The 57,671-nt window shown below is 70.9% G+C and carries 46 protein-coding genes and 3 pseudogenes (2 of these 49 only partly in view); 20 read left to right on the forward strand and 29 right to left on the reverse strand.

What is annotated here, in order from left to right:
- The 4 genes from ACQPXS_RS31220 to ACQPXS_RS31235 all read left to right on the forward strand — a co-directional run.
- On the forward strand, positions 1 to 98 hold the end of the coding sequence (locus tag ACQPXS_RS31220) for an MFS transporter (RefSeq protein ID WP_433452597.1). The gene continues 1,129 nt to the left of window position 1, outside the view; the window shows 98 of its 1,227 coding nt (coding positions 1,130–1,227); its start codon lies beyond the left edge, outside the window; the stop codon is at positions 96 to 98.
- 33 nt (positions 99 to 131) lie between these two features.
- The gene (locus ACQPXS_RS31225) at positions 132 to 641 is read left to right on the forward strand and encodes a MarR family winged helix-turn-helix transcriptional regulator (protein WP_351800046.1); all 510 of its coding nucleotides are present in this window, start codon (positions 132 to 134) and stop codon (positions 639 to 641) included.
- A gap of 43 nt (positions 642 to 684) precedes the next feature.
- Positions 685 to 1,023 (forward strand): DUF3817 domain-containing protein, encoded by a 339-nt coding sequence (locus tag ACQPXS_RS31230; RefSeq protein WP_351800049.1) that lies wholly within the window; start codon positions 685 to 687, stop codon positions 1,021 to 1,023.
- Positions 1,024 to 1,109: 86 nt separating this feature from the next.
- Entirely contained in the window at positions 1,110 to 2,810 is a 1,701-nt protein-coding gene (locus ACQPXS_RS31235; RefSeq protein WP_356310300.1) for an acyl-CoA mutase large subunit family protein, read from the forward strand.
- 35 nt (positions 2,811 to 2,845) lie between these two features.
- Here the strand turns inward: ACQPXS_RS31235 and ACQPXS_RS31240 are convergent, their stop codons facing one another.
- A complete protein-coding gene (locus ACQPXS_RS31240) occupies positions 2,846 to 3,463 on the reverse strand; it encodes a TetR/AcrR family transcriptional regulator (protein WP_351800054.1) in 618 nt (205 codons plus the stop codon).
- A gap of 232 nt (positions 3,464 to 3,695) precedes the next feature.
- On the opposite strand from ACQPXS_RS31240, the gene ACQPXS_RS31245 reads away from it, so the two are divergent.
- The 4 genes from ACQPXS_RS31245 to ACQPXS_RS31260 all read left to right on the forward strand — a co-directional run bounded on the left by ACQPXS_RS31245 (position 3,696) and on the right by ACQPXS_RS31260 (position 7,965).
- A complete protein-coding gene (locus ACQPXS_RS31245; protein ID WP_433452599.1) occupies positions 3,696 to 4,664 on the forward strand; it encodes a tetratricopeptide repeat protein in 969 nt (322 codons plus the stop codon).
- A gap of 624 nt (positions 4,665 to 5,288) precedes the next feature.
- Positions 5,289 to 5,927, forward strand: coding sequence for a DUF6230 family protein (locus ACQPXS_RS31250; protein ID WP_356310304.1), 639 nt, complete (start codon positions 5,289 to 5,291; stop codon positions 5,925 to 5,927).
- Between the two features lie 117 nt (positions 5,928 to 6,044).
- Positions 6,045 to 6,599: a DUF6114 domain-containing protein gene (locus ACQPXS_RS31255; RefSeq protein WP_351800062.1), complete on the forward strand. Its 555-nt coding sequence runs from the start codon at positions 6,045 to 6,047 to the stop codon at positions 6,597 to 6,599.
- Positions 6,589 to 7,965 (forward strand): hypothetical protein, encoded by a 1,377-nt coding sequence (locus ACQPXS_RS31260; protein WP_433452601.1) that lies wholly within the window; start codon positions 6,589 to 6,591, stop codon positions 7,963 to 7,965. Before ACQPXS_RS31255 ends, ACQPXS_RS31260 begins: the two co-directional genes overlap by 11 nt.
- 100 nt (positions 7,966 to 8,065) lie before the next feature.
- Here ACQPXS_RS31260 and pyk read toward each other — a convergent pair whose 3' ends face one another.
- The 3 genes from pyk to pta form a co-directional block, all read right to left on the reverse strand.
- Complete coding sequence (pyk, locus tag ACQPXS_RS31265) at positions 8,066 to 9,496, reverse strand: pyruvate kinase (RefSeq protein ID WP_433452603.1); 1,431 nt, start codon at positions 9,494 to 9,496, stop codon at positions 8,066 to 8,068.
- Between the two features lie 87 nt (positions 9,497 to 9,583).
- Positions 9,584 to 10,804 carry an acetate kinase gene (locus ACQPXS_RS31270; RefSeq protein ID WP_433452604.1) on the reverse strand — a complete coding sequence of 407 codons (1,221 nt, stop codon included), beginning with the start codon at positions 10,802 to 10,804 and terminating at the stop codon, positions 9,584 to 9,586.
- Positions 10,805 to 10,827: 23 nt separating this feature from the next.
- A complete protein-coding gene (gene pta, locus ACQPXS_RS31275; protein ID WP_433452606.1) occupies positions 10,828 to 12,903 on the reverse strand; it encodes a phosphate acetyltransferase in 2,076 nt (691 codons plus the stop codon).
- 209 nt (positions 12,904 to 13,112) lie between these two features.
- On the opposite strand from pta, the gene ACQPXS_RS31280 reads away from it, so the two are divergent.
- Positions 13,113 to 14,138 (forward strand): ATP-dependent 6-phosphofructokinase, encoded by a 1,026-nt coding sequence (locus ACQPXS_RS31280; RefSeq protein WP_433452607.1) that lies wholly within the window; start codon positions 13,113 to 13,115, stop codon positions 14,136 to 14,138.
- Here the strand turns inward: ACQPXS_RS31280 and ACQPXS_RS31285 are convergent.
- From ACQPXS_RS31285 to ACQPXS_RS31310, 6 genes are all read right to left on the reverse strand, one after another.
- Positions 14,135 to 14,845: a helix-turn-helix domain-containing protein gene (locus ACQPXS_RS31285; RefSeq protein WP_433452609.1), complete on the reverse strand. Its 711-nt coding sequence runs from the start codon at positions 14,843 to 14,845 to the stop codon at positions 14,135 to 14,137. The two genes, ACQPXS_RS31280 and ACQPXS_RS31285, sit on opposite strands and share 4 nt — an antisense overlap.
- A gap of 141 nt (positions 14,846 to 14,986) precedes the next feature.
- Entirely contained in the window at positions 14,987 to 15,814 is an 828-nt protein-coding gene (locus tag ACQPXS_RS31290; RefSeq protein ID WP_433452611.1) for a carbohydrate ABC transporter permease, read from the reverse strand.
- A 7-nt stretch (positions 15,815 to 15,821) separates the two neighbouring features.
- On the reverse strand, positions 15,822 to 16,685 hold the full coding sequence (locus ACQPXS_RS31295) for a carbohydrate ABC transporter permease (RefSeq protein ID WP_433452613.1): 864 nt from the start codon (positions 16,683 to 16,685) through the stop codon (positions 15,822 to 15,824).
- Complete coding sequence (locus ACQPXS_RS31300; RefSeq protein WP_433452614.1) at positions 16,682 to 18,055, reverse strand: extracellular solute-binding protein; 1,374 nt, start codon at positions 18,053 to 18,055, stop codon at positions 16,682 to 16,684. Before ACQPXS_RS31300 ends, ACQPXS_RS31295 begins: the two co-directional genes overlap by 4 nt.
- 192 nt (positions 18,056 to 18,247) lie before the next feature.
- Positions 18,248 to 18,940, reverse strand: coding sequence for a response regulator (locus tag ACQPXS_RS31305; protein ID WP_433452615.1), 693 nt, complete (start codon positions 18,938 to 18,940; stop codon positions 18,248 to 18,250).
- Positions 18,937 to 20,568: a sensor histidine kinase gene (locus tag ACQPXS_RS31310; protein WP_433452617.1), complete on the reverse strand. Its 1,632-nt coding sequence runs from the start codon at positions 20,566 to 20,568 to the stop codon at positions 18,937 to 18,939. The genes ACQPXS_RS31305 and ACQPXS_RS31310 overlap by 4 nt, the downstream gene beginning before the upstream one ends.
- A 155-nt stretch (positions 20,569 to 20,723) precedes the next feature.
- Here ACQPXS_RS31310 and ACQPXS_RS31315 point away from each other — a divergent pair, with 155 nt between their 5' ends.
- On the forward strand, positions 20,724 to 22,103 hold the full coding sequence (locus tag ACQPXS_RS31315; protein WP_433452618.1) for a cation:dicarboxylate symporter family transporter: 1,380 nt from the start codon (positions 20,724 to 20,726) through the stop codon (positions 22,101 to 22,103).
- A 93-nt stretch (positions 22,104 to 22,196) separates the two neighbouring features.
- Here ACQPXS_RS31315 and ACQPXS_RS31320 read toward each other — a convergent pair whose 3' ends face one another.
- A complete protein-coding gene (locus ACQPXS_RS31320; protein WP_433452619.1) occupies positions 22,197 to 22,838 on the reverse strand; it encodes a TetR/AcrR family transcriptional regulator in 642 nt (213 codons plus the stop codon).
- A gap of 134 nt (positions 22,839 to 22,972) precedes the next feature.
- On the opposite strand from ACQPXS_RS31320, the gene ACQPXS_RS31325 reads away from it, so the two are divergent.
- The 3 genes from ACQPXS_RS31325 to ACQPXS_RS31335 all read left to right on the forward strand — a co-directional run bounded on the left by ACQPXS_RS31325 (position 22,973) and on the right by ACQPXS_RS31335 (position 26,080).
- Positions 22,973 to 24,670 carry an MFS transporter gene (locus ACQPXS_RS31325; RefSeq protein WP_433452621.1) on the forward strand — a complete coding sequence of 566 codons (1,698 nt, stop codon included), beginning with the start codon at positions 22,973 to 22,975 and terminating at the stop codon, positions 24,668 to 24,670.
- 115 nt (positions 24,671 to 24,785) lie between these two features.
- Entirely contained in the window at positions 24,786 to 25,550 is a 765-nt protein-coding gene (locus tag ACQPXS_RS31330) for a DUF2127 domain-containing protein (RefSeq protein WP_356310330.1), read from the forward strand.
- On the forward strand, positions 25,550 to 26,080 hold the full coding sequence (locus ACQPXS_RS31335) for an SMI1/KNR4 family protein (protein WP_433452623.1): 531 nt from the start codon (positions 25,550 to 25,552) through the stop codon (positions 26,078 to 26,080). The genes ACQPXS_RS31330 and ACQPXS_RS31335 overlap by 1 nt, the downstream gene beginning before the upstream one ends.
- A 479-nt stretch (positions 26,081 to 26,559) precedes the next feature.
- Here the strand turns inward: ACQPXS_RS31335 and ACQPXS_RS31340 are convergent, their stop codons facing one another.
- Positions 26,560 to 27,453 carry an aldo/keto reductase gene (locus ACQPXS_RS31340; RefSeq protein ID WP_356310334.1) on the reverse strand — a complete coding sequence of 298 codons (894 nt, stop codon included), beginning with the start codon at positions 27,451 to 27,453 and terminating at the stop codon, positions 26,560 to 26,562.
- Position 27,454: 1 nt separating this feature from the next.
- Positions 27,455 to 28,360 carry an NAD-dependent epimerase/dehydratase family protein gene (locus ACQPXS_RS31345; RefSeq protein WP_433452624.1) on the reverse strand — a complete coding sequence of 302 codons (906 nt, stop codon included), beginning with the start codon at positions 28,358 to 28,360 and terminating at the stop codon, positions 27,455 to 27,457.
- A gap of 45 nt (positions 28,361 to 28,405) precedes the next feature.
- Between ACQPXS_RS31345 and ACQPXS_RS31350 the strand changes: the two genes are divergently transcribed.
- The 4 genes from ACQPXS_RS31350 to ACQPXS_RS31365 all read left to right on the forward strand — a co-directional run bounded on the left by ACQPXS_RS31350 (position 28,406) and on the right by ACQPXS_RS31365 (position 32,140).
- Entirely contained in the window at positions 28,406 to 28,921 is a 516-nt protein-coding gene (locus tag ACQPXS_RS31350; protein WP_433452626.1) for an Lrp/AsnC family transcriptional regulator, read from the forward strand.
- 51 nt (positions 28,922 to 28,972) lie between these two features.
- Complete coding sequence (locus ACQPXS_RS31355) at positions 28,973 to 29,401, forward strand: MerR family transcriptional regulator (RefSeq protein ID WP_433452627.1); 429 nt, start codon at positions 28,973 to 28,975, stop codon at positions 29,399 to 29,401.
- Positions 29,398 to 29,730, forward strand: coding sequence for a thioredoxin (trxA, locus tag ACQPXS_RS31360; RefSeq protein ID WP_351800117.1), 333 nt, complete (start codon positions 29,398 to 29,400; stop codon positions 29,728 to 29,730). Before ACQPXS_RS31355 ends, trxA begins: the two co-directional genes overlap by 4 nt.
- A gap of 169 nt (positions 29,731 to 29,899) precedes the next feature.
- Positions 29,900 to 32,140, forward strand: coding sequence for a HelD family protein (locus tag ACQPXS_RS31365; RefSeq protein ID WP_433456037.1), 2,241 nt, complete (start codon positions 29,900 to 29,902; stop codon positions 32,138 to 32,140).
- On the opposite strand, the gene ACQPXS_RS31370 is transcribed toward ACQPXS_RS31365, so the two are convergent.
- From ACQPXS_RS31370 to ACQPXS_RS31390, 5 genes are all read right to left on the reverse strand, one after another.
- Complete coding sequence (locus tag ACQPXS_RS31370) at positions 32,127 to 32,966, reverse strand: hypothetical protein (protein ID WP_433452629.1); 840 nt, start codon at positions 32,964 to 32,966, stop codon at positions 32,127 to 32,129. The two genes, ACQPXS_RS31365 and ACQPXS_RS31370, sit on opposite strands and share 14 nt — an antisense overlap.
- 84 nt (positions 32,967 to 33,050) lie before the next feature.
- Entirely contained in the window at positions 33,051 to 35,255 is a 2,205-nt protein-coding gene (glgB, locus tag ACQPXS_RS31375) for a 1,4-alpha-glucan branching enzyme (protein ID WP_433456039.1), read from the reverse strand.
- 78 nt (positions 35,256 to 35,333) lie between these two features.
- A complete protein-coding gene (locus tag ACQPXS_RS31380) occupies positions 35,334 to 36,716 on the reverse strand; it encodes a maltokinase N-terminal cap-like domain-containing protein (RefSeq protein ID WP_433452631.1) in 1,383 nt (460 codons plus the stop codon).
- Between the two features lie 88 nt (positions 36,717 to 36,804).
- Positions 36,805 to 38,505 carry a maltose alpha-D-glucosyltransferase gene (gene treS, locus ACQPXS_RS31385; RefSeq protein WP_433452633.1) on the reverse strand — a complete coding sequence of 567 codons (1,701 nt, stop codon included), beginning with the start codon at positions 38,503 to 38,505 and terminating at the stop codon, positions 36,805 to 36,807.
- Positions 38,502 to 40,655, reverse strand: a complete 2,154-nt coding sequence (locus ACQPXS_RS31390; protein ID WP_433452634.1) for an alpha-1,4-glucan--maltose-1-phosphate maltosyltransferase — start codon at positions 40,653 to 40,655, stop codon at positions 38,502 to 38,504. Before ACQPXS_RS31390 ends, treS begins: the two co-directional genes overlap by 4 nt.
- Before the next feature lie 329 nt (positions 40,656 to 40,984).
- Here ACQPXS_RS31390 and ACQPXS_RS31395 point away from each other — a divergent pair, with 329 nt between their 5' ends.
- Positions 40,985 to 43,603: a glycosyltransferase family 1 protein gene (locus ACQPXS_RS31395; RefSeq protein WP_433452636.1), complete on the forward strand. Its 2,619-nt coding sequence runs from the start codon at positions 40,985 to 40,987 to the stop codon at positions 43,601 to 43,603.
- Positions 43,604 to 43,612: 9 nt separating this feature from the next.
- Here the strand turns inward: ACQPXS_RS31395 and ACQPXS_RS31400 are convergent, their stop codons facing one another.
- Both ACQPXS_RS31400 and ACQPXS_RS31405 read right to left on the reverse strand, forming a co-directional pair.
- Positions 43,613 to 43,810 (reverse strand): DUF397 domain-containing protein, encoded by a 198-nt coding sequence (locus ACQPXS_RS31400; protein WP_433452637.1) that lies wholly within the window; start codon positions 43,808 to 43,810, stop codon positions 43,613 to 43,615.
- 3 nt (positions 43,811 to 43,813) lie between these two features.
- Positions 43,814 to 44,640: pseudogene (locus tag ACQPXS_RS31405) on the reverse strand (helix-turn-helix domain-containing protein).
- A 92-nt stretch (positions 44,641 to 44,732) separates the two neighbouring features.
- Here ACQPXS_RS31405 and ACQPXS_RS31410 point away from each other — a divergent pair.
- Positions 44,733 to 45,056: pseudogene (locus ACQPXS_RS31410) on the forward strand (ATP-binding protein); the annotation flags it as partial.
- Positions 45,042 to 45,896: pseudogene (locus ACQPXS_RS31415) on the forward strand (hypothetical protein). The pseudogenes ACQPXS_RS31410 and ACQPXS_RS31415, both read left to right, overlap by 15 nt.
- Before the next feature lie 99 nt (positions 45,897 to 45,995).
- Here the strand turns inward: ACQPXS_RS31415 and ACQPXS_RS31420 are convergent.
- From ACQPXS_RS31420 to ACQPXS_RS31460, 9 genes are all read right to left on the reverse strand, one after another.
- On the reverse strand, positions 45,996 to 46,517 hold the full coding sequence (locus tag ACQPXS_RS31420) for a DUF1990 domain-containing protein (protein ID WP_433452638.1): 522 nt from the start codon (positions 46,515 to 46,517) through the stop codon (positions 45,996 to 45,998).
- Between the two features lie 71 nt (positions 46,518 to 46,588).
- Positions 46,589 to 48,238: a M4 family metallopeptidase gene (locus ACQPXS_RS31425; RefSeq protein WP_433452639.1), complete on the reverse strand. Its 1,650-nt coding sequence runs from the start codon at positions 48,236 to 48,238 to the stop codon at positions 46,589 to 46,591.
- 237 nt (positions 48,239 to 48,475) lie between these two features.
- On the reverse strand, positions 48,476 to 50,518 hold the full coding sequence (locus ACQPXS_RS31430) for a M4 family metallopeptidase (RefSeq protein WP_433452640.1): 2,043 nt from the start codon (positions 50,516 to 50,518) through the stop codon (positions 48,476 to 48,478).
- A 419-nt stretch (positions 50,519 to 50,937) separates the two neighbouring features.
- On the reverse strand, positions 50,938 to 52,809 hold the full coding sequence (locus ACQPXS_RS31435; protein ID WP_433452642.1) for an ABC transporter ATP-binding protein: 1,872 nt from the start codon (positions 52,807 to 52,809) through the stop codon (positions 50,938 to 50,940).
- Complete coding sequence (locus tag ACQPXS_RS31440; RefSeq protein ID WP_433456041.1) at positions 52,806 to 54,512, reverse strand: ABC transporter transmembrane domain-containing protein; 1,707 nt, start codon at positions 54,510 to 54,512, stop codon at positions 52,806 to 52,808. The genes ACQPXS_RS31435 and ACQPXS_RS31440 overlap by 4 nt, the downstream gene beginning before the upstream one ends.
- Before the next feature lie 91 nt (positions 54,513 to 54,603).
- Positions 54,604 to 55,248, reverse strand: coding sequence for a response regulator transcription factor (locus ACQPXS_RS31445; RefSeq protein ID WP_365333245.1), 645 nt, complete (start codon positions 55,246 to 55,248; stop codon positions 54,604 to 54,606).
- A complete protein-coding gene (locus ACQPXS_RS31450) occupies positions 55,238 to 56,488 on the reverse strand; it encodes a sensor histidine kinase (RefSeq protein ID WP_433452644.1) in 1,251 nt (416 codons plus the stop codon). Before ACQPXS_RS31450 ends, ACQPXS_RS31445 begins: the two co-directional genes overlap by 11 nt.
- Positions 56,489 to 56,513: 25 nt before the next feature.
- Entirely contained in the window at positions 56,514 to 57,248 is a 735-nt protein-coding gene (locus tag ACQPXS_RS31455) for an ABC transporter permease (protein WP_356310365.1), read from the reverse strand.
- Positions 57,245 to 57,671, reverse strand: the final stretch of a protein-coding gene (locus ACQPXS_RS31460; RefSeq protein WP_433452645.1) for an ATP-binding cassette domain-containing protein. Its footprint extends 482 nt past the window's final position; 427 of the gene's 909 nt are visible here — the last part of the coding sequence; its start codon lies beyond the right edge, outside the window; the stop codon is at positions 57,245 to 57,247. The genes ACQPXS_RS31455 and ACQPXS_RS31460 overlap by 4 nt, the downstream gene beginning before the upstream one ends.

The raw sequence follows: 57,671 nt of genomic DNA on the forward strand, positions 1-57,671 counted from the left end.
CGGTGGCCGGGGCCGGAGTGGCGGGTGTGCTGTGCTGTTGCGCACTGGCCGGCGCGGTCCGGGCGACGGGAAGCGACCGAAAGCCGAGACGGGGCTGACCGGAATATGACCGGCCGGTAGGGTCTGATGACGTGCCGAAGCCACTCAGCCTCCCCTTCGACCCCATCGCCCGTGCCGACGAGCTCTGGAAGCAGCGCTGGGGAAACGTGCCGTCCATGGCCGCGATCACCTCGATCATGCGGGCCCAGCAGATCCTGCTCGCCGAGGTGGACGCGGTGGTCAAGCCGTACGGGCTGACGTTCGCGCGGTACGAGGCGCTGGTGCTGCTCACCTTCTCCAAGGCCGGCGAGCTGCCCATGTCCAAGATCGGCGAGCGGCTGATGGTGCATCCCACCTCGGTGACGAACACCGTGGACCGGCTGGTGAAGTCCGGGCTGGTCGCCAAGCGGCCCAACCCCAACGACGGCCGCGGCACCCTCGCCGTCATCACCGACAAGGGCCGCGAGGTGGTCGACGCGGCCACCCGCGACCTGATGGCGATGGACTTCGGGCTCGGCGTGTACGACGCGGAGGAGTGCGCGGAGATCTTCGCGATGCTCCGCCCGCTGCGCATCTCGGCGCACGACTTCGAGGACGAGTGACCCCGGGCAAGATCTGCCGGAACGGGTGGTTACGCTCGTTGGCATGAAGAAGAGCGTGCTGACCCGCTACCGCGTCATGGCCTACACCACCGGTGTCCTGCTGGTCCTGCTGTGCCTGAGCATGATCGCGAAGTACGGGCTGGACATCAGCGGTGCCGCCGACGTCACCCGGGTCGTCGCCATCGCCCACGGCTGGCTGTACGTCGTCTACCTGGTCGTCGCCTTCGACCTGGGCTCCAAGACGAAGATGCCGATCGGCAGGCAGCTGTGGGTGCTGCTCGCGGGGACGATCCCGACGGCCGCCTTCTTCGTCGAGCGCAGGATCAGCCGCGAGCTGGAGGCCAAGGTCGCCGACCAGGCCCCGGCCGTCGCCAAGGCGTAGGGGCGACCTTCGTCACACCGCCGTACGGGCCCCGTACGGCGGTCAGCCATCGACATTTACTAGGACGTCCAAGTAAATTCGATGGTATGGACGCTCACGCCATCGAGGAGGGCCGCCGGCGCTGGCAGGCCCGCTATGACGCCGCGCGCAAGCGCGACGCAGACTTCACCACGCTCTCCGGCGATCCCGTGGAGCCGGTGTACGGGCCCCGACCGGGCGACACGTACGAGGGATTCGAGCGGATCGGCTGGCCCGGGGAGTACCCCTTCACGCGCGGGCTCCATCCGACCGGCTACCGCGGGCGTACCTGGACGATCCGGCAGTTCGCCGGGTTCGGCAACGCCGAGCAGACCAACGAGCGGTACAAGATGATCCTGGCCGCCGGCGGTGGTGGTCTGTCCGTGGCCTTCGACATGCCCACGCTCATGGGGCGCGACTCCGACGACCCCCGCTCGCTCGGCGAGGTCGGCCACTGCGGGGTCGCCATCGACTCCGCCGCCGACATGGAGGTCCTGTTCAAGGACATCCCGCTCGGCGACGTCACCACCTCCATGACCATCAGCGGTCCGGCCGTGCCCGTCTTCTGCATGTACCTGGTCGCCGCCGAGCGCCAGGGCGTGGACCCGTCGGTCCTCAACGGCACGCTCCAGACCGACATCTTCAAGGAGTACATCGCGCAGAAGGAGTGGCTCTTCCAGCCCGAGCCCCATCTGCGCCTCATCGGCGACCTCATGGAGTACTGCGCCGCCGGCATCCCCGCCTACAAGCCGCTGTCCGTGTCCGGCTACCACATCCGTGAGGCGGGTGCGACGGCCGCGCAGGAGCTGGCGTACACGCTGGCCGACGGCTTCGGGTACGTCGAGCTGGGGCTCAGCCGCGGCCTGGACGTGGACGTCTTCGCGCCCGGCCTGTCCTTCTTCTTCGACGCGCACGTCGACTTCTTCGAGGAGATCGCCAAGTTCCGTGCCGCGCGCCGGATCTGGGCGCGCTGGATGCGGGACGTGTACGGCGCGAAGAGCGACAAGGCGCAGTGGCTGCGGTTCCACACGCAGACCGCCGGTGTGTCGCTGACGGCCCAGCAGCCGTACAACAACGTCGTCCGTACGGCCGTGGAGGCGCTGGCTGCCGTCCTCGGCGGGACGAACTCGCTGCACACCAACGCGCTCGACGAGACCCTCGCGCTGCCCAGCGAGCAGGCCGCCGAGATCGCGCTGCGCACCCAGCAGGTGCTGATGGAGGAGACCGGCGTCGCCAACGTGGCGGACCCGCTGGGCGGTTCGTGGTACGTCGAGCAGCTGACGGACCGGATCGAGGCCGACGCGGAGAAGATCTTCGACCAGATCAAGGAGCGGGGCCTGAGGGCCCACCCGGACGGGCAGCACCCGATCGGCCCGGTCACCTCCGGGATCCTGCGCGGGATCGAGGACGGCTGGTTCACCGGCGAGATCGCCGAGTCCGCCTTCCGCTACCAGCAGGCGCTGGAGAAGGGCGACAAGAAGGTCGTCGGCGTCAACGTCCACACCGGGTCCGTCACCGGGGACCTGGAGATCCTGCGGGTCAGCCACGAGGTGGAGCGGGAGCAGGTACGGGTGCTCTCCGAGCGGAAGGCGGCGCGGGACGAGGCCGCGGTGCGCTCCGCACTGGAGGCGATGCTGAGTGCCGCGCGGGACGGCTCCAACATGATCGAGCCGATGCTGGACGCGGTGCGGGCCGAGGCGACGCTCGGCGAGATCTGCGGGGTGCTGCGGGACGAGTGGGGCGTGTACACGGAGCCCGCCGGCTTCTAGGCGCCCGGCGCCGTTCTCGGCCGGGGCGGGCGCGGCTACGCCGCGCCCGTCAGGCCCAGCAGCAGCACGCGCGTGAAGTCGCGCACCCACTCCTCGTCCGCCGGTTTCCCGCTCACCAGCGTGCGGTGGACCACCGCGCCCGCGACCACGTCGAAGATCAGGTCCACCGTGCGGGCGGACTCCTCCGGGTCGGGTTCCGGGGGGAGTTCGCCCCGCCTCTGGGCGCGGGCGCGGCCCTCCAGGACCAGGCGCATCTGGCGCTCCACGATGGAGGCGCGGATGCGCTCGCGCAGCGCGTCGTCGCGGGTGGACTCGGCGACCAGCGCCATCAGGCCACTCTTGGCCTCCGGACGGGCCAGGATGGCCGCGAACTGCAGGACCACGCCCTCGATGTCGGCGGCCAGGCTGCCGCGGTCGGGAAGCTCCAGCTCGTCGAAGAGTTCCGCCACCGCGTCGCACACCAGCTCGGGCTTGCCGGCCCAGCGGCGGTACAGCGTCGTCTTCGCGACCCCGGCCCGGGTCGCCACGTCCCCCAGGGTGAGCTTGGACCAGCCCAGTTCCACCAGCGCCGCCCGGGTCGCGGCCAGGATCGCGGTGTCCGCGGCGGCGCTGCGCGGGCGCCCGGTACGGCTGGCGGGAGTGCGGCTCTGCATCCCTCGACCATAACCGGCGGGATCTGTGCGGTCGTGAGGGAGATCACCGGGCAGTGGTGTCGCGCGGGGTCCGCATGGCATTACGCTACGAGTCGTAGCGAAAGCGCGTGAGGCTCGTGAGGGACGTACACGGGGCGCACGCGAGTGGTGACCACGGGGGCGTGGGGTGGGGACCCGGCGCCCGCGCACGGCACTTTTTCATTCCGGCGCGGTGACGGGGGAGGATAGACGCATGCAGCCACGGAACATGTCCATGAGCGGCGTCGTCGACCTCGCCGCGGTGAAGGCGGCCCAGGAGGCCAAGGCCAAGGCCGAGCAGACGCGCGCCGAGGTCGCCCGGCAGGGCGGCACGGGAGCCGTCGCCCCGGCCGATCTCGTCATCGACGTCGATGAGGCGGGCTTCGAGAGGGATGTCCTCCAGCGCTCCGCCGAGGTCCCCGTCGTGATCGACTTCTGGGCCGAGTGGTGTCAGCCCTGCAAGCAGCTGAGCCCGGTCCTGGAGCGGCTGGCCGTCGAGTACAACGGGCGCTTCCTCCTCGCCAAGATCGACGTCGACGCCAACCAGATGCTGATGCAGCAGTTCGGGGTGCAGGGCATCCCGGCCGTGTTCGCCGTTGTGGCCGGACAGGCGCTGCCCCTGTTCCAGGGGGCGGCCGGCGAGCAGCAGATCCGGCAGACCCTGGACCAGCTGGTGCAGGTGGCCGAGCAGCGGTTCGGCCTCACCGGTCTGACCGTCGACCCGGACGCGCAGCCGGGCCAGGAGGCCGCGCAGCAGCAGGTGGGGCCGTACGACGCGGCGTTGAACGCGGCCGCGGAGGCGCTGGACGCGGGAGACCTGGGCGGCGCGATCCGGGCCTACCAGAACGTGCTGGCCGACGACCCGGCCCACCCCGAGGCCAAACTCGGCCTGGCGCAGGCCGAGTTGCTGCAGCGGGTGCAGGGCTTCGACCCGCAGAAGGTCCGTCAGGAGGCCGCGGAGAAACCGAAGGACGTCGAGGCGCAGATCGCCGCCGCCGACCTGGATCTGGTGGGCGGCCATGTCGAGGACGCCTTCGGGCGGCTGATCGAGACCGTGCAGCGTACGGTGGGTGACGACCGGGACACCGTGCGGCGCCGGCTGCTCGAACTGTTCGAGGTCGTGGGGTCCGAGGATCCGCGCGTGGTGGGCGCACGAAGGGCCCTGGCGCGCGCCCTGTTCTGACCAGTCGCTAAACGCCACGGCTTGTGATGCCGGGGTGAAAGGTTTGCCGACGAGTCGTCACGACGGCTCTGCTTTACCAAATCTTGGTAATCGCGCAAACTGTTACTCGGAGTAAGTCGAAGCCGTTGGTCTGTCTGGTTTGATCCAGAGATCAACGGCTTTGCTCTGCCCTTGGATGCCACCCAGCGTCGCGCTCCGAGACCGGTCGGTCGTCCTCCGGTTATCCGGCCGTTACTAGCCAGTAACGAACCCCCTTGTGCCCGGGCCGAGAATGCACCACGATCGGCGACGCTCGGTCCATTCCCGTACCCCGGCAGCCGGTCGGGTCACGGGAGAATCTGGGTCCCCACCGAGCAGAGCCGGCGGCAGTGGCGTCGGCTCTAGGGCAGGGGGGTCTTCGTCCACTCGGCGAAGCCTGTCCAGCAAGGTTGTGCGTGATGCGTGTCAGGCGCGACCAGTGGTTGTCGCTCGGGGGTGATCGCCGGTGATTCGGGCGCGGTTCGCGCCGCCGAGCGCGGGCGCTCTCCTTCCCGAGGACGTAGCACTTCTCCCATCCCTGCCTGGCTGAGCCGCGATTCCGGGGCGAGTCCGGGCCAGGAGATGTACGTCCGAGAAGGAGGAAATATGGAGTCCCAGGTGCGTGGCGGGACCAGATGGAAGCGGTTCGCTGTGGTCATGGTGCCCAGCGTTGCCGCGACGGCCGCGATAGGTGTCGCCCTCGCGCAGGGCGCTCTCGCCGCTTCGTTCAGCGTGTCCGGTCAGTCGTTCAAGGTGACCGCCGACTCGCTCGAGGGCAAGGGTTTCGAGCAGTACGGCGCCCTCGACAACGGCTATGAGCTGAACGGCAAGAAGACGCTCCACCCGGTGGCCGTCTCGGCGTTCACTCACGCCGAGATCACCAACCTGTGCCAGTCCGTGGTCACGCCCGACGTGCCGATCTTCGGCAAGGTCAGCCTGATCCTGCGGGCCGGTGGCCCGGGGCACGACAAGGTCGAGGCCGACCGGATCTACATCGACGTCGCGGACCTCAACGCCGACGCCACCTTCAACAACATCGACATCGGTGTGGCCGCCAAGGACGCCAGCAAGGGTCCGGGCATGAAGGGCGGGGGCGAGCAGGCCAACCCGTACGGTTTCGCACAGCAGGCCGACTCGGCCACGCTGACCGGCGTGAAGCAGACGGCATGGGCGACCACCGCGGGCACCTTCAAGCTCAGTGGTCTTCACATGTCGCTGTCGACCGACGGCGCGGAGTGCTACTAAGCACTTGTTGACGGGCGGGGGAGCCGATGGCGCCCCCGCCCGTCCCCTCTCCGGCCGCGTTTTCACACGCGGCACACATCACCACCACAGCAACGCCGCACCAGGGAGCTGTTTTCCATGAGCGCCGAGACTCCTGCCGCCGCGCCCGGCCAGTTCACCCGCCGGAGGCTGCAGTTCCGCGCCTGGCGGGGCACGCGTCCGTTCTGGGCCGGCCTGTACGTCCTGCTCAGCGGTCTTCCGATCATCTACTTCCCCTACTTCCATCTCCAGATCGGTCATCTGACGCTGGCGATGGCGACGACGGCGGGAGCGGGATCCCTGATCATCGGCGTACTGCTCATCGTCCTGGGCATCAGCCTCTGGTTCCAGAAGCACGTACGGACGTTCGCGGGCATCGCTGCGATCCTGCTGGCGCTGGTGTCTCTGCCCGTTTCCAACTTCGGCGGCTTCATCATGGGCTTCCTGCTCGCCCTCATCGGCGGGGCGATGGCCGTGTCGTGGGCGCCGGGCGCGCCTGAGCAGCCGCAGCCGCTCGCCGAGGCGGCCCCGGACGAGGGCGGTGCCCCGCAGGCCGCACCGCTGCCCGGGCAGCGCACGGACGCGGTGAAGTCGAACGACCTGTCAGGAACGAGCCCGGCCAACGGGGCGAACGGGAGGCACAGTGCCGGCTGACGAGGTGACCCGCGGGACCGATGTGGACGGGTCCCGCGCGAGAACCGGGCCCCGCCACGCGGCACCCAGGAAGCCGCTGTTCACCAGGTTCCACATGCCGGCCGGGAAGGCCATAGCCTCCGTGGCGATGCCGACGGCGGTGCTGATGGGCATGGGCTTCACGTCCTCGCTGGCCCTCGCGGCCGGCAACGGCAGCAGCCCGTCCCCGTCGCCGACGTCCAAGAGCCTGACGGCGGACGAGTACAAGGACTGCGTGACGGCGCTGGACGCGTCCAAGGACGCCTCGTCGTCGCCCTCGCCGTCGGCCTCCAAGAGCGGTGACACGGCCACGCCGTCGCCCTCGGCGAGCGCCGACGCCAAGGACTCGAAGGACACGCAGTCCGGCGACTCGGGCAAGACCTCTTCGCCGGATTCAGGTTCCGGCGACAAGGCCACGCCCCAGCCGACCGCGACCTCCGGCTCCGGCTCGGACTCGGGCTCGGACTCGGGCTCCGGCTCGTCGGGTTCCGGCGCCGACACGGCCACCCCCACCCCGTCGGCGTCCAAGAGCAGCGGCGGCCTGCTGGGCACCCTCGGCGACACGCTCGGCGGCATCCTCGACGGTGGCAGCTCGGACTCCGGCGGCTCCTCCGCGAGCCCGTCGCCGTCCGCGACGCCGTCGGCGAGCGCGTCGCCGGACTCCTCGGCGAAGCCGGACTCGTCGTCGACCGGTTCCAAGCTGTCCGACACCGTCGACGACACCGTCTCCAAGGCCACCAAGACGGTCGGGGACACGGTGAAGAAGACCACCGACACGGTCTCCAAGACGGCCGGGGACGCCACCAAGACGGTCCAGGACGCGGCCGGGTCGGCCACGCCGAGCCCGTCCGCGAGCTCCTCGACCTCGGCGGAGGACTGCCCGGCGGCCACGACCGACGAGGGCGGCGTCGACAACAAGGTGCCGGTGGCCGACGACCCCTGGTACCTCAGCGCCAGCTCGCTGCTGCTCAAGGGCGCCGACTACCAGGGCATCGTCCAGGTGAAGACGGCGTCCGGCACCACCAAGAAGGTGCTGAAGTACGTCATCTCCGACGGCACGGACATCGGCGACCTGCACCAGACGGTGAAGGACAAGCTCTCGGGCAAGACCTACCACGTGCAGGCGGCCAAGGGCTCGACCTCCACCATCCGGGGCGGCTCCACGGTGATGTACACCGAGAGCATCTCGGGCAACCTGTTCGGTCTGATCCCGATGACGTTCACGCCCGACAGCCCGCCCCCGCTGAACCTCCCGCTGATCTACTTCACCAACGTCCACGTGGTCCAGGCGGCACAGTTCGGCGGCAACCTGCACGTGCCCGGCATGCACGTGTACACGACCGACTGACCGGTCCTGCAAAGCCCGTTCGGGAGCCGCACACAGCTGAGGGCGCCCCCCTGGTCCAGGGGGGCGCCCTCAGCGCCGTACAAGGCCCTTGTGGGGCTCGTCAGTTGTTCTGGCTGCCACCGAGGTGGTGGACGCGCAGCATGTTGGTGGTGCCGGGGACGCCGGGGGGCGAGCCGGCGGTGATGATGACCGTGTCGCCCGCGTCGAAGCGGCCCAGCCGGGCGACCTCCTGGTCAACCAGGTCGACCATCTCGTCCGTGGTGTTCACGAACGGCACGACGTGCGGCTCCACACCCCAGCTCAGGGTGAGCTGGTTGCGGGTGCCCTCGTCGGTGGTGAAGGCGATGATCGGCTGGGTGGCGCGGTAGCGGCAGAGCCGGCGCGCGGTGTCACCGGACTGGGTGAAGGCGACCAGGCCCCGGCCGCCGAGGAAGTCGGCGATCTCGCAGGCCGCGCGGGCCACCGAACCGCCCTGGGTGCGCGGCTTCTTGCCCGGCACCAGCGGCTGCAGGCCCTTGGAGAGCAGCTCCTGCTCGGCGGCCTGGACGATCTTCGACATCGTCTTGACCGTCTCGACCGGGTACGCGCCCACGCTGGACTCGGCCGACAGCATGACCGCGTCGGCGCCGTCCAGGATCGCGTTGGCCACGTCGGAGGCCTCGGCGCGGGTCGGACGGGAGTTGGTGATCATCGACTCCATCATCTGGGTCGCCACGATCACCGGCTTGGCGTTGCGCCGGCACAGCTCGATCAGGCGCTTCTGCACCATGGGGACCTTCTCGAGCGGGTACTCGACGGCGAGGTCGCCGCGGGCGACCATCACGCCGTCGAACGCCATCACGACGTCCTCCATGTTCTCCACCGCCTGCGGCTTCTCCACCTTGGCGATGACCGGGACCCGGCGGCCCTCCTCGTCCATGACGCGGTGCACGTCGTGGACGTCCTTGGCGTCCCGGACGAAGGACAGCGCGACCAGGTCGCAGCCCATGCGGAGGGCGAAGCGCAGGTCCTCGACGTCCTTCTCGCTCAGCGCGGGCACGTTGACGGCCGCGCCGGGCAGGTTGATGCCCTTGTGGTCGGAGACGACACCGCCCTCGATGACGATCGTCTTCACCCGGGAGCCCTCGACGTCCAGGACCTTCAGCTCGACGTTGCCGTCGTTGATCAGGATCTGGTCGCCGCGCGAGACGTCGCCCGGCAGCCCCTTGTACGTCGTACCGCAGATGCTCTTGTCGCCGGGCACGTCCTCGGTCGTGATGAGGAACTCGTCACCGCGCTCGAGCTCGACCGGACCCTCGGCGAAGGTCTCCAGGCGGATCTTCGGGCCCTGCAGGTCGGCTAGGACGCCGATGGGCCGGCCGGTCTCCTTGGACGCGGCCCGGACGCGGTCGTACCGCGCCTGGTGCTCGGCGTGGGAGCCGTGGCTGAAGTTGAACCGGGCCACATTCATGCCCGCCTCGATCATGGCGACGAGCATCTCGTGGGAGTCGACCGCGGGGCCGAGAGTACAGACGATTTTCGAACGGCGCATGGGGCGATCCTATCGGTTTGTTTCGCTACGGAATATTCCGTCTGGCGGAAGATACAAATGAGTGCCGCACCGCTCAGGTGCTGCTATTCAGTTCTTCTTTCCGACCAGTGCGTAGGTCTGCGTCGCGATCTCCAGTTCTTCATCCGTCGGAACCACGGCCACCGCCACCCGTGCCGACTCCGGCGAGATCAGCCGCGGCTCGCCGGAACGCACCGCGTTCAGCTCCGGGTCGACCGCCAGGCCGAGGCCCGCCAGGCCCGCGATCGCCGCCTCCCGCACGGGCGCGGCGTTCTCGCCGACGCCGGCCGTGAACGCGACCGCGTCCACCTTCCCCAGTACGGCGTAATAGGCGCCGATGTACTTCTTGAGCCGGTGAATGTAAATGTCGAACGCGAGAGCGGCTTCTTCGTCACCCTCGTCGATCCGGCGGCGGATCTCCCGCATGTCGTTGTCCCCGCACAGACCGAACAGACCGCTCCTCTTGTTGAGGAGAGTGTCGATCTCGTCCATGGACATTCCGCCAACCCGGGCCAAATGGAAGATGACGGCCGGATCCACATCACCGGAGCGCGTACCCATCACCAGGCCCTCCAAAGGAGTGAGCCCCATGGAGGTGTCCACGCACCGGCCCTTCTCCACCGCGGACGCCGAGGCGCCGTTGCCCAGGTGCAGCACGATCACGTTGACCTCGGACGGGTCCTTGCCCAGCAGCCGCGCGGTCCGCCGGGAGACGTACGCGTGCGAGGTGCCGTGGAAGCCGTAGCGGCGGATGCGGTGCCGGTCGGCGATCTTCGGGTCGAGCGCGTAGCGCGCCGCCGACTCCGGCATCGTCGTGTGGAACGCGGTGTCGAAGACGGCGACCTGGGGCAGGTCGGGGCGCAGCGCCCGGGCGGTGCGGATGCCGGTGAGGTTGGCCGGGTTGTGCAGCGGGGCGACCGGGATCAGCCGCTCGATCTCGCTGAGCACCTCGTCGTCGATGACGGTCGGCTCGGTGAAGAACATGCCGCCGTGCACCACCCGGTGCCCGATCGCGGCCAGCTCCGGCGAGTCCAGGCCGAGGCCGTCCCGGCTCAGCTCCTCGGCGACCGCCTTGAGCGCGGCGTCGTGGTCGGCGATCGGCCCGGTGTGCTCGCGGTTGTCGCCGGAGGTGAGGCAGGTGTGCTTGAGCCGGGAGGTCTGCTCGCCGATGCGCTCCACCAGACCGACGGCGAGCCGGGCGGTGTCACGCATGTCGAGCAGCTGGTACTTCACCGACGAGGAGCCGGAGTTCAGGACGAGGACGCGGCTCGCCGCGGGATTCTCTGACACGGTGATTCGGATGCTCTCTGTACTCAGTTGGCGGGCGTCTGGGCCTGGATCGCCGTGATGGCGACGGTGTTCACGATGTCCTGGACGAGCGCGCCCCGGGACAGGTCGTTGACCGGCTTGCGCAGACCCTGCAGGACCGGTCCGACGGCGATCGCGCCGGCCGAGCGCTGCACGGCCTTGTAGGTGTTGTTGCCGGTGTTGAGGTCGGGGAAGATCAGCACGCTGGCCTGCCCCGCGACCTCGGAGCCGGGCAGCTTGGTCGCGGCGACGGACGGCTCCACGGCCGCGTCGTATTGGATCGGACCCTCGATCTTCAGGTCGGGCCGCCTGCTGCGCGCCAGCTCGGTGGCCTCGCGCACCTTCTCGACGTCGGCGCCCGAGCCGGAGGTGCCGGTGGAGTACGACAGCATGGCGATCCTCGGCTCCACGCCGAACCGCGCGGCCGTACCGGCGGACTGGATGGCGATGTCCGCGAGCTGCTCGGCGTTCGGGTCCGGGTTGACCGCGCAGTCGCCGTAGACCAGCACCTTGTCGGCCAGGCACATGAAGAAGACGGACGAGACGATCGACGACTCGGGCTTCGTCTTGATGATCTCGAAGGCGGGCCGGATGGTGGCCGCCGTGGAGTGCACCGAGCCGGAGACCATGCCGTCGGCCAGGCCCTCCTGGACCATCAGGGTGCCGAAGTAGTTGACGTCCGACACGACGTCGTAGGCCAGCTCGACGGTGACGCCCTTGTGGGCCCGGAGCTGGGCGTACTTCTCGGCGAAGGAGTCGCGCAGCTCGGAGGTGGCCGGGTCGATCAGCCGGGTGTCGCCGAGGTCGATCCCGAGGTCGGCGGCCTTCTTGCGGATCTGGTCCTCGGGCCCGAGCAGGGTCAGGTCGCACACGCCCCGGCGCAGCAGCACCTCGGCCGCGTGCAGCACCCGCTCCTCGGTGCCCTCCGGCAGCACGACCCGCCGCTTGTCGGAGCGGGCCTGCTCCAGCAGCTTGTGCTCGAACATCATCGGGGTGACCCGGTCGCTGCTGGGGGCGCTCACGCGCGCGGCCAGCCCGGCGGTGTCGGCGTACCGCTCGAACAGACCCAGCGCCCGCTCCGCCTTGCGCGGGGTGGCCGCGTTCAGCTTGCCCTCCAGGGAGAACAGCCGCTCTGCGGTGGGGAAGCTGGTGCCTGTCACGGAGAGCACCGGGGTGCCCGGGGCGAGGCGGGCGGCGAGGGTGAGGACCTCCTCGCTCGGCACCTCGTTCAGGGTGAGCAGGACGCCGGCTATCGGCGGGGTGCCGGCGCTGTGCGCGGCCAGCGAGCCGACGACCAGGTCGGCGCGGTCACCCGGGGTCACCACCAGGCAGCCGGGGGTCAGGGCGCCCAGCAGGTTGGGCAGCATGGCGCCGCCGAAGACGAAGCCGAGGGCGTCCCGGGCGAGCCCGGAGTCGTCGCCGAGCAGCACCTTGGCGTCCAGGGCGTGGGCGATCTGGGAGACGGTCGGCGCGGACAGCGCGGGCTCGTCGGGGACGACGTAGCAGGGCACCGGCAGCCGGTTCGCGAGCCGCTCGGCGATCTCGTCGCGGTCCTCGCGGGCCACCCGGTTGGTGACCATCGCCAGCACGTCGCAGCCCAGGCCGTCGTAGGCGCGGTAGGCGTTGCGGGTCTCGGCGAGCACCGACTCGGTGGTCTGCCCGCGGCCGCCGACCACCGGGATCACGGAGGCGCCGAACTCGTTGGCGAGGCGGGCGTTCAGGGACAGCTCGTCCGGCAGCTGGGTGTCGGCGAAGTCGGTGCCGAGGACGAGGACGACGTCGTAGTCGCGCGCGACCAGGTGGAAGCGGTCGACCAGCGCGGACACCAGCTCGTCGGTGCCCTGCTCGGCCTGGAGCGCGGACGCCTCGTGGTAGTCCATGCCGTAGACGGTCGCCGGATCCTGCGAGAGGCGGTACCGCGCCCGCAGCAGCTCGAACAGCCGGTCGGGGCCGTCGTGCACGAGCGGACGGAACACGCCCACCCGGTCGACCTGCCGGGTCAGGAGCTCCATGACCCCCAGCTCCACGACCTGGCGGCCGTCACCGCGGTCGATCCCGGTCACGTACACGCTGCGCGTCACGCGTCCACTCCGTTTCTCATGTCGTGTGACCTGTATGTCTTGAATGTCGCGTCGTCGGCATAAAAATCGCCCACCAAGGTGAGCAGAACCCTCTTGACAATACCCCTGGCCCCGGATAAAGCGCCCGTCAAGTGCCTCACTGCCCCGGTGGACGTGAAACAATCGACACTGGCTCACCGGTAACGACAGCGAGCAGGAGACACAGCACGATGCGCATCGGAGTTCTCACCGCAGGCGGCGACTGCCCCGGCCTGAACGCCGTGATCCGGTCGGTCGTGCACCGGGCGGTTGCGCAGTACGGCGACGAGGTCATCGGCTTCGACGACGGCTACCGGGGTCTGCTCGACCGGCACTACCGCACCCTCGACCTGGACGCGGTCAGCGGCATCCTGGCCCGCGGCGGCACCATCCTCGGCTCCTCCCGGCTGGAGCGGGACCGGCTGCGCGAGGCCTGCGCCAGGGCCACCGACATGGTCGAGGAGTTCGGCATCGACGCGCTGATCCCGATCGGCGGGGAGGGCACGCTGACCGCGGCCCGCATGCTCTCCGACGCGGGCCTCCCGGTCGTCGGCGTCCCCAAGACCATCGACAACGACATCTCCTCCACCGACCGCACCTTCGGCTTCGACACGGCCGTCGGCGTCGCGACGGAGGCGATGGACCGCCTGAAGACCACGGCCGAGTCCCACCAGCGCGTGATGGTCGTCGAGGTCATGGGCCGGCACGCCGGCTGGATCGCCCTGGAGTCCGGCATGGCCGCCGGCGCCCACGGCATCTGCCTGCCCGAGCGCCCCTTCGACCCCGCCCACCTGGTGAAGATGGTCGAGGAGCGCTTCGACCGCGGCAAGAAGTTCGCCGTCATCTGCGTCGCCGAGGGCGCCCACCCCGTGGAGGGCACCATGGACTACGGCAAGGGCGCGATCGACCAGTACGGCCACGAGCGCTTCCAGGGCATCGGCACCGCGCTGGCGTACGAGCTGGAGCGGCGCCTCGGCAAGGAGGCCAAGCCGGTCATCCTCGGCCACGTGCAGCGCGGTGGCGTGCCCACCGCCTACGACCGCGTCCTCGCCACCCGCTTCGGCTGGCACGCCGTCGAGGCCGCGCACCGCGGCGAGTTCGGCAAGATGACCGCGCTGCGCGGCACCGACATCGTGATGGTGCCGCTCGCGGAGGCGGTCACCGAGCTGAAGACGGTGCCCAAGGACCGCATGGACGAGGCGGAGTCCGTCTTCTAGACCGTTCTGTCGGTGTTCTGGATCGTCCTGTCCGCCACGCTCTTCCAGAAGTTCTCCACGATCCGGTCGAGGAACTCCCGGCCGGACTCGCTGGCGCTTCTGCTGCCGCCGCCCCAGCTCAGGGTGGCGGCCATGTGGCCCTGGTAGTCCTCCTGCAGTTCCTGCAGAACGGCTTCGAGGACGCTCCGGTCCACGGGCGCCAGCTTCGCCACCGGACGCACATGGGCCTGCCAGCGGGTGGTCACCGCGCTGTGCAGCAGTTCGGCGAGCTTCGCCTCGCGGCCGGTGACGGCGACGAAGTCGGGCAGGGCGAGATCCAGCACCCGGGCGAGCGCGGCCGACTGGCGCTCGTTGCCCCGCCACTGCCCGCTCTCCTCCATGCGCAGGTAGGTGCGCAGATCCATGTCCACGGCACGGGCGACGTCCTCGGGCGCGACCGCGCGGGCGATGCGGTGCTCGCGCAGGGTCTGCGGCCGGCCGAGGAGTTCACCCGGGGAACACCACAACACGCCGGCCAGCGCGGTGAGTTCCGGATGGCTGGGCGCGGCGGCGCCGCGTTCCCAGGCGATCACCAGATCGGCTGTGACGTACGGCAGGCCGTACGAGGCCCGCATGCCGTAGGCGACGTGCTCGGGGCCCATGCCGAGCGCGGCGCGCAGCCGGCGGGCCGCCGGGGCGTTGAAGGGGGGAGCTGAGGGTTGGCGCACCTCGCACAAGCTAGAGGTGCTGTGACGGCGTGGCTACGGTCTGTTCGGACAGGATCACGGATTGGCGGAACGTACAGTTCCGGCTGTTCGGTATGTAACGGACGTACCACCCTTCCGGCTCGTCCCTTGACCACCTCCCTCTCACCCCTTGACCGCGCCGCCCAGCGCGAAACCGCCGCTCAGCCTGCGCGCCACCAGGATGTAGAGCAGGATCACGGGCGTCGAGTAGATGACGGAGAACGCGGCGAGCCGGCCGTACGCCACCATGCCCCGGTTGCCGAAGAAGTCGTTGATGCTGACCGAGGCCGGCATCTGGTCCGGGGTGAGCAGCAGCATGAACGGGACGAAGAAGTTGCCCCACATCATCACGAACGAGAACACCGTGACGACGGCGAGCCCGGGTCCCATCAGCGGCAGCACGATCCGGACCAGGGACTGCAACGAGGACGCCCCGTCCGTCCAGGCCGCCTCCTCCAGCTCCTTCGGCACCCCGTCCATGTAGTTCTTCATCAGCCAGATGGCGAAGGGGAGTTGGGAGGCGGCGAAGAACAGGGTCGTGCCCTGCAGGGTGTCGATCAGGTTCACCCGTACGAACAGCGCGTACACCGGCACCATGATCGCGGTGATCGGCAGGCTCGCCGCGAACAGGATGGACAGCAGGAACGGCCGGTTGAGCCGGGAGGGGAACCGGGAGAGCGGATACGCGGCGAGGGCGGCGCAGGCGACGGTCAGCGCGGTGGCGCCGCCGCACAGGATCAGGCTGTTGAGGAGCGGGGTGTAGGTGATGTCCGGGGTCAGGATCGCGTCGAAGTTGCCGAAGGTGAACCCGTCCGGGACCTTCACCCTGAGGTCCGCGTGCTGATCCACGGAGGACAGCACCACCCAGGCCAGGGGCAGCGCGAAGGCGACGGCCATGACGAGGAGCGAGACGTCGGCGGCGAGCCGCCGCGAGGTGCGTTTGCGGGGCATCCGGGCGTCACACCTCCGTCCGCAGCAGCCGCAGATAGACGACCGAGAACAGCGATCCGACCAGCAGCAGGAGCAGGGCGACCGCGGTGCCGTACCCGATCATGCTGTTCTGGAAGGCCTGTTCGTACATGAACAGCGGCAGGGTCTGGCTCTTGTCGCCGGGCCCGCCCCGGGTCATCACCCAGATCAGCCCGAAGACGGACAGCGTCTGCAGGGTGTTGAGCATCAGGTTGGTGCCGATGGACCGCCGGATCATCGGCAGGGTGATGTGCCACATCCGCCGCCATCCGCCGGCCCCGTCCACCTCGGCGGCCTCCGCGATCTCGGCGGGTATCTCGTCCAGCGCGGCGGAGTAGACGAGCATCGAGAACGCCGTACCGCGCCAGACGTTGGCGAAGGACACGGCGAGGATGGGCAGCGTGAACAGCCAGTTCTGGCCGGGCAGGTGCAGCCGGTCCAGGATGGCGTCGAGGGTTCCCTCGCGCCGGAAGAAGGCGTACAGCAGGAACCCGGCGACGACTTCCGGCAGCACCCACGCCGTGACCACGACCCCGCCGGTGAGCGTGCGCACCGGCTTCGAGGCCCGCTTCATGAGCGCGGCCAGGGCGAGCCCCAGGGTGTTCTGCCCGACGAGCGAGGACAGCACGGTGAACACCAGGGTCAGCCAGACGGCGTTCAGGAACGCCTCGTCCTGGAAGGCGTGCCGGAAGTTGGCGAACCCGACGAACGACGAGTGCGCCTGACCGGTCAGCTGCAGGTCGGTGAAGGCGATCCAGACGCAGTAGGCGATCGGCCCGGCGAGGAAGAGCAGGAGGAGGACGACGGCGGGGGTGAGGGGGAGGGCCCGGGTGATCCGGCGGTGGAGTCTCACTTCCGGACCACTTGGCCGCCGGTCACGTCCTTGAGCGTGTCGTCGTACCCGCTCGCCGCCTTCTCCACCGACCGGTCACCGGTCGTCACGCCCTCCATGGCCTCCTGGATGGCCGTCGACACCTTCGGGTACGCCGGATACGCGGGCCGGTAGTGCGTGCTGGACACCAGGTCGGTGAAGAACCTGATGCCGGGCTGGGCGGAGGCGTACGAGGGATCGGCGGCGACGTCCTCCCGTACGGAGATCCCGGAGTTGGCGATGTACCACTTCTTGGCGTTCGCCTCGGTCTGCATGGTCTTGATGAAGTCGAAGGCGAGGTCCGGGTTGCCGGCCTTGGCCGGGACGGCCCAGGTCCAGCCGCCGGACATGCTCACCTTGCCCGGGGCCTGCCCGGTTTGCGTGGGCATGTACGCCAGCCCCAGCTGCCTGGACCAGTCGGGCCACTCGTGCCCGCTGCCCGGCAGCCACTCCTGCGGCAGCCAGGAGCCGTCGAGGTCGATGCCGAGCTTGCCCTGGGGGAGGAGCTCGCCGTTGACGCTGGTGGCGAAGTTGGGGTCGAGGGCGTCGGAGACGTCGGGCCCGAGCTTCTCCTTGTAGACGGTCTCGACGAACCTCAGCGCGTCCTCGAAGCCCTGACCCGCCGTGATCCACTTCTTCGTCGTGCTGTCGTAGAGCGGATCGGAGGTGCCGTCGCCCGTGCCGTACAGGAGCATCTCGAATCCCTGCATGGTGGCGCGCTCACCCGCCGGCTTGCCGGTGTAGACGTTGAGCGGGGTGACGCCGGGGACCTTCTGCTTGATGGTCCGGGCGGCGGCGAGGACGTCGTCCCAGTTCTTCGGCTGCCAGTTCTCCGGGAGCCCGGCCTTCTTGAACACCCGCTTGTCGAACCACAGCCCGCGGGTGTCGGTCCCGTCCGGAACGCCGTAGGTCTTCCCGTCCTGTCCCTTCGCGGCCGCTTTGGCGGTGTCGATGAACTGATTCCAGTCCGGCCACTTGGCGAGGTACGGGTCGAGGGGCTTCAAGTACCCGCTGGTGATGTCGGAGTTGATGAGGAACGTGTCCTCGTAGACGAGGTCGGGCGCGGTCCTCGGGGAGCGGAGCATCTGCTGGAGCTTGGTGTAGTACTCGGCGTCCGGGGCCTTGATCGGGACGAACTCGACCTTCTTCCCCGGGTACTTCTTCTCGAAGTCCTTCTTGATCGCGGCGAGGTAGGTGTCCATCACCTTCACGGAGTTGTCCGTGGACTGCTTGTACGACACCTTGATCGTGTCCGGACTGCTTCCGGAGCCGTTGCCGCACGCGGTGAGGGCGCTTGCGGCGAGAGCGGCGGTGAGGAGGGCGGTGAGGGCGGCGGTGGGGCGCACGGGCATGACCTCCTGAGGGCGCACTGCTGAGTGGCCAGGTGGTTGCCGTGCGAAGGTAAGAGGAGTGGTCTAGTCAGGTCAATGAGCTTGCGCAGGATTGGAGTTGAGGTTCCGTTCGTGTCGTACGCCCGCATCGGGACCACGTCGATCGCGGCGGGCGTGCGGACATGCGGACGAGCGCTCCGCGGCCCGCTGCTCTCACCGCCCCTGCGCCACCCACCGGTACACCAGCTCCGGCCTCCCCACCTGCCCGTACACCGGCTTTCGCGCGGCCCGCCCGGCCTCCACCAGGTGCTCCAGGTAGCGTCGCGCGGTGATCCGCGAGATGCCGACCGCCTCGGCCACCCTGGCCGCGGTCAGGCCCTCGGACGCCTCCCGCAGTGCTCCCGTCACCCGCTCCAGCGTGGGACCGCTCAAGCCCTTCGGCAGGGCCGCGGGCGTCGGGGCGCGCAGGGCCGCCAGGGCCCGGTCGACCTCGTCCTGGCCGCTCGCCTCGCCCACCGCCGCGCGGAACTCGGCGTAGCGGACCAGGCGGTCCCGGAGCGTGGCGAAGGTGAACGGCTTCAGGACGTACTGGACGACGCCCAGGGAGACGCCCTCGCGGACCACCGCGAGGTCCCGGGCCGACGTGACCGCTATGACGTCCGTGTGGTGGCCGGCCGCCCGCAGGGAGCGGGCCAGCTGCAGCCCGTGCACATCCGGCAGATGCAGGTCCAGCAGGAGCAGGTCCACGGGCGTACGGTCCAGGAAGCGCCGGGCCTCCGCGCCCGTGTGCACCTTGCCCACCGCGACGAATCCCGGCACCCGGCCGACGTACAGGACGTGCGCGTCGGCGGCCACCGGGTCGTCCTCGACGACCAGGACGCGGATGGGCTGCTGCTCGCTCGTCATCTGCTGCCACCCGTGGGGGTCCGCAGCGGCAACCGCACCTCGAACACCGCTCCGCCCTCGCCGTCCTCGTCGGACTCCGTCACCGTCAGCGTGCCCTCGTGGCGGTTCACCGCCTGCCGGACCAGGGCCAGCCCGAGGCCCCGCCCGCCGGGCCCGGCCGGCTTCGTCGAGAAGCCCCGCTGGAATACCAGGTCGGCATGGTCCGGGTCGACACCGGGGCCCGTGTCGGACACCCGCAGGACCACCTCGGTGCCCGAGGCGTACGCCGTGACCGTCACCCGTGCCCGGACGCTGCCCTGCGCCGCGTCCACCGCGTTGTCGATCAGGTTGCCGAGGATCGTGACCAGGTCGCGGGCGGGCAGGCTCTCCGGGAGCAGGTTGTCGTCCAGGCGGCTGTCCGGGGAGACCACCAGCTCCACGCCCCGCTCGTTGGCCTGGGCCGTCTTGCCGAGCAGCAGCGCGGCGAGCACCGGTTCACCGACCGCCGCGACCACCTGGTCGGTCAGCGCCTGGGCCAGCTCCAGTTCCGCCGTGGCGAACTCCACCGCCTCCTCGGCGCGGCCGAGCTCGATCAGCGACACCACCGTGTGCAGGCGGTTGGCGGCCTCGTGCGCCTGCGAGCGCAGCGCCTGGGTGAAGCCCCGCTCCGAGTCCAACTCGCCCATCATGGACTGGAGTTCGGTCACGTCGCGCAAGGTCGCGACCGTTCCTCGGCGCTCGCCGCCCGACACCGGGGAGGTGTTCACCACCAGCACCCGGGACGCCGTCAGGTGCACCTCGTCCACCCGGGGCTCGGACGACAGCAGCGCGCCGGTCAGCGGGGCCGGCAGGCCCAGGTCGGCCACCGAGCGGCCGATCAGCTCGGTGTCCGGAGCCCCGAGGCCCAGCAGCTCTCGTCCGCCGTCGTTGATCAGTGCCACCCTGTACTGCCCGTCCAGCATCAGCAGGCCCTCGCGCACCGCGTGCAGCGCCGCCTGGTGGTAGTCGTGCATCCGGCTCAGCTCGGTGGCGTTCATGCCGTGGGTGTGGCGGCGCAGGCGCGCGTTGATCACGTAGGTGCCGACCGCGCCCAGCAGCAGCGTGGCGCCGGCGAAGCCGAGCAGGGCCGTGACCTGGCCCTGCACCCGGGCGCTGATCGCCTCCACCTTGATGCCGGCGCTGACCAGGCCGATGACGCGCCCGTTCTCCTCCACCGGGGTGACCGCGCGGACGGAGGCGCCGAGGGTGCCGGTGTAGGTCTCGGTGAAGGTGTGGCCGTGCAGGGCGGGGCCGATACGGCCGAGGAAGCGTTTGCCGATCTGTTTCCGGTCGGGGTGGGTCCAGCGGATGCCCGACGGGTTCATGATCGTGACGAAGTCGACGTCCGCGTCCCGCATGACCTGGAGGGCGTACGGCTCCAGTTCCGCCGTGGGGCGGGGGGTGTGGATCGCCGAGCGGACCGAGGGGGCGTCCGCGATCGAGCGGGCCACCGCGGTGACCTGGCGGACCGCCGCGTCCTCGGCCTGCCGCTGGTCGCTGACGTAGGTGAACAGCGCGTACCCGGCCACGACCACCGCTATCAGCACGGCCTGCATGGCGAACAGCTGGCCCGCGAGGCTGCGGGGCCGGGGGAGAGACGGGAAGCGCATGTCAGCAGTGTGCCTCCCCGGTTAAGTGTGAACTAAATGAACGGAAGGGTGACCGCCCTCACAGGGCGGGAGATAGTCACGGCATTCCCCAAGCAACGCCCGGACGTGAGCCGCACGCCGGTTGTTCACCGACGAAGACGTCAAGGAGGGCAGTCGTGGCCGCCACAACCCCCGATACGGCACCTGCCGCACCCCGCGTGAAGCGGGACCGGACCCATTACCTGTACATCGCCGTCATCGTGGCGGTCGCGCTCGGCATCGCCGTGGGCCTCATCTGGCCGGACGCCGCGGTCCAGCTGAAACCGCTCGGTACCGGTTTTGTGAACCTGATCAAGATGATGATCTCGCCGATCATCTTCTGCACGATCGTGCTCGGCATCGGATCCGTACGCAAGGCCGCCAAGGTCGGCGCCGTCGGCGGTATCGCCCTCGGCTACTTCCTCGTGATGTCGCTCGTCGCGCTCGCCATCGGGCTCGTCGTCGGCAACGTCCTGCACCCCGGTGACGGGCTGCACCTGACGAACGCGATCAAGCAGACCGGGCACGCCCAGGTGTCCCCGGACGCGCTGCCGCCCGTCGACTTCGTGCTGTCGATCATCCCGCTCACGTTCGTGTCCGCCTTCACCGAGGGCCAGGTCCTGCAGACGCTGCTGGTGGCCCTGCTCGCCGGGTTCGCGCTGCAGGCCATGGGCTCGGCCGGGCAACCGGTGCTGCGCGGCATCGAGCACATCCAGCGGCTCGTCTTCCGCATCCTGTCGATGGTCATGTGGGCCGCGCCGGTCGGCGCCTTCGGTGCGATCGCGGCCGTCACCGGTTCGGCCGGACTGGACGCGCTGAAGAGCCTCGCCGTGCTGATGCTCGGCTTCTACGTCACCTGCGTGCTGTTCGTCTTCGTGGTGCTCGGCGCGATCCTCCGGGTCGTCGCCGGCCTGAACGTCTTCTCGCTGTTCAAGTACCTGGGGCGGGAGTTCCTGCTGATCCTGTCCACCTCCTCCTCCGAGTCCGCGCTGCCGCGGCTGATCGCGAAGATGGAGCACCTGGGCGTCAGCAAGCCGGTCGTCGGCATCACCGTGCCGACCGGTTACTCCTTCAACCTCGACGGCACGATGATCTACATGACCATGGCCTCGCTGTACATCGCGGACGCCCTGGGCACGCCGATGTCCATCGGCGAGCAGATCCCGCTGCTGCTCTTCCTGCTGCTGGCGTCCAAGGGCGCGGCGGGTGTCAGCGGCGCGGGCCTCGCCACCCTGGCCGGCGGGCTGCAGTCGCACAAGCCCGCGCTGGTCGACGGGGTCGGCCTGATCGTCGGCATCGACCGGTTCATGAGCGAGGCCCGCGCGCTGACGAACTTCGCGGGCAACGCGGTCGCCACGGTGCTGGTGGGCACGTGGACCAAGGAGATCGACAAGGAGCGGGTGCGGCAGGTGCTCGCGGGCGCGCTGCCGTTCGACGAGACCACGCTGATGGACGAGGGGCAGGAGGCGGTCACCGAGCTGCCCGGGCCCAGGGACGGGGAGCTGGCCAAGGCCTGACCCCCGCAGAAGGAACTCCGGATGTCCGGCCCCGCCTGAACCCGGGCCGGGCATCCGGGAACCGCCGCCGGGCGGCTGGGGCTCCCCCGTGCCTCAGCCGCCCGGCTTCCGTCGTTCCTCGCCACTCACCCTGGCCACCAGCGCGGTGGCCGTCGAGGCGGGTACGCCCGCCGCGGTCAGCACCGTGACCGCGGCCGAGCGGCCCGCCTCCTGTGCTGTCAGGAGGCCGTCGTTCACCGCCTCCATCACCGCGAAGAGCATCTGCTCGTGCACGTACGCCAGGGCCGGCGCCGGCAGCGGTGAGCTGAACACTCCGTCGTCCAGGCCCCGTTGGAGCTGTCGGACCTTGCCCGCGCGCAGAGGGGCGAGGCGTTCGCGGATGCCCTGGACGGTGACCGTGCGCTGGGCCAGGGCGATCAGCAGCCGGTAGCGGTCGGCGATCTCCCAGATGGCGAGCACCGAGCGGGCCACCGCCTCCGCCGGGTCCAACACCCCCTCGCGGGCGTCGGCGTCCGCGTCCGCCAGCGCCGCCACGGCCTCGTCGACGAGGGTGCTGATCAGCGCCTCACGGCTGGGGAAGTGGCCGTACACCGTCCGTCGTACGACTCCCGCGGCGCGCGCGATCTGGTCCATGGAGGCGTCGGGATCGCGCAGCAGTTCGGCGAGGGCGACGTCGAGGATGCGGCGCCGGTTCGCGTCGGCGCGGCTGGTGTTACCCGTGGTCATGACCGTCATTCTGCCTTCCCCGCCGACTTGCACAGTGCTGTGCAACGACGTACATTGCACATGGTTGTGCAATTGCACGTCACTGTGCAAATCCACTCCGCGTCTCACGTTCTCGTCGCGCACCGAGGAAGGCGACCCCTGCCATGCGACTCGTCATGACCGAACCGGTCGAGAAGATGGAGCGCCCCTACGCCCGGCGCTGGTGGGCACTGCTCGTGCTCTGCCTGAGCCTGCTGATCATCGTGATGGCGAACACCGCCCTCACGGTCGCCGCACCCGACATGACGAAGGACCTCGGCCTCTCCGGCGCCGACCTGCAGTGGGTGATCGACGGCTACACCGTCCCCTACGCGGCGCTGATGCTGCTGCTCGGCGCCATCGGCGACAAGTACAGCCGGCGCGGCGCGCTCGTCCTCGGGCTGCTCGTCTTCGGCGGCGGTGCCGTCTTCGGCTACCTCGCCGACAGCGCGGCGACCGTCATCGCGGCCCGCGCCGTGATGGGCGTCGGCGCGGCGCTCATCATGCCCGCCACGCTCTCCCTGCTCGCCGCGACCTTCCCACGCGCCGAGCGGGCCAAGGCGATCACCCTGTGGACCGCCACCGCCGGGCTCGCCATCGCCGCCGGACCGGTGGTCGCCGGAGCCCTGCTGCGCGACCACGGCTGGTCCTCGACCTTCCTGATCAACGTGCCCGTCGCGGCCGTGGCTCTCGCCGCCGCCTTCGTCCTGGTCCCGCCCTCCAGGTCCCCCAGTCTTCGACCGGGGGTGCCCCCACACCACGACCGCATCGACTACGTCGGCGGACTGCTGTCGGTGATCTGGACCGGCTCGCTGGTCTACATGATCATCGAGGGCCCGCACTTCGGCTGGGGCGTCAAGGCCGTCACGGCGGCGGTGGTCGCGGGCATCGGCCTGGTCGCCTTCGTCGCCCGGGAGCTGCGCCACCCCCGCCCGATCCTCGACGTGCGCCGCTTCACCACCCGCCGCTTCGCCGCCTCCAACCTGGCCGTCGCCCTGTTCTTCCTGGCCGTCTTCGGCGCCTTCTACTACCTCACCCAGCACCTGCAGTTCGTCCTCGGCTACGACGCCCTGGAGACCGGCGTACGGATGCTGCCGCTGGCCGGCGCGGTCTTCGCCGGGTCGGCGCTGACCGGCTGGCTCACCCCGCGCGTCGGCATGAAGTGGACCGTCACCGCGGGCATGGTCGGCGGCACGACGGCCCTGGCCCTGCTGACCCGGGTCGACGCGGCCTCGACGTACGCCGACTTCCTGGCGCCCCTGATCATCCTGGGCCTCGCCATCGGCCTCGCCCTCTCGCCCTGCACCGACGCCATCATGGGCGCCTTCCCGGAGTCCGAGCTGGGCGTCGGCGGCGCGGTCAACGACACCTCGCTGGAGCTCGGCGGCTCCCTCGGCATCGCGCTCCTCGGCTCGCTGCTCGCCACGTCGTACGGCAACCACCTCGGCGACACCACCGCGGGCAGCAAGCTCCCGGCGAACGCCCTGGACACCGCGCAGGACTCGGTCGGCGCCGGGTACGCGGTCGCGCAGGGCATCGGCGACAAGGCCCACGCACTGGCCGCACAGGCGGCACAGGCCACCGACCCCCGGCAGGCCGCACAGCTCAGGCAGCAGGCCGCCGAACTCGCCTCCGGCGCCCGGCAGACGGCGGACGCGGTCGGCTCCTCCTTCTCCGCCGCCGTCGCGCACACCAGCCTGGTCGGCGCGGTGATCCTCGGCATCGGCACGGTCCTGGTGGCCGTCCTGCTGCCGCGCCGTGAAGCCGCCGCGCCGGAGGTGACGACCGAGGAGAAGGAACTGGCGCACAGCTCGGCCGGCTGACCGATTCCCGCCTCCATCCACTAACGTGCCGCTCCGGAGCAACCGGAACGGCACGTTCGTGCGTGGCATCGGATACGTGTGACGAGTCAGTACGTGTAAGTGGAGGCACGGGGGAATGAAGATCGACTGGGACCGGCGGACCTGCGCGCGCAAGGGCCATGTGACCTACGCGCCCGACGACCCCCGGCTGCGCATCCGGCTGCACGCCGAGACCGCCCTCGGGGAGGTCTGGCGCTGCCTGCGCTGCGGTGACTTCGTGCTGGGGGAGCCGCACGGCTCGGGACCGGCCGCTGACGCCCCGCTGGTGCCGCGCGGCAAGGTCCTCCGCGACCTGTTCATCCTGCGCTTCCTCGCGATCGAGCGGGCCGTGCGCGGGGTGTTCATCGTGCTGGTCGCGGTGGCGGTGTGGAAGTTCAGCAACAGCCAGTACGCGGTGCGGCGGCTGTTCAACGAGTACCTGGACGTCTTCCGTCCGGTCTTCCGGCACTTCCACTACGACCTCGACCACTCGCCGGTCGTCGGCTCCATCCAGAAGGCGTTCGGCTACAAGCACTCCACGCTGCTGCTGGTCGCCGCCCTGCTGCTGGCCTACGCGCTGATCGAGCTCATCGAGGCGGTCGGCCTCTGGTACGCCAAGCGCTGGGCGGAGTACCTGACGGTGGTCGCCACCGCCGCCTTCCTCCCCCTGGAGATCTACGAACTCACCGAGAAGGTCAGCTACCTGAAGATCGCCACCCTCGTCCTGAACATCCTCGCGGTCCTCTACATCGCCCTGGCCAAGCGCCTGTTCGGCCTCCGCGGCGGCCGCAGGGCCTTCGACGAGGAGCGGCACAGCGCCTCCCTGATGGAGGTCGAGGAGTCGGCGGGGGTGGCCGTGTGATGCGCGTCGAGCCTGAGGACGACCGCCGTCTGCCTCCCGCCCTGGCGGAGGTGGCCGAGGCGAGCTTCGACTACGACGACGGCAACGGGGTCGACTTCGAGCCGTACGACGCCTTCGACTCCGCCGAGGACACCACCCACTGGCTGCGGCTGTGGACCGGCAACCCCGACGTCGACGGCGGCGCCTACCGCGTCTTCGGCAAGGACGGTTCCGGTGGTCTCGCCGCCGTGTGGTGCACCCGGCCGGGGCGGCGCCTGGCCGAGCAGCCGGTGGTGTTCCTGGGCTCCGAGGGCGAGGCCGGTGTCGTCGCGGGGAACCTGTCCGACTTCCTGTGGGTCCTGGCCGACGGCTACGGCCCCCGGGAGGCCCTGCTGCCCGAGGAGGCCTGGACCGCCCGCCCGGACCCGGCCCTGGCGGGCCTCGCCGCCCGCCACGCGACCACCTCGCGCCGCCCGGCCCCGGAGATCGTCGCCTCGGCCGAGGCGGAGTTCCCGTCTTTCGCCGAGGACCTCGACGAACTCTGTCGCTGAGCGGTGTTCACGGGGCGCGGGAGGCCCTGCTGCCGAGGAGGCCTGGATCGCCTGTCCGGACCCGGCCTTGGCGGGTCTCGCCGTCGTCATGCGTCCAGCCCGCGTCGTTCGGTCCCGGAGGCCGTCGCTTCGGCCGGGGCGGAGTTTCCGTCCTTCGCCGAGGGTCTCGACGAACTCTGTCGCTGAGCGGTGATCACGGGGGCGCGGGGTCTCACCGGGCCGGCGCGGCGGTCGTCAGCCGCGTCAGTTCCTCCTCCGTCGGCACCAGGTCCGCCGCGCCGGCCCGGGAGGTTCTGCTGCCGGGCAGGCCTGGGCCGCCCGCCCGGCCCCGGCCCTGGCGGGTCTCGCCGCCCGCCACGCGACCAGCCGGCGCCGCCCGGTCCCGGAGATCGTCGCCTCGGCCGGGGCGGAGTTCCCGTCGTTCGCCGAGGGTCTCGACGAGTTCTGTCGCTGAGCGGTGATCACGGGGGCGCGGGGTCTCACCGGGCCGGCGCGGCGGCCGTCAGCCGCGTCAGTTCCTCCTCCGTCAGCACCAGGTCCGCCGCGCCCGCCGAGTCCCTGATCGTCTCCGGGCGGCTCGCGCCCGGAATCGTGACCACGGTGGGGGAGAGCGACAGCAGCCAGGCCAGGCAGACCCGCTGGGGCGTCACCCCACGCTCCAGCGCCACCTCGTGAAAGGCGGCGAAACGGCCGTCGCCCGCCAGGCCCGACGGCCCGTCCAGCGAGCTGCGCGAGATCCCGCCGAGCGGACTCCACGGCACGAACGCCAGCCCCAGCTCCGCGCACAGCCGCAGTTCCGGATCGCTGTCGCGGACCTCGGGGGAGTAGCGGTTCTGGACCGAGGCCAGACGGTCGCCGAGGATCGTACGGGCCCGCAGGATCTGGTCGGACGTCACGTTCGACAGGCCCGCCAGCCGGATCTTGCCCTCGTCCAGCAGGTCGCGCAGGGCGCCGACGGACTCCTCGAAGGGCACGGCCGGGTCCGGCTTGTGCAGCTGGTAGAGGCCGATGGCCTCGACCCCGAGCCGCTTCAGGGAAGCCTCCGCGGCCGCCTTGAGGTGTGCGGGCGTGCCGGTGACCGTCCAGCTGCCGTCGGCGGGGCGGCCCCGGCCGCCCTTGGTGGCCACCAGGACGCCGTCCGTGTCGCCGCCGTAGGCCGCGAGGGCGCGGGCGAGGAGACGTTCGTTGTGGCCGGGAGCCCGGCCGGGCAGGTGGTAGGAGTCGGCCGTGTCCAGCAGGGTCACGCCCGCGTCCAGTGCGGCGTGGATCGTGGCCAGGGCACGGCTCTCGTCCGGCCGGCCCTCGATGGACAGCGGCATGGCGCCGAGCCCGACCGCGCTCACCCGCAGTCCGCCGAGAATGCGGTGGCGCACGTCAGCCCTCCTTTCCGAGCGTCTCGGAGACGGCCTTCGGCAGCCACTCCCGCACGTCCCCGAAGGCGAAACCGAGCCGCACTGCCCGGGAGTTGTCCATGGCGTAACGGCGGCGGACGGCGAAGGGGGAGGCGGCGCCGTCCGTCACCTCGAACACCGGCGTCCTGCCGTCGAGCCGGGCCGCGACCGTCTCGCACAGCTCCCGCACCGTCAGCTCTCCGTGCGAGGCCGCGTTGACCGGCCCCGTGAAGTCCTCGCCCACCGCCCAGAACACGAAGTCGGTGATCTCCTCCACGTGGATGTACGTCGCCGGCTGCGCCATGGGCGGTACGGCGATGGGGGCGCCGGTGCGGATGCGGTCCACGTAGTGGTCGAGGCGGCCCGTGAAGTCGTCCGCGCCGCCGAGGACATGCGCCACGCGCACCGTGGCCACGGGGAAGTCGGCGCCCGTGAGCACCGCCTCCGCCTGCCGCTTGCCCTCGCCGTAGTGCGCCTCGGTGAATTCCGGGTCGTCCCAGGGGAGTTCCGGGTCCACCGCGACGCTGCCCGGATCGACCGCACTCTCCGGGACCGGCACCGGGGAATCCTCGTGCTCGTACACCTCCACCGTCGAGGTCATCACATAGCGGCCGGTGCGGCCCGCGAAGACCCGGCGGGCGATCGCCGCCTGGCGCGGCGTGTAGCAGACCTGGTCGAGAACGACGTCGAATGCGCGGGTGCCGATCGCCTCGGCCAGCGCGCTCTCGTCGTCGCGGTCGGCCACCAGGTGCTCCGCGCCGGGCGGCGGGGCCACCGAACCCCGGTTGAGGACCGTCACCCGGTCACCCGCCGCCAGCAGCCGCCCGATCAGCCGTTTGCCGAAATAGCGGTTCCCGCCGATGACCAGTACCTCTCGTGCCTTTGTCATGACCATAATTCTCCGGGCCGGCACACAGGTCCTGAAGGGGGAGACATGGGAGATACGGCCACCGCACCGAAAGAACCACGGCATCTGCGGGCCGTCGCCAACGAAACACCGGTGGCCTTCGACGCGGTGGACCGGCAGATCCTCCAACTGCTGCAGACCGACGGGCGGATCAAACTCAGCGAGCTGGGCCGGCAGGTCAGCCTGAGCCCGGCGGCCGTCGCGGAGCGGGTGCGCCGGCTGGAGGCGGCCGGAGTGGTCGAGGGGTACGGCGCCCGGGTCGCGTCCGCCCGGCTCGGTTACGGCATCCAGGCCTTCATCCGGGTCGATCCGCACGGCGGCTACACCCTCAAGCACCCGAGGACCCTGGAGCTGATCGAGCGGCCCGAGATCATCGAGGTGCACCACGTGGTCGGTGAGGACTGCTGGATCCTCAAGGTCGCCGTCACCGACACCGTTCACCTGGAGGACGTTCTGGAGCAGACCTCGGCGCTGGGCCGCACCACGACGTCCGTCGTGCTGTCCTCGCCGGTGCGCCACAAACCGCTCCTGCCGCCGGACTGACGCGAGGCACCGCTTGCCTTGACGCCGACGTCAACACCTACGGTCGTAGGCATGCGAATCGGCGAGCTGGCCGCACGGGCCGGGACCAGCACCCGCACCCTGCGCTACTACGAGGCACGGGGGCTGCTGCCCGCACGGCGTGACGACAAGGGACACCGCACCTACGACGAGAGCGACCTCAGGCTGCTGCGGCAGATCCGGACGCTGCAGGACTTCGGCTTCGAGCTGGAGGAGACGCGGCCCTTCGTGGAGTGCCTGCGCGCCGGGCATCCGGAGGGCGACTCCTGCCCGGCCTCGCTCCAGGTCTACCGGCGCAAGCTGGCGGAGCTGGACGCGCTGATCGGGCAGCTGTCGGCGGTGCGGGAGACGGTCGCCGGGCAGCTGCGGCGGGCCGAGCGGGCGCGGGACGCGCTGGCCGTCGAGGCGCTGGTTCCGGGTGGCCCGGAGCCCGCATGCGAGCTGGGAGGGTTTGCGCGATGAGCTTGGTGAGCGGACTGACCGAGGTGACGGACGCGGATTTCGAGACGGAGGTGCGGGGCTCCGAGCTGCCGGTGCTGGTGCAGTTCACGGCCGACTGGTGCGGTCCGTGCCGGCAGCTGGCGCCGGTGCTGAAGGACATCGCCTTCGAGGAGGGAGACCGGCTGAAGGTCGTGCAGATCGACGTCGACCGCAATCCGGGGACGACGGTCGCCTACGGGGTGCTGTCCACGCCGACCCTGATGGTCTTCCGGGACGGTGAGCCGGTGCGGTCGATGGTGGGGGCGCGGCCCAAGCGGCGCCTCATGGAAGAGCTGGCCGACGTGCTGTAAAGCACGGCCGCCCACGAAAAAATCCCCTGAGCAATTGCGCTCGGGGGATTTCTGTGCGTATATTCAGTGGTTCGCGACTTCAATTGGGCGAAGCCGCGGAGAAGTTCACTGAGCAGAGTATATCCGGGCGGGAGCGGAATTGTCAAACACCGAATTTCCGGACGATGAATTGCGGCATGAGCAGGAATTCATCGACGGACTGTACGCGCGCGTGGACGTACTGCGCGGCGCGGCCGAGACCTCGGTCGCGGACGCGCTCGCCCAGGGCGACAAGCCCATGCAGGCCCGGCTGGAGCGGGACATCCTGGTCGCCGAGCGCTCGGGGCTGCTCGCCGCGCTGAACGCCGTCGACGGCTCGCTCTGCTTCGGCCGGATCGACCTGGCCGACGGCACCGCCCACCACATCGGCCGGATCGGGCTGCGCGAGGACGACGCCGAGCGCACCCCCGTCCTCATCGACTGGCGGGCCGACGTCGCCCGGCCCTTCTACCTGGCCACCGGTCACACCCCGATGGGCCTGCGCCGCCGCCGGCACATCGGCACCGAGGGCCGGACCGTGACCTCCCTGCACGACGAGATCCTCGACCTCGGCGACGCCACCCGCACGGGGTACGAGGACCACAACGGGGACGCCGTGCTGCTGGCCGCGCTGAACTCGGCGCGCACCGGCCGCATGAGCGACATCGTGCAGACCATCCAGGCCGAGCAGGACGAGATCATCCGGGCGCCGCACCGCGGGGTGCTGGTGGTCGAGGGCGGGCCCGGCACCGGCAAGACCGCGGTCGCGCTGCACCGCGCCGCCTACCTCCTCTACGAGCACCGGGAGCTGCTGGCCCGCCGGGCCGTGCTGATCGTCGGCCCCAACCCGGCCTTCCTCGGCTACATCGGCGAGGTGCTGCCCTCCCTCGGTGAGACCGGGGTGCTGCTGGCCACGGTCGGCGAGCTGTTCCCCGGCGTGAAGGCGACCACCGCCGACACCCCCGAGGCGGCCGCCGTGAAGGGCCGCGCCGACATGGCCGACGTGCTCGCCGCCGTCGTACGCGACCGGCAGGCCCTGCCGGACCCGGTCATCGCGATCGGGCACGACCGCGAGGTCCTGATGCTCGACGACGGCCTGGTCTCCGTCGCCCGTGAGCGCACCCGGGCCGCCAAGCTGCCGCACAACGCCGCTCGCGAGCACTTCGAGGGCCACATCCTCAACACCCTCACCGAGCTGTATGCCGAACGCGTCGGCACCGACCCGTACGACGGCTCCAGCCTGCTCGACGCCTCCGACATCACCCAGATCCGCGACGAACTCGCCGAGAACCCCGAGGTGTGGAACGCCGTCGACCAGCTGTGGCCCCGGCTCACCCCGCAGCGGCTGGTCGCCGACTTCCTCGCCGAACCCGACGGCTACCTGAGCGAGGAGGACGCGGCCGCCGTCCGGCGCCCGGTGACCCGTGCCTGGACCGTCGCCGACGTGCCCCTCCTCGACGAGGCCGCCGAACTCCTCGGCGAGGACGACCGGTGGGCGCGGGCCCGCGCGGAGCGCGAGCGCGAGACCCAGATCGCCTACGCGCAGGGCGTGCTGGACGTGTCGTACGCCTCCCGGACCTACGAGTTCGAGGACAAGGAGGACAGCGACCCGGAGGCGTCGGAGGTGCTGTCCGCCCACGACATCATCGACGCCGAGCGGTTCGCCGAGCGGCACGAGGAGGCGGACCACCGCAGCGCCGCCGAGCGCGCCGCGGCCGACCGGACCTGGGCGTTCGGGCACATCATCGTGGACGAGGCGCAGGAGCTGTCGCCGATGGCCTGGCGGCTGCTGATGCGGCGCAGCCCGACCCGCTCGATGACCCTGGTCGGCGACCCCGCCCAGACCGCCGAGGCGGCCGGTGTCGGCTCCTGGGCGGACATCCTCGCCCCCTATGTGGAGGACCGCTGGGAGCACACCCGGCTCGGCGTCAACTACCGCACCCCGGCCGAGATCATGGAGCTGGCCGCGGCCGTGGTCCGCGCCGAGAACCCGGACTTCGAGCCGCCGAGCTCGGTCCGGTCGACCGGGGTACGGCCCTGGGTGCGGCGGGCCGACGGCGATCTGCCCGAGGCCGTGGCCAAGGCGGTCGCCGAACTCACCCCGGCCGAGGGGCGGCTCGCCGTGATCGCGCCGCGCGGGCTGCACCGCTCGCTGGCCGCCCGGCTGGACGGCGTCACGGCGGGCGCGGAGCCCGATCTGACCCGTACGGTCGTGCTGCTCGACCCCCGCCAGGCCAAGGGCCTCGAATTCGACTCGGTCCTGGTGGTGGAGCCCGGCGACTACGGCACCAGCGACCTCTACGTCGCCCTGACCCGCGCCACCCAGCGGCTCGGGGTGCTGTACAGGGACGAGCTGCCCGAGGCGCTGGCCGCGGGCGTCACCGGGGAGTAGGGGAACCGCCGCCGGGCGACGGCGGCGGATAGCTCGGGTGCAGCGCGGGGGACAGCGGCTCCAGCGACGCGCACAGCGCGGTCGGGAAGGCCGGTTCCCTGTGCTGCACGGCCCGGCACCCGCCGGCCGCGCTCTCGAAGAACGGCTTCCAGCCGGCGCGCTCGGCCCGGAAGAAGTAGCGGTCACCGAGGCGGGACGTGCAGGCGGGGTTCTTGTCGTCGGCGTCGCACGCCGGTCCGGTGCGCCAGGAGAAGTCGAGCACCAGCCACTTTCCGTCGCAGTGCGCGGCGTCCCGGTAGGAGTGCATGGGGGCGTCGACGGTGATCATCGCCTGCTCGTAGGAGGCGGTGGTGCAGCCCGTGGCCGGCGGGTGGCAGCCGAGCTCCCCGCACAGCCGCAGCGCGGGCGGCCTGGCGCCGTCGGCGGTGAAGACGATGTCGTTGTCGACCACCAGCTCCCGCTTGCCCAGAGGCTCGGGCAGCCGTACCCGGACCGTGGCCGTCTTCTCCCTGGTGCACCCGGAACGCCTGTCACCGGACGGGGAGCTGAAGGTGATCTGCACATGCACGGTGCCCGGCACCGTGCCGTACTCGGCGTCGGTGTCCACCGCCTTGAGGTCCCGCACGCACGGGTGCTCGCCGCTCGGCACGCGCGTGTCCAGGCTCAGCGTGCGGTGGTCGGCGCCGATCCGGGCACCGGTGACTCCGGAAGGCCCGAAGGTGGTCCACGGGATCGGCCCGGTCCGCGTGGGCGAGGCCCCTCCGGCCACCCGTGTGCCGCAGCCGCCCAGCAGCAGGACGGCCACGGCGCACAGCACAGCGGTCACCGATCTCCGGACTCGCACGTGCCTCAATCCCCCCGTGGCGCACCCAAGTCGATCCGAGTGCACTATAAGGCGCGGCCCACCCGGTCAGGCGGGCCGGAGCCAGACCGTGGCCAGCGGGGGCAGGGTCAGCCGGATGCTCGCCGGGCGGCCGTGCCATCCCTGCGGCTCCGGTTTGACGATGTCGGGGTTGGTGACGTCGCCGCCGCCGTACCGCGCGGCGTCCGTGTTCAGCGACTCGTGCCAGGCGGGTACGTCCTCGGGGACCCCGAGCCGGTAGTCGTGGCGGACCACCGGGGACATGTGGGAGACCGCGAGCAGCGGGTTGCCGTCGGCGTCCAGGCGCAGGAAGGCGAAGACGTTGTCGTCCGCCGCGTCCCCGACGATCCACTGGAAGCCCGCCGGGTCGGTGTCCTGCTGCCACAGGGCCGGGGTCGCCCGGTACAGCGCGTTCAGGTCCCGTACGAGATCCCGTACGCCCCGGTGGTCGGCCTCGGCGCCGTAGGACGGGTCGAGCAGCCACCAGTCGGGGCCGTACGCCTCGGACCACTCGGCGCCCTGCGCGAACTCCTGCCCCATGAAGAGCAGTTGCTTGCCGGGGTGGGCCCACATGAAGGCCAGGTAGGCGCGGTGGTTGGCCCGCTGCTGCCACCAGTCGCCGGGCATCTTCGACACCAGGGACCGCTTGCCGTGCACGACCTCGTCGTGGGAGATGGGCAGGACGTAGTTCTCGCTGTAGGCGTACACCATCGAGAAGGTCATCTCGTGGTGGTGGTACTTGCGGTGCACCGGCTCGTGGGTCATGTACTCCAGGGAGTCGTGCATCCAGCCCATGTTCCACTTCAGGCCGAAGCCGAGCCCGCCGAAGCCGCTCGGACCCTTGTGGTGGGTGGGGCGGGTGACGCCGTCCCAGGCCGTCGACTCCTCGGCGATGGTCACCACGCCCGGGCAACGCCGGTACACGGTCGCGTTCATCTCCTGCAGGAAGGCGACGGCGTCCAGGTTCTCCCGGCCGCCGTGCTCGTTCGGGGTCCACTGGCCCGGCTCGCGCGAGTAGTCCAGGTAGAGCATGGAGGCGACGGCGTCCACCCGCAGCCCGTCGATGTGGAACTCCTCGCACCAGTACACGGCGTTCGCCACCAGGAAGTTGCGCACCTCCCGGCGGCCGAAGTCGAACTCCAGGGTGCCCCAGTCCGGATGCGCGGCCCGCAGCGGATCGTGGTGCTCGTACAGCGGGCGCCCGTCGAACTCGGCCAGCGCCCAGTCGTCGCGCGGGAAGTGCGCCGGCACCCAGTCCATCAGCACTCCGATGCCGGCCTGGTGCAGCCGGTCCACCAGGTACCTGAAGTCGTCGGGGGTGCCGAGCCGGGCCGTCGGGGCGTAGAAACCGGTGACCTGGTAGCCCCAGGAGCCGCCGAAGGGGTGCTCGGCGACCGGCATCAGCTCCACGTGCGTGAAGCCCATCTCCCGTACGTACGCCGGGAGCTGCTCGGCCAGCTGCCGGTAGGTCAGGCCGGGGCGCCAGGAGGGCAGGTGGACCTCGTAGACGGAGAAGGGCGCCGCGTGCACCGGGGTGTCGGCCCGGTGCGCCATCCATTCCGCGTCGGCCCACTCGTGCCGCGAGACGTCCACGATCGACGCGGTCGCGGGCGGCGCCTCCGTACGGCGGGCCAGCGGATCGGCGCGCAGGGTGCGCGAGCCGTCCGGGCGGGTGATCTCGAACTTGTACACCTCGCCCGCGCCGATCGCCGGCACGAACAGCTCCCACACCCCGGAGGAGCCCAGCGAGCGCATCGGGAAGCCGGTCCCGTCCCAGAAGTTGAAGCCGCCCGTGACCCGTACACCTTGCGCGTCGGGCGCCCACACCGCGAAGCGGGTCCCGGACACCCCCTGATGGGTGGTGACGTGCGCGCCGAGCGCCCGCCACAGCTGCTCGTGCCGGCCCTCGCCGATCAGGTGCAGGTCCAGCTCGCCGAGGGTGGGCAGGAACCGGTAGGGGTCCTCGGTGTCCAGGACGTTCCCCTCGTACGCCACCAGCAGCCGGTACTCCGGAACGGCTCCCAGCGGCAGCAGCCCCGAGAAGAACCCGTCGCCGTCGTCGTGCAGTTCGGCGTGCAGCTCGCCGGTGACGACCGTGACGGACAGCGCGTACGGCCTGAAGACCCGGAAGGCCACGCCTCCGGGCACCGGATGCGCGCCCAGCACCGAGTGCGGGGCGTGGTGGGTGCCGTGCAGCAGCCGCTCACGGTCGGCGGGTGAGACACCGGCCGCCGGCCGCTCGTGCGCCGGCACCTTCTGCCGGGGGACGGTCTTCTCCCTGGTCTTGGTGTGCTTCTTGCCCTTCGGGGTCACGGACGAGCCTCCTGGTCTTCACGCGGCGAGGCGACGGATCGCCGACAGCGGTACGGGCAGCCAGTCGGGGCGGTGCCGGGCCTCGTAGACGGTCTCGTAGACCGCCTTGTCGGTCTCGTAAGCCCGCAGCAGCACCGGATCGGTGCGCGGATCGCGGCCGGCCACCTCCGCGTACCCGGAGCAGTAGGCGGCCCGGCACACGCGCGCCCAGTCCGGCGCGGGCGGGGTCACGGAGTGGGCCGCGTAGTCGAAGGAGCGGAGCATCCCCGCGATGTCCCGCACCGGCGGCTGCGGCATCCGGCGTTCGGCGGCCGGCCGGGCCGGCTCGCCCTCGAAGTCGATCAGCGACCACTCCCCGGACGGGGAGCGCAGGCACTGGCCCAGGTGCAGATCCCCGTGGATCCGCTGGGCGGTCCAGGTGCGGCCCTCGGTGGCGAGGGAGGCCAGCGCCGCGTAGGCCGAGCGCAGTCCGTCCTCGTACGGCCGCAGGCTGGGCACCGCCTGGACGGCCGCCGCCAGCCGCTCGGTCATCCCGTCGGCCAGCGACTGCAGCTGCACATGACCGAGGGTGACCGTCGGCAGGGCGCGGGCGAGCGCGGTGTGCACCTCGGCGGTGGCCCGGCCCAGCCCCCGCGCCTCGGCGGCGAAGTCCTCGCCCTTGGCCAGCTCGCGCAGCGCCAGCTCCCAGCCGTCGCTCGCCCCGCTGACGAAGGGCTGGAGCACCGCCAGCACATACGACTCCTCGCCCAGCTCGGCGTGCAGCCAGGCCGTCGGCGCGGGCACCCGGGGGCAGCCCTCGCGGGCCAGCGCCAGGGGTATCTCCAGGTCGGGGTTGACGCCGGGCACCACCCGGCGCAGCAGTTTCAGGATGAACGTATCGCCGTAGACCACCGAGGAGTTGGACTGCTCGGCGGTCATCAGCCGGGCCACCAGGCCCTCGCGTATCTCCTGGCGCGGGTCCCGCTCGAAACGCAGCCCGCCGATGCGGGCCCGGGTGCGCAGGGCCTCCAGAAGCACCTCGGCGGGCCGGGGGTCGTACAGGGCCTCGTACACCGTGCGTCCGGCGAGCGGCCCGTCCTCCACATGTCCGATCAGCGCGGGCGCCAGCCGGGGCGGCAGCGCCTCGCGCACGCCTATGAGCAGCTGGTAGCAGTCGCCCGGGTGGGTCTCGGCGCCCAGCGTGGACGGCTGGTGGACGCGCAGCAGCAGGTGGTACAGGCCCACCCGGCCGTCGGGTGGCAGCAGTTCGGTCACGGCCACGGGTGTGAACCCGGTGACCGGGCGCCCCTTGCCGGCGAACCAGCGCTGCCTCGGCAGCCACTCGCGCAGCAGGGGATCGAGCGAAGCGAGGAGGTGACCGGTGGTACGGGTGGTGTCCGAAGAGGTGACCGTTTCCGCCATGGGCGTCACGTCCTTTCCCCGGGTTCGTCGGGGTGTTACTGATGCGTGCCCCGGGTGGGGCGGTGGAAACCGCCCCACCACAGGGGAGCTAGGCCGCTTCCCGCCGCAGCCGGAACCAGTAGAAGCCGTGCCCCGCGAGGGTGAGCAGGTACGGCAGCTCGCCGATCGCCGGGAAGCGGACCCCGCCGAACAGCTCGACCGGGTGCCGCCCGCCGAACCGGCTCAGGTCCAGCTCCGTGGGCTGGGCGAAGCGGGAGAAGTTGTGGACGCACAGCACGAGGTCGTCCTCGTACTCGCGCAGAAAGGCGAGCACGGCCGGGTTGGTGGACTGCAGCTCGTTGTAGGACCCCAGTCCGAAGGCAGGATTCTGCTTGCGGATCTCGATCATGCGGCGGGTCCAGTGCAGCAGCGACGACGGCGACGACATCGACGCCTCGACGTTGGTGACCTGGTAGCCGTAGACCGGGTCCATGATCGTCGGCAGGTACAGGCGTCCCGGGTCACAGGACGAGAAACCCGCGTTGCGGTCGGGGGTCCACTGCATGGGGGTGCGCACGGCGTCCCGGTCGCCGAGCCAGATGTTGTCGCCCATGCCGATCTCGTCGCCGTAGTACAGGATCGGCGAGCCGGGCAGCGAGAGCAGCAGCGCGGTGAACAGCTCGATCTGGTTGCGGTCGTTGTCCAGCAGGGGCGCGAGGCGGCGGCGGATGCCGATGTTGGCGCGCATCCGCGGGTCTTTCGCGTACTCGGCCCACATGTAGTCGCGCTCTTCGTCGGTGACCATCTCCAGGGTCAGCTCGTCGTGGTTGCGCAGGAAGATGCCCCACTGGCAGCCGGAGGGGATGGCCGGCGTCTTGGCCAGGATCTCGGAGACGGGGTAGCGGGACTCCCGGCGTACGGCCATGAAGATGCGCGGCATGACCGGGAAGTGGAAGGCCATGTGGCACTCGTCGCCGCCGGAGCCGTAGTCGCCGAAGTAGTCGACGACGTCCTCCGGCCACTGGTTGGCCTCCGCCAGCAGCACCTTGTCGGGGTACTGGGTGTCGATCTCCTTGCGCACCCGCTTCAGGAACTCGTGGGTCGCCGGCAGGTTCTCGCAGTTGGTGCCCTCCTGCTGGTACAGGTACGGCACCGCGTCCAGCCGGAACCCGTCGATGCCGAGATCCAGCCAGAACTTCAGCGCGGAGATCATCTCCTCCTGCACCGCCGGGTTCTCGTAGTTGAGGTCCGGCTGGTGCGAGAAGAAGCGGTGCCAGTAGTACTGCTTGCGTACGGGGTCGTACGTCCAGTTGGAGGCCTCGGTGTCGACGAAGATGATCCGGGCGTCCTGGAACTGCTTGTCGTCGTCGGCCCATACGTAGTAGTCGCCGTACGGACCGTCCGGATCCCGCCTCGACTCCTGGAACCACGGGTGCTGGTCGCTGGTGTGGTTCATGACGAAGTCGATGATCACGCGCATGCCGCGCTGGTGGGCGGCGTCGACGAACTCCACGAAGTCGGCGAGGTCACCGAACTCCGGCAGGACGGCGGTGTAGTCGGAGACGTCGTAACCGCCGTCCCTCAGCGGTGACTTGAAGAACGGCGGCAGCCACAGACAGTCGACCCCCAGCCACTGCAGATAGTCGAGCTTGGCGGTCAGACCCTTCAGGTCGCCGATGCCGTCGCCGTTGCTGTCCTGGAAGGAGCGGACCAGGACCTCGTAGAAGACGGCGCGTTTGAACCACCCCGGGTCCCGGTCCCCTGCGGGAGTGTCCTCGAAGGTGTCCGGAACGGGCTCATTGACGATCATATTGTGGGTGACCCCCCGATCTGCGGGTTGGACGGTCGCAGGACGGTGAAGACATGCGCGGGCCTTTGACCCGGTTCGAGGCGCACATAGTTGGCCCTGCCCCAGTAGTAGGTCTCGCCGGTGAGCTCGTCGCGCACCGGCACGGACTCGTGCCAGTCCAGGCCGAGTTGCGGCATGTCCAACGAGACCGTGGCCTCCTGGGTGTCGTGGGGGTCGAGGTTTGCGACCACCAGAACCGTGTTCGATCCGCTCCGCTTCGAGTACGCGATCACCGCGTCCCTGTCGGCGTGGTGGAAGTGGAGGTCACGCAGCTGGTGCAGGGCCGGGCTGCGGCGCCGGATGCCGTTGAGCTTGGCGATGAGCGGCGCGATGGTGCGGCCCTCACGCGCGGCCGCCTCCCAGTCCCGTCGCTTGAGCTGGTACTTCTCCGAGTCCAGGTACTCCTCGCTGCCCTCCCTGAGCGGGGTGTTCTCGCACAGCTCGTAGCCGCTGTAGATGCCCCAGGCGGGGGAGAGGGTCGCGGCGAGCACGGCCCGCACCTCGAAGGCGGGACGGCCGCCGTGCTGGAGGTAGGCGTGCAGGATGTCCGGGGTGTTGGCGAAGAAGTTCGGCCGCATGTAGGAGGCCGCCTCACCGGACAACTCGCTGAGGTACTTGGTGAGTTCCTGCTTGCTGTTGCGCCAGGTGAAGTAGGTGTACGACTGCTGGAAGCCGATCTGGGCGAGGGTGTGCATCATCGCGGGCCGGGTGAACGCCTCCGCCAGGAAGATCACGTCCGGGTCGGAAGCGTTGATGTCGCCTATCACCCGCTCCCAGAAGACCACCGGCTTGGTGTGCGGGTTGTCGACGCGGAAGATGCGCACGCCGTGGCTCATCCAGTGCCGCAGGATGCGGACGGTCTCGGCGATGAGCCCGTCCATGTCCGCGTCGAAGGCGATCGGGTAGATGTCCTGGTACTTCTTCGGCGGGTTCTCGGCGTACGCGATCGTGCCGTCGGGGCGGTGATGGAACCACTCGGGGTGTTTCTGCACCCAGGGGTGGTCGGGCGAGCACTGGAGCGCGAAGTCGAGGGCGATCTCCAGTCCCAGCTCGCGGGCCTTCCCGACGAAGAAGTCGAAGTCCTCGATGGTGCCGAGGGCGGGGTGGACGGCGTCGTGGCCGCCCTCGGGGGAGCCGATGGCCCAGGGCACGCCCACGTCCTGCGGCCCGGCGGTGAGCGTGTTGTTGGGCCCCTTGCGGAACGTCGTGCCGATGGGATGGATCGGCGGCAGATAGACCACGTCGAAGCCCATCTCCGCGATCGCCTCCAGCCGGCGCGCGGCCGTGCGGAAGGTGCCGTGCGGCTGCTCGGCCGTGCCCTCGGAACGCGGGAAGAACTCGTACCAGGAGCCGTACAGGGCCCGCTCCCGCTCCACCAGCAGCGGCATCGCATCGGAGGCGGTGACCAGCTCCCGCAGGGGATGCCGGGCCAGCAGGTCCTGCACCTCCGGTGCCAGCGCCGCCGCGAGGCGCCAGGCGGCGGGGCGGTTCTCGTTCCGCAGGGCCGCCACCGCCTCCTGGAGGACCTGGCGTTGCCCCTCCGGGACGCCGGCGGCGGCGCGCTCGTACAGCCGCGCCCCCTCCTCCAGGACCAGTTCGGTGTCGATGCCCGCCGGGATCTTGATGCCGGCGTGGTGCTGCCAGGTGGCGACCGGGTCGGACCAGGCCTCCACCGTGTAGGTCCAGCGGCCCGGTTCACCCGCGGTGACGGTGGCGCCCCAGCGGTCGGTGCCCGGGGCGAGTTCGCGCATCGGCGTCCACGGCCCGGGCCGGCCGGCCGCGTCGCGCAGCACCACGTTCGCTGCGACGGCGTCGTGCCCTTCCCGGAAGACGGTGGCGGACACCTCGAACGACTCACCGGTCACCGCTTTGGCGGGCCTGCGCCCGTGCTGGACCACGGGGCGTACGTCGAGGACGGGGATACGGCCGAGGGTGCTCTCCCCGGCGGCGGACGGGGGATCGGCGGGACCGGGCGGGCCGGGCACCTCGGCGGTGGCCTTTACGGATTTCTTGCCCGTTGTTTTCTTGGCCGGCTTCTTCGCGGCCTTCGCTGCCGCTGGCGTGGCCTTGCTGCTGGTCGGGGGTGCTGAGGAATGGTGCGTGGCGGGCATGACCGCTCCTGTCCGCGTCAACGTGGGTGTGGGCGGATGGATGTGGGGAGGTGGGTCCTGCGGAGGTGCTGTGGGACGCCTGTGGGGTCGTACCGGAGGAGCCTTCCCACCCTGTTCGGGTGGGCAATCCGGAACTTTGTTAACTACTCCCGCGTATGTCCACCCACAAGACCGGCCTCCTTTGTCCGGGTGCCCGCAGGCCGCCCCCTAACGCCCCGACACCCGCCGGACGCGTCCCCACCGACGCCCCGGTAACCACTACCGTCGAGGGTGACGACGAGACGTACAGCGCCGTGCGTCTCACTCCGCAACGCGTCCGAGGTGGAAGTGTGAAGGCGATCCGTCGGTTCACCGTCCGTCCCGTTCTCCCCGAACCCCTGCGGCCGCTGAGCGACCTGGCGCGCAATCTGCGCTGGTCCTGGCATGCGGAAACGCGCGATCTGTTCCAGTCCGTCGACCCCGAGGCATGGGCCGCAGCCGGGGGTGACCCGGTGCGGATACTGGGCCGGGTACGGCCGGCGCGGCTGACCGAGCTGGCCGGGGACCGGCGTTTTCTGCGCCGCCTCACCGCGGTCGCCGACGACCTCGACGACTATCTGACCGGCGACCGCTGGTACCAGACCCAGGCGGACGGCATGCCCGCGGCCGTCGCCTACTTCTCCCCGGAGTTCGGCATCACGGCCGCGCTGCCCCAGTACTCCGGCGGCCTCGGCATCCTCGCAGGCGACCATCTCAAGGCGGCCAGCGATCTCGGCGTACCCCTGATCGGGGTCGGGTTGCTGTACCGGCACGGGTACTTCCGGCAGACCCTGTCCCGCGACGGCTGGCAGCAGGAGCACTACCCGGTGCTGGACCCCAACGAGCTGCCCCTCACCCAGCTGAAGGAGGCCGACGGCTCCCTGGCGCGGGTCGCGCTCGCCCTGCCCGGCGGCAAGGCGCTGCACGCGCGGATCTGGCTGGCCCAGGTGGGCCGGGTGCCGCTGCTGCTGCTCGACTCGGACGTGGAGGAGAACGACCTCGGCGAACGCGGGGTGACCGACCGGCTCTACGGCGGAGGCAGCGAGCACCGGCTGCTGCAGGAGATGCTGCTGGGGATAGGGGGTGTCCGGGCGGTGCGGACGTACTGCCGGCTCACCGGGCACCCGCGGCCGGAGGTGTTCCACACCAACGAGGGGCACGCGGGTTTTCTGGGCCTGGAGCGGATCGCCGAACTGGCGGCGGCCGGGCTGGACTTCGACTCGGCCCTGGAGGCGGTGCGCGGCGGCACGGTCTTCACCACGCACACCCCCGTCCCGGCCGGCATCGACCGCTTCGACCGGGAGCTGGTCGCCCGGCACTTCGGAGCGGACGCCGAGCTGCCCGGCATCGACGTGCAGCGGATTCTGACGCTGGGCATGGAGACCTACCCGGGCGGCGAGCCGAACCTGTTCAACATGGCCGTGATGGGGCTCCGGCTGGCCCAGCGGGCGAACGGGGTGTCATTGCTGCACGGCCAGGTGAGCCGGGAGATGTTCGCGGGACTGTGGCCGGGATTCGACGCCGAGGAGGTGCCGATCACCTCCGTGACCAACGGGGTGCACGCGCCGACCTGGGTGGCCCCGGAGGTGCTGCGCCTCGGCGCCCGGCAGGTGGGCTCCGAGCGGGCCGAGGACGCGCTGACCGTCGGCGGCTCCGAGCGCTGGGACTCGGTGGCGGAGATCGAGGACCAGGAGATCTGGGAGCTGCGCCGCACCCTGCGCGAACAGCTGGTGCAGGAGGTGAGGGAGCGGCTGCGGGCCTCCTGGCGTCAACGCGGCGCCGGTGACGCCGAGTTGGGCTGGATCGACGGGGTACTGGACCCGGACGTCCTGACGATCGGCTTCGCGCGCAGGGTCCCGTCGTACAAACGCCTGACGCTGATGCTCCGCGACCGCGACCGCCTGATGGAGCTGCTCCTGCATCCGGACCGCCCGGTGCAGATCGTGGTCGCGGGCAAGGCGCATCCGGCGGACGACAGCGGCAAACGCCTGGTCCAGGAACTGGTCCGCTTCGCGGACGACCCACGGGTCCGCCACCGCATCGTCTTCCTCCCCGACTACGGCATGGCGATGGCGCAGAAGCTCTACCCCGGCTGTGACGTCTGGCTGAACAACCCCCTGCGCCCTCTGGAGGCCTGCGGCACGAGCGGCATGAAGGCCGCCCTGAACGGCTGCCTGAACCTCTCCGTCCTCGACGGCTGGTGGGACGAATGGTTCAAGCCGGACTTCGGCTGGGCCATCCCGACGGCGGACGGCGTGGGCACGGACCCCGACCGCCGCGACGACATCGAGGCGGCGGCGCTCTACGACCTCCTGGAGCAGCGGGTGACCCCGCGCTTCTACGAGCAGGGCCGGGGCGGCCTGCCCGACCGCTGGATCGCGATGGTCCGCCAGACCCTCACCCTGCTCGGCCCCAAGGTGCTGGCCGGCCGCATGGTCCGCGAGTACGTCGACCGCCTCTACGTCCCCGCCGCGCAGGCCCACCGCGCCCTGACCCCGGACACGGCGAGCGACCTGGCCGCCTGGAAGGCCCGGATCCGGGCCGCCTGGTCCGGGGTGAGCGTCGACCACGTGGAGACGACCGCGCCGACGGCCACGGCGGAGTTGGGGACGACGGTCGGGCTCAGGGTCCGCGTCGGCCTGGGCGAGCTGACCCCGGACGACGTCGAGGTCCAGGCGGTGTCGGGCCGGGTGGACGCCGAGGACCACATCACGGACGCGACGGTGGTCCCCTTGAAGCCGACCGGCGCCCCCGACCTGGAGGGCCGCCTGCTGTACGAGGGCCCCCTCGCCCTCGACCGCACTGGCCCCTACGGCTACACGGTACGCATCCTGCCCGCGCACCGGTTGCTGGGCTCCAGCGCGGAGATGGGGCTGGTGGCGGTGCCGCCGGAGGAGGTGGTGGAGGGGGCGGGGGTGTTGTTGCGGTGAGTGTGGGGCCTAGACCGAGGAGGGAGCCTCCTTCAGGGCTTCGATGAAGGGCGTGAAGGACCCGGCCGCGAAGGTGAGGGTGCCGACGGCTGGGTCCTTTGAGTCGCGGATGGCGGTGTGGGTGGGGGTGGTGGCCATCTCTACGCATTCGTTGCCGTCACCCTCTCCGGAGTAGGAGGACTTCCGCCAGTTGTCGAGGGGGTTCATGCCTCACAGCTCCTTCGTCAGCTCGTGAATGAAGTCACGCGACCGATCGGGCTCAAGCGATACAACCTCCAGCATATGGAAGCGCGTTCGATAGGCACTGAGCCGAGCTTCTGAGTCGATGAGGACGGAACCGTACGGCGCGTCTCGTACCACGGTGTCCAGCTTGGGAAAGGGTCCGCCCACGTACGTCATCGTCTGGAGACTCGTGCGAAGCCGTCCAGGTCGAAGGGGATGACGCGCACGGTGATGTGGTCCGCTTCGGAGAGCTCGAGGAGTCGGGTGAGCTGGGCCCTTGAGGTGGCCCGGTCGCTGACCCTGATCCGAAGCGCCGCCTCATGGATCACCGCTTCGTACGGGATGGCGAACTCCTGGCGCGCCTTCCGGTGTCGGATGCGCAACTCAAGTTCCTCGCCGGTCAGTTCCGGCAGCCTCGACGAGAAGACCGCACGGGAGTAGTCCTCGGTCTGCAGCAGGCCTGGCACGTACAGAATGGCCACGTGGCGGAGGAATCGAGCGTGGTACTCCAGCTCGGACAGGTCCAGGAAGGACGTGGGAAGGAGCCCTCGGTACTCCTCCCACCAGCCGCGTGTCCTGTCAGTGGCCATCTCGACCAGAGCCTCGATGAACTCACCGTCCGTACAGGCGTAATGGGAGGCGAGCCGACGCAGCCGCTCCTCGCTCACTCCGATGAGTCCCGACTCGATGTGGCTGATCTGAGCCCTGTTCATCCCGAGTAGTGCTGCCGCTTGGATGGCGGTGAGTCCGGCCGCCTCGCGGAGTCTGCGCAGTTCAAGCCCCAGGCGCAACTGACGTGCCGTTGTAGCGCACACGCAGCGGAAGGGCACCGCTCCCTCCTGCCATGACGGCTGCGGCAATGCCACCGCTCGCTGAATCCCCCTTCACCGACCGGAGTCGATGACGCATGCCCGAAAACGAGACCTGGGACTACACGCTCTACATCCCGAACGACCTCAGAGCCGTGACCGTCTGCCGCCGCACCCTGCGCCTGATCCTGACCATGCACGGGTTGATCGGCCGGGTGGACACGGCGGAACTTCTGGCGGCGGAGCTGGTGTCGAACGCCGTGCGGCACACGAAGGGGCCGGCCGCGCTGAGGGTGCGTCGTACCCCGGAGGGGATGGTGTGGATCGGGGCGTGGGACACCGACCCGACGCCGCCGGATCCGCCGCGTCCGCTGGAGCAGGTGGCGGAGCTGGAGGACGGGCGGGGTCTGGGGCTGGTGAAGATCTTCCAGAAGGATCCAACGCTGCTGACGAAGGCGTTACAGAAGGTCCTGCACGTGCCGTTTCCCGAACCGAGGGAGATCGCGGCGCTGAACATCGACCTCACCGAGATCGAGCCGGTCGAGCGCCGCGTGGACACGCTGCTGCGGGCGGAGACGGACGAGGGCACGTATCTGCTGGTGGTGGAGTCGCAGGGGAAGGTGGACGAGCGCAAGCGGGGCAGCTGGCCGTACTAACTGAGCTACTTGTACGAGAAGTACCGCTGTGAGCCGGTGCTGATCGTCATCACCCAGAGCAGTAGGACCGCCCAGTGGGCCTCGCGTCCGATCCGGTTCGGTTTCCGGGACTGGCACTCGCTGACGGTACGACCCCTCGTCCTCGGTCCGGACAACGTGCCGGTGATCGCGAACGAGCGGCAGGCCGAGAAGGACGTCCCCCTTGCGGTGCTCTCGGCCATGACACACGGGCGTGGACCGCAAGCGGCGGCCATACTGGAGTCCCTGGCCACCGCCCTGCGGACCATCGACCCCGACAGTGCCGCAGTCTTCGTGCAGTTCGTCGACTCCTGCCTGGCCGACCCCCAGGCGAAGCAGATGTGGAGGGATCTGATGACGGCGATCCAGTACTTCTGGCGACACCCGCTGGCCGAGCAGGTACGGGAGGAGGGCCGGATTCAGGACCGCCAGGAGATGACCCTGCGCATCTTGGAATGGCGTGGCATCCCCGTGCCCGACTCCATCCGTGAGCGCGTGATGGCCTGCACGGACCTGGACCAGCTCGAGGCGTGGGCCCAGCGAGCCGTGCATGCCACGGATGCGGCGGAGTTGTTCGACACGGAGTGAGTACGTGGCCGTTGGGTCACTCCCTTCTCGGAACGGTGCCTTGGGCCTGTAACGGAACGGATCTGCCCATCGTCTCCTTGGTGGATCGGATTCGGGCCGTCAGGTTTCGTCGTATTCGGCGCAAAGCTTGCGCAACACCGCCCCGCACCGCCGGGCATACGCGTGCTGCAACCCCCGCGTCGCCGGGCCGCCCGCCCGCGCGTACCACTTGGCCCCCTTGCTGAAGGCCGCCACCGTCAGCCAGACCGTGCCGTCGCCCGTGCGGTCGACCACGAAGGCCTCCTCGCCGCATTCGGGGTGGCCCCGCAGGGTGCCGTAGGCCCAGCCGGCCCGGCGGGGTTCCTCGGTGGTCCAGACGATGCGGCAGGGGGCCTTGATCAGGGCGGCCAGGGTGACCGTGACGTCCACGCCGGGGGCCGCGCGGTCGGCGGTGGCGTCGATGCCCACACCCAGGGCGCGGTGCATCTCCCAGGTGAGGACCGCCTCGGCCGCCCGGTGGAAGAGCTTCTGGCCCTCGCCGAGGCGGGTGCGGACGAGCATCGGGTGGAAGCCGGGCGGGCAGTACGTCAGGTCGTCGCGGGTCGCGCCGACCGGCTCGTAGGTGAAGGGCGCCGAGGACATGGGTCACAAGGGTAGGGCGGCACCCGGAAGCCCTGCCTTCCGGGTGCCGCCCGTACGCGGCTACGCGCGCGTCAGCTGACGTTGACCGCCGACCAGGCCGCGGCCACCGTGTTGTACTCGGTGCTGCCGGAGCCGTACAGGTCCTTGGCGGCGTTCAGGGTCGCCGTGCGGGCGGCCTTGTAGTTCGTCGTGGACGTCATGTACGTGGTCAGCGCCTTGTACCAGATCTGCAGCGCCTTGGCGCGGCCGATGCCCGTGACCGTGGAGCCGTTGGACGTCGGGGAGTTGTACGTCACTCCGTTGATCGTCTTTGAACCGCTGCCCTCCGACAGGAGGTAGAAGAAGTGGTTCGCCACGCCCGAGGAGTAGTGGACGTCCAGGTTGCCGACCGACGAGGACCAGTAGTCGGCGCTGCCGCCGTCCTTGCTGGGCTTGTCCATGTAGCGCAGCGGGCTGCCGTCGCCGTTGATGTCGATCTTCTCGCCGATGAGGTAGTCACCGGGGTCGGAGGCGTTGTTGGCGTAGAACTCCACGCCCGTGCCGAAGATGTCCGAGGTCGCCTCGTTCAGGCCGCCGGACTCGCCCGAGTAGTCCAGGCCCGCGGTGTTGGAGGTGACTCCGTGGCTCATCTCGTGGCCGGCCACGTCGAGCGAGGTCAGCGGGTGGGTGTTGCCGGAGCCGTCGCCGTAGGTCATGCAGAAGCAGCTGTCGTCCCAGAAGGCGTTCACGTACGAGTTGCCGTAGTGGACGCGGGAGTAGGCGCCGACGCCGTCGTTCTTGATGCCGCTGCGGCCGAAGGTGTTCTTGTAGAAGTCCCAGGTCTCCTGGGCGCCGTAGGCGGCGTCCGCGCCGGCCGTCTGGTCGGTCGAGGAGCTGGAGGCCGTGCCCGTGCCCCAGACGTTGTCGGAGTCGGTGTACAGCGTGCCCTTGCCGCCGGTCTTGTGGGCCAGGTTGTAGGTCTTGTGACCGCCCCGGGAGGCGTCGGTCAGGGTGTACGACGAGCCCGACTGCGTGGTGGTGAGGCTGACGGTGCCGGAGTACAGGGTCTTGCCGGTGCCGGTCGCGTTCTCGACGCCCTGGTACTCGAAGAGCTTCTTGCCGGTGGCGGCGTCGGTGATGACGTGCAGCCGGTTCGGGGTGCCGTCGTCCTGGAGGCCGCCGACGACCGTCTCGTAGGCGAGCACCGGCGTGCCGCCCGCCGCCCAGACCACCTTGCGGGCGCCGTCCGCGGCGGACTTGGCGGAGCCGAGGGTTCTCGCGGCGGACACCGCCTGCTTCTCGGCCTTGGCGGCGGAGATCTGCGGCTTGAGCGAGGCCACCTTGATGGCGGCCTTGGTCGCCTTGGTGACGCCCTGGGTCTTGCCGGACTTGGCGGTGTGGACGACCAGGTCGCCGCCGAGCACCGGAAGGCCCGCGTAGGTGCGCTCGTAGCGGGTGTGGAGGGTGCCGTCGGCGTCCTTGACGACGTCCTTGACGACCAGCTTCTCCTTGGCGCCGAGGCCTATCTGCTGCGCGGTCTCGGCGGCGCCGGCCTGCGCCTGCTGTATCAGCGAGGTGCGGGCGGCGGCGGACAGCGTGGTCGGCGCCGCGGCGAGGGCCGGGCCGCTCTTGCCGGCGGCCGTCGCGGTGGCGGTCAGGCCGGTGGAGAGCAGGGCTCCGGCGGCGACGGCGGTGGCGATGGCCAGGGTGGCGCGCTTGTGACGCGTGTAGAGGGGGGTCACGCAAGCTCCTTCTCGTGGGGAGTCCGGTCGGCGTGGGGTTACTGACCGGGGAGGTGGGGTGAAGCTCTGCGGCGGGTGAAGGAAGGGTGACATTAGGGGCGCGTACATGTCAGGACCCTGAAGTGATGTTGGCCGGAAGTCGACTGTCCGGGAAACGTTGCAGGTGTGTTAACGGGTGCCGTCCGAGGGTGTCGGACCCTCGGACGGCCCCCATTTCCCGGGTATTTGGCCGTCGATTTACGGGAACGTCAGCTTCCAGCCGTTGATCGTTCCGGTGTCGTAGGTGGCCTGATCCTGCACCCTCAACGTCCATGTTCCGTTGGCCGGTTCGGCGGAGGCGTTGACCGTGTAGGTCTGCTTCACGTTGTCCGCCGAGTCCGAGGAACTGAAGTTCTTCAGGCGGTAGGCGGTGCCCGACGGGCCGACGAGGTCGATCACCAGGTCGCCGCGCCAGGTGTGCGTGATGTCGACGCTCACCTGAAGGTTGCCCGGCGCGTTTCCGCTCCTGCCGGAGACCGTGATGCCGGAGGTGACGGCGGGCCCGTTGTCCGGGATGGCGACCTGGGTGTTGCTCTCGTACGTCGTACCGCCGCCTCCGCCACCGCCGCCGTCGGAGCGCGAACCGACCGCCACGGCCGCCCAGGCGTCCTGCACCGCCTTGTACTCGGTGCTGGAGGTGCCGTAGAGCTCACCGGCCGCCGCGAGGGTGCCGGTGCGGGCGCCCGCGTAGTCGGTGGTGGAGGTGAACTTGGTGGTGAGCGCCCGGTACCAGATCTGCAGCGCCTTGTCCCGGCCGATGCCGGTGACCGGAAGCCCGTCCGCGGTGGGCGAGTCGTAGCTGACGCCGTTGATCACCTTGGCGCCGCTGCCCTCCGACAGGAGGTAGAAGAAGTGGTTCGCGACGCCGGAGGAGTAGTGGACGTCGAGGTCGCCGACGCCGTCGTACCAACTGTCCGCGGAGCCGCCGTCCTTGCTCGGTTTGTCCATGTAGCGCAGCGGGGTGCCGTCGCCGTTGATGTCGATCTTCTCGCCGATGAGGTAGTCACCGACGTCGGAGCTGTTGTCGGCGTAGAACTCCACGCCGGTGCCCATGATGTCGCTGGTGGCCTCGTTCAGGCCGCCGGACTCCCCGCTGTACTCCAGGCCCGCGGTGTTGGAGGTGACGCCGTGGCTCATCTCGTGCCCCGCGACGTCGATCGAGGTCAGCGGGTCGGCGTTGTTCGAGCCGTCGCCGTAGGTCATGCAGAAGCAGCCGTCGTCCCAGAAGGCGTTGACGTACGAGTTGCCGTAGTGGACGCGGGAGTAGGCGCCGACGCCGTCGTTCTTGATGCCGCTGCGGCCGAAGGTGTTCTTGTAGAAGTCCCAGGTCTCCTGCGCGCCGTAGTGGGCGTCCGCGCCCGCGGTGGCCGCGTTGGACGTGGTGCCGTTGCCCCAGGTGTCGTTGGACTGGGAGAACAGGGTGCCGGTGCCCGAGGAGCCGTGGTTCAGGTTGTACGTCTTGTGGCCGCCGCGCGCCCCGTCGGTCAGCGTGTACGTCGAGCCCGACTGGGTCGTGGTCAGCGTGACCTGCCCGCTGTACCGGGTGTTGCCGACGCCGGTCTCGATGCCCTGGTACTCGTAGAGCTTCTTGCCGGTGGCGGCGTCGGTGATGACGTGCAGCCGGTTCGGGGTGCCGTCGTCCTGCAGGCCCCCGACGACCGTCTCGTAGGCCAGGACGGGCTTGCCGGTCGCCGCCCAGACCACTTTGCGGACGCCGTCCGCGGCGGACTTCGTCCCGCCCCGGGCCTTGGCCCGCTGTACCGCCTGCTTCTCCGCGGCGGCCTTCGACACGGCCGGGGTGAGGCCGGCGACCTTCAGGGGGGTGCCCGTGGCCCTGACGACCTCCATGGTCTTGGCGGACGTGTTGCTGTCCACGACCAGGTCGCCGCCGAGCACCGGAAGGCCGGCGTAGGTGCGCTCGTACCGGGTGTGCAGAGTGCCGTCGGCGTCCTTCACGACGTCCTTGACGACCAGCCTCTCCTTGGCGCCGAGGCCGAGGGAGCGGGCGGTGGCGGCCTTCGTGGCGTCGGCGTGGCGTATCAGCTCGGCGCGCTGCGAGGGCGTGAGCCTGACCGCCACATGGGCCGGATTCACCTTGCCGGGCCCGGGCTTGGCCGGTGCGGCGCTCGCCGCGCCCGACTGGACGGCGGCGGCGATCAGGGCGGCGACGCCGGCGAGGGCGACCGTGGCGGTACGACGCGCGGTGTGGGGGGTGCGTCTGCGAGAGGAACTGCTTCTCAACACTGACTCCTTCTGCGTGGCCGCGGGTCGCGCGGCCAGGGGAGACCGGACGGTGGGTTGGGGACGTCCGGGCAGAACAGGGCGGTGCGCGGAACCACGTGCAGGCCGGCTCACACGACGCGGGTGTGACTGTGGGGTTGCTGTGAGTCGGCCTGGGAAGAGTGACAGGGGATCAGCTTTCCTGTCAGGAGCGCGTCACAAACTTGGCCGGAAATGGTTCGTTGACCGGATGTTCATGTTCGATATGCGGATCGGTTACCGGGGCAGGAGAGCGCGGGTCACCAGGGCGGAGGGTGCGGGCCGGCAGGGCGGGCGGTGGTCGGGGCGGCGGGACCACCGCCCGCTGTGGGCACGGGCGCCGTTGTCCGGTTCTGGGTGGAGGGTTCCGGGGCGTCGGCGGTGTGCGCGGCGAACGGCTCTCAGGCCGTGGTTCGCGGATCGGAGTCCCCTTGCCAGGTCCGCCACAGGGCCGCGTAGGCGCCGTCGGCCGTCACCAGGTCCTCGTGGGTGCCCAGTTCGGTCAGGCGGCCGTTCTCCATGACCGCCACGCGGTCGGCGTCGTGGGCGGTGTGCAGGCGGTGGGCGATCGCGATGACCGTACGGCCCTCCAGCACGGCGGCGAGGGCGCGTTCGGTGTGCCGGGCCGTGGTGGGGTCCAGCAGGGCGGTGGCCTCGTCGAGGATCAGGGTGTGCGGATCCGCCAACACCACGCGCGCCAGAGCGAGCTGCTGGGTCTGCGAGCCGTCGGTGGACCGGCCGCCCGCGCCGAGCCGGGTGTCGAGGCCGTCCGGCAGGTCACGGACCCAGTCGTCGGCACCGACCGCCGCGAGCGCGGCCCACAGGTCGGCGTCCGTGGCCTCCGGTTCGGCGATCAGCAGGTTGTCGCGGACCGTGCCGAGGAACACATGGTGCTCCTGCGTCACCAGGACCACCTCGCGGCGCAGCAGCTCCGGCTCCAGTTCGGCGACCGGCACCCCGCCCACCGTCACCGTGCCCGTGCCGGGGCGGTCGATGCCCGCGAGCAACCGGCTCAGCGTCGTCTTCCCGGCGCCGGAGGGTCCCACCACGGCGAGCCGTTCCCCGGGCCGCACGGTCAGATCCACGCCACGCAGCACCTCGCCGCCGTGCTCGTAGGCGTACCGGACCCCGCGGACGTCGATCCGGTTGCCGGCCGGGACGAGGGAGCCGGCGGCGGCCTCGGCGCGGGGGGTCCGCGCGGGCGTTCCGGTCACCTTGGCCCGGGCTCGCGCCGGCCTGGTGGTGTCCTCGTGTGCGTCCCGCGCCGGCCCGGTGCCGTCCTGGCGCGGCGCCTGCGCCAGCCCCTCCACTCGGGCGAACGAGGCGCTGCTGCTCTGCAGTTGCTCCACGCGCATCAGGATCTGGTCCAGCGGCTCGGTGAACTGCCGCAGGTACAGCGCCGCGGCCACCACCGCGCCGACCCCGACCGCGCCCCGCTGGTGCAGCCAGCCGCCGAGCAGCAGCACGCCCACCACGGGCACGGTGTACGTCACCTCGACCGCCGGGAAGAACACGGTCCGCAGGAACAGCGTGTAGAAGCGGGTACGGCGGGACTGCTCCAGCGCGTCCCGGCTCGCCGCCACCCGCCGCTCGCGCAGCCCGAACGCCTCGACCGTCCGCGCCCCGGCCGCCGTCGAGGCGACGATCTCCGCGACCTGGGAGGTGGCCGCGCCCTCCGCGAGATAGCCGTCCCGGGCCCGCCGCAGATACCAGCGCAGCGCCACCCAGATGGGGGTCAGCCCGAGCAGCCCGAACGCCCCGAGCAGCGGGTCGAGCGCGAACACGGCGACCAGCACGAACAACGCCTGCACGATGCACACCAGCAGCTCAGGGCCGATGTCCCGCAGCGTGGTGCCGACGGTCGCCACGTCCGCCGTGCCGCGCGCCGTCAGATCGCCGGTGCCGGCCCGCTCGACCACGGACGCGGGCAGGGCCAGCACCCGCTCGACGTACTCCTCGCGCACCCGGGCCAGCGTCCGCTCCCCGAACCGGTACCCCACGAGCCGCGCCCACCGGGCCAGCAGCAACTGGGCCAGCGCGCACGCCAGGATCCATGGCGCGAGCCGGTCCACCGCGCCGGCGCCCTGCCCGCCCCGCACGTCGTCGACGATCCGCCCGACCAGCCAGGGCCCGACCAGCCCCGCCCCCGCCGCCAGCGCGTTGAGCAGCAGCGCACCGGTGAACGCCCGCCCGTCGGTCCGCACCAGCCGCAGCACGGCCCGTCGCACCCGAGCCCGGTCGGCGACCGGCAGCAGTCCCTCGCCCGCCGTCACCGTACGACCCCCTCCGTGTCCCGTGCCACGAGTGCCCGGTAGCCCGGCTCCGCCGCGAGCAGCCGCCGGTGTGGTCCGCTCGCCGCGACCTTGCCGTCGACCAGGAACAGGACCGTGTCCGCGCGGTCCAGCATCAGCGGCGAGGTGGACGTCACCACCGTCGTGCGGCCCTCGCGCGCCTGCCGCAGCCGCCGGGCGACCGTCGCCTCGGTGTGCGCGTCCAGCGCCGAGGTCGGCTCGATCGCGAGCAGCACCTCGGGGTCGGCCGATAACGCCCTCACCAGCCGCATGCGTTGGCGTTGTCCGCCCGACAGGTTGCGGCCCTGGCCGGACACCGGCGAGTCCGGGCCGTCCGGCAGCCCGCGTACGACGTCCTCGGCGGCCGCCGCGTACAGCGCCCGGCCGAGCTCCTGCTCGTCGGCGGTGTGCCCGGCGGCCACGACCTCCCGCAGCGGCCCGGCGAACAGGTCGGCCTCGTTGTCCGCGACCAGGATCCGCCGCCGCACGTCCGCCAGCGGGACGGCGTCCAGCCGTACGTCGCCCCAGGTGGCGTCGGTCGGTCCGAAGCGGCCGAGCCGGTCCACCACGGCGGCGGCCTCGGCGGGCCGGGCGGTGGCCAGCGCGGTCAGCCGGCCCGGCACCACCCGCACCCCCGACGCCGGATCGTGCAGCTCGGCCGGTCCCTCGGGCGCCGGGAGCGTGCCCTCGTCGGGCTCCGGCTCCAGCCGCAGCAGCCGTACCACCCGGCGCGCGGCCACCACGCCCCGGTTGAGGTCGTAGGCCATCTGCACGAAGAAGGCGACGGGACCGATCAGTACGGCGACGTAGCCGTATACGGACACCAACTCGCCGATGGTGAGGGAGCCCTGGGCCGCGAGCCGTGCCGCGAGCCAGGTCACCACGGCCAGGAACAGGGTGGGCAGGCCCACGCCGAGCGCCTGCACCCAGCTGGCCACCGCGCCCACCCGGTAGCCCTGCGCGCGCAGCCGCTGCGAGTCCTGCCGGAAGGCGTCCGCGAACAGCCCTTTGCCGCCCAGGCCGTTGAGGACGCGCAGCCCGCCCGCGAGGTCGCCGATGCGCGCGGTCAGCACGCCCTGCCGTTCCCGGTAGGAGGTCTCCGCGCCCTGCAGCCGCAGCGTCAGCGGTCCGGTGACCAGCGCGATCACCGGCAGTCCGAGCAGCACGACGGCGGCGAGCGGCGCCGAGATCGCCAGCAGCAGCCCGGCCACCACGACGTAGACCACGGCCGAGCCGACGCCCGGTCCGACCACGGTCAGGGACTGCGCGACGGTGTGCACGTCGCCGACCCCGATCGTCACCACCTCACCGGCCCCGGCCCGGCGCGGCAGCGCGGCCCCGAGCCGCACCACCTGGCCCACGACGACCTTGACCGTGCGGAAGTAGGCGTCCATCCGCACCCGGGTCATCGTGCGGTGCCGCATGATGCTCAGCCAGGCGTTCACCGACCCGACCACGAACATCACCGCGGTCCACGCGGCCAGCACCCCCAGCCGCCCCGGCACCAGCCCCTCGTCCACGGACCGCGCCATCAGATACGGCTGCGCGGCCAGCAGCACCATCCACACACTGCCCAGCAGCGCCCCGGCCAGCGACCGTCCGGGCTGGCGCAGCACCAGCCACCACAGATAGCGCCAGCCGCCGCGCGTGTCCGGGGTGCCCGGATCCTCGTACGCGTCGATCATCGATCCCCCGATCGGCTCGGCCTCGCCCTGGGAAACGTCGAACCTATCGGGGGCGGGGACGGCTGCTCCAGCCAATTAAGCCGGGGTGGTCCTACCCGAGGATCCCCCGGTCGTACCCCGCCGCCACCGCCGCCGCCCGGTCGTTGACGCCGAGCTTGGCGTACAGATGGGTGAGGTGGGTCTTCACCGTGGCCTCGCTGATGAAGAGTTCGCGGGCGATCTCGCGGTTCGACGTGCCCTTGGCCACCAGGGCCAGGACCTCGCGCTCGCGGGCCGAGAGCGGCTCGCCCGCCGGGGTGCGGGGCGCGCGGACGGCGTGGACCAGGCGGGAGGCGACGGCGGGGGAGAGGACCGTACGGCCCTCGGCGGCGGCGCGGACGGCGGTGAACAGCTCGTCGCGCGGAGCGTCCTTGAGGAGGTAGCCGGTCGCGCCCGCCTCGATCGCGGGCAGGGTGTCGGAGTCGGTGTCGTAGGTGGTGAGGACCAGGACCTTCGCGCGGGCGCCCCGGCGGGTCAGCTCGCGGATCGCGTCGACGCCCGAGCCGCCCGGCATCCGCAGGTCCATCAGGACCACGTCCGGGTCCAGGGCCGCGGCCCTGGCCACCGCTTCGGTACCGTTCGCCGCCTCCCCCAGCACCCGGAAGCCCGGGGCCGACTCGAACATGCCGCGCAGGCCGTCGCGGACCACCGGATGGTCGTCGACGATCAGGAGGGTGATGGCGGGGTCAGCGGTCATCGCGGACCAAGGGTACGCGAGCGGACACCGCCGTGCCGTGCCCCGGCTCCGACTCCACCGTGAGGGAACCGGCGATGCGCTCGGCGCGGGCCCGCATCCCGTCCAGGCCGAAGCCGCCGCTGTGCGTGCGCTCCGGTACGGCGGCCGGGTCGAAGCCGGTGCCGTCGTCGCGGATGTCGAGGGTGACCTCGTCGCCCATGAAGGACAGGGTCACCCCGACCCGGGTCGGGCGGGCGTGCCGGGCCGCGTTGGACAGGGCCTCCTGGGCGATGCGCAGCAGGGTCGCCGAGACCTCGTCGTGCGGCTGCTCGGCGGTGCCGGTGACCGTGAACTCGGCGCGCACTCCGGCGCGCTCGCCCCATTCGGCGACCGTCTTCTTCAGCGCCTCCGGCAGTCCGTCGGCGGCCAGGGCGACCGGGGCGAGGTTGTGCACCGAGCGGCGGGCCTCGCCGAGGCTGTGCCGGGCGAGGTCGGAGGCGCGCTCCAGATGGGTGCGGGCCGTGCTGAGGTCGGGGGCGTTCGCCACGACCTGGAGCTGGGCGATGATCCCGGTCAGGCCCTGGGCGATGGTGTCGTGGATCTCGGCGGCGAGCCGGCGGCGCTCGTCGGCGACGCCCGCCTCCCGTGCCTGGACCAGGAGTTGGGCGTGCAGGGCGGCGTTCTCGTCCAGGGCCTGCTGCAACGCCGTGTTGGTGCGCTCCAGTTCGTCGATGGTCTCGGCCTGGACACGGGCGCGTTCCTGCTCCTGTTGGGCGTACCGGGTGAACACGCTGACCATGCCCATGTTGACGGCCAGGACGAGGAAGAAGCCGAGCCACAGGATGAGCCCGTGCGGCGGCCAGCCGCCGATCTCGCTGCCGGCCATGGTGACGGCGGTCAGGAAGAGACCGGGCAGCACCAGACGGCGGGGCAGCTCCCGGGCCGCGGTGTAGTAGCCGGTGACGGCGTAGAAGGCGAAGAACGGGTTGGCCCAGGTCAGCACGAAGGCGATGGCCCAGCGCAGCAGGTAGAGGCAGACACCGGTCCGGCTCGGGCCCGGCCGCTTCCGCTTCACCCTCCCCCAGCACAGCTGCAGCACGACGGCCGCGGGGACGAGCGCGGCGGAGACGACCATCCCGGGCCGGTCCATGCCGACCGCGCGGGCCGAGATCGCCGCCGCGACGACACCGACGCCCAGCAACGCCCAGGGCCCCCATGTGTCGAAGGACGCCCGGGGCTGCTGGTGCGCGGCGGTCGTCATCCCACCAGTGTCCGGCACGGCTTCCTCACTCCCAGCGGAACCAGCGAGCCGCCCCCGCCGTCAGCAGCACCGTCCAGGCCGCGAGCACGCCCAGGTACTGCCAGCCCGGCCAGTGCCCGGCCGCCGCCTCGCCCAGGGCGCGAGCCGCCGCGCCGAACGGGGTGAGCTGGACCACCCGGGCCAGCGGGTGCGGCATCTCCTGCACCGGCAGCCACACGCCCGCGCAGAACATCATCGGGAAGAACACCGCCGAGCCGATCGCGCTCGCGATCTTCGTGGTGCGGGACAGCGCCGAGACGACCGAGCCGAGGGCGAGCGCCGAGGCGGTCGCGAGCAGCAGGGCCAGCAGATACCCGGCCGGCTGCTCGGGCAGCGTCACGTCGAAGGCGAGCCGGCCGACGACGAGCGCGAGCAGCGCCGAGGCCAGCGCCACCGTGCCCTGCACGACCATCTGCGCGGACAGCAGGGCGGAGGGCCGTACGGGGGTGAGCCGCATCCGGCGCAGGATGCCCCGCTCCCGGTGGCCGGTCAGGACCTGGGGCAGCGACTGCACCCCGGACATGATCAGCGCGATCAGCACGGCGATGGGGACGTAGGCGTCGACCGGCCGCAGCCCGCCCAGGGACTTGTCGGCCTCCCGGAACGACGGGATCGAGCCGAGGATGACCAGGAGCAGCGTCGGGAACAGGAAGATCCAGAACACGGCGCCGGGTTCCCGGCGGAACAGACGGAACTCGGTGCGCAGGACGGCGGTGTTCATGCCGCGGCCTCCTTCGTCAGGTCCAGGAACGCGTCGTCGAGGGTGGCGTCGAGGACGCGCAGCTGATGGGCGGTGACGCGGTGCCGGGCGAGCAGCGTGATGACCGCGTTCACGGTCTCGTCGGTGCCGGAGAGCGTGATCCGGCCGTCCTTGCGCTCGATCGAGGCGATGGCGGGGAGGGCGGCGAGGTCGTCGTCGTCCAGCGGGGCCGACGGGGTGAAGCTGATGACGGTGGCGCCCGCCGACCGGCGGATCAGCCCGGCCGGGGTGTCCAGGGCGGCCAACCGCCCCTTGTCGATCACCGCGATCCGGTCGCACAGCCGCTGCGCCTCCTCCATGAAGTGGGTGACGAGGAGCACGGTGACGCCGCTCGCGCGGACGTCCTCGATCAGCTGCCAGGTGTCGCGGCGGGCGCGCGGGTCG

It is taken from the genome of Streptomyces sp. CA-142005 (genome assembly GCF_050942335.1).
GTDB lineage: Bacteria > Actinomycetota > Actinomycetes > Streptomycetales > Streptomycetaceae > Streptomyces.

Bases quoted from the DNA above. Each gene is read 5' to 3' on its own strand.
- ACQPXS_RS31325 (WP_433452621.1), top strand. From the start codon at position 22,973: ATGCGACTCGTCATGACCGAACCGGTCGAGAAGATGGAGCGCCCCTAC.
- ACQPXS_RS31240 (WP_351800054.1), bottom strand. From the start codon at position 3,463: ATGCAGAGCCGCACTCCCGCCAGCCGTACCGGGCGCCCGCGCAGCGCC.
- ACQPXS_RS31355 (WP_433452627.1), top strand. From the start codon at position 28,973: ATGCGAATCGGCGAGCTGGCCGCACGGGCCGGGACCAGCACCCGCACC.
- ACQPXS_RS31335 (WP_433452623.1), top strand. From the start codon at position 25,550: ATGCGCGTCGAGCCTGAGGACGACCGCCGTCTGCCTCCCGCCCTGGCG.
- ACQPXS_RS31330 (WP_356310330.1), top strand. From the start codon at position 24,786: ATGAAGATCGACTGGGACCGGCGGACCTGCGCGCGCAAGGGCCATGTG.
- treS (WP_433452633.1), bottom strand. From the start codon at position 38,505: ATGATCGTCAATGAGCCCGTTCCGGACACCTTCGAGGACACTCCCGCA.
- ACQPXS_RS31450 (WP_433452644.1), bottom strand. From the start codon at position 56,488: ATGACGACCGCCGCGCACCAGCAGCCCCGGGCGTCCTTCGACACATGG.
- ACQPXS_RS31230 (WP_351800049.1), top strand. From the start codon at position 685: ATGAAGAAGAGCGTGCTGACCCGCTACCGCGTCATGGCCTACACCACC.
- ACQPXS_RS31250 (WP_356310304.1), top strand. From the start codon at position 5,289: ATGGAGTCCCAGGTGCGTGGCGGGACCAGATGGAAGCGGTTCGCTGTG.
- ACQPXS_RS31345 (WP_433452624.1), bottom strand. From the start codon at position 28,360: ATGACAAAGGCACGAGAGGTACTGGTCATCGGCGGGAACCGCTATTTC.
- ACQPXS_RS31305 (WP_433452615.1), bottom strand. From the start codon at position 18,940: ATGACGAGCGAGCAGCAGCCCATCCGCGTCCTGGTCGTCGAGGACGAC.
- ACQPXS_RS31440 (WP_433456041.1), bottom strand. From the start codon at position 54,512: ATGATCGACGCGTACGAGGATCCGGGCACCCCGGACACGCGCGGCGGC.
- ACQPXS_RS31310 (WP_433452617.1), bottom strand. From the start codon at position 20,568: ATGCGCTTCCCGTCTCTCCCCCGGCCCCGCAGCCTCGCGGGCCAGCTG.
- ACQPXS_RS31280 (WP_433452607.1), top strand. From the start codon at position 13,113: ATGCGCATCGGAGTTCTCACCGCAGGCGGCGACTGCCCCGGCCTGAAC.
- ACQPXS_RS31400 (WP_433452637.1), bottom strand. From the start codon at position 43,810: ATGAACCCCCTCGACAACTGGCGGAAGTCCTCCTACTCCGGAGAGGGT.
- ACQPXS_RS31380 (WP_433452631.1), bottom strand. From the start codon at position 36,716: ATGGCGGAAACGGTCACCTCTTCGGACACCACCCGTACCACCGGTCAC.
- ACQPXS_RS31245 (WP_433452599.1), top strand. From the start codon at position 3,696: ATGCAGCCACGGAACATGTCCATGAGCGGCGTCGTCGACCTCGCCGCG.
- ACQPXS_RS31420 (WP_433452638.1), bottom strand. From the start codon at position 46,517: ATGTCCTCGGCGCCCTTCACCTACGAGCCGGTCGGCGCGACCCGCGAC.
- pyk (WP_433452603.1), bottom strand. From the start codon at position 9,496: ATGCGCCGTTCGAAAATCGTCTGTACTCTCGGCCCCGCGGTCGACTCC.
- ACQPXS_RS31255 (WP_351800062.1), top strand. From the start codon at position 6,045: ATGAGCGCCGAGACTCCTGCCGCCGCGCCCGGCCAGTTCACCCGCCGG.
- ACQPXS_RS31445 (WP_365333245.1), bottom strand. From the start codon at position 55,248: ATGACCGCTGACCCCGCCATCACCCTCCTGATCGTCGACGACCATCCG.
- ACQPXS_RS31390 (WP_433452634.1), bottom strand. From the start codon at position 40,655: ATGCCCGCCACGCACCATTCCTCAGCACCCCCGACCAGCAGCAAGGCC.
- ACQPXS_RS31455 (WP_356310365.1), bottom strand. From the start codon at position 57,248: ATGAACACCGCCGTCCTGCGCACCGAGTTCCGTCTGTTCCGCCGGGAA.
- trxA (WP_351800117.1), top strand. From the start codon at position 29,398: ATGAGCTTGGTGAGCGGACTGACCGAGGTGACGGACGCGGATTTCGAG.
- ACQPXS_RS31235 (WP_356310300.1), top strand. From the start codon at position 1,110: ATGGACGCTCACGCCATCGAGGAGGGCCGCCGGCGCTGGCAGGCCCGC.
- ACQPXS_RS31320 (WP_433452619.1), bottom strand. From the start codon at position 22,838: ATGACGGTCATGACCACGGGTAACACCAGCCGCGCCGACGCGAACCGG.
- ACQPXS_RS31300 (WP_433452614.1), bottom strand. From the start codon at position 18,055: ATGCCCGTGCGCCCCACCGCCGCCCTCACCGCCCTCCTCACCGCCGCT.
- ACQPXS_RS31290 (WP_433452611.1), bottom strand. From the start codon at position 15,814: ATGCCCCGCAAACGCACCTCGCGGCGGCTCGCCGCCGACGTCTCGCTC.
- ACQPXS_RS31350 (WP_433452626.1), top strand. From the start codon at position 28,406: ATGGGAGATACGGCCACCGCACCGAAAGAACCACGGCATCTGCGGGCC.